This window comes from Rhizobium sp. P1_E6 (genome assembly GCF_056405875.1).
In genome coordinates this window covers 1-57,671 of sequence record NZ_JBFUBG010000001.1, presented here as the reverse complement: position 1 = coordinate 57,671, position 57,671 = coordinate 1, and the positions used below count along the sequence as shown (strand labels likewise).

The 57,671-nt window shown below is 60.4% G+C and carries 50 protein-coding genes and 1 other RNA gene (1 of these 51 running past the window's edge); 17 read left to right on the top strand and 34 right to left on the bottom strand.

From position 1 onward, the window contains the following. Both AC1D35_RS00255 and aqpZ read right to left on the bottom strand, forming a co-directional pair. A protein-coding gene (locus AC1D35_RS00255) for a D-alanine--D-alanine ligase (RefSeq protein WP_113300110.1) crosses the window boundary here: on the bottom strand, window positions 1–814 show its 5' portion. Its footprint begins 113 nt before the window's first position; 814 of the gene's 927 nt are visible here — the first part of the coding sequence; its start codon is at window positions 812–814; its stop codon lies off the left edge, out of view. A 275-nt stretch (window positions 815–1,089) separates the two neighbouring features. Next, window positions 1,090–1,776, bottom strand: a complete 687-nt coding sequence (aqpZ, locus tag AC1D35_RS00250) for an aquaporin Z (protein ID WP_113308068.1) — start codon at window positions 1,774–1,776, stop codon at window positions 1,090–1,092. 276 nt (window positions 1,777–2,052) lie between these two features. Here aqpZ and AC1D35_RS00245 point away from each other — a divergent pair, with 276 nt between their 5' ends. Both AC1D35_RS00245 and AC1D35_RS00240 read left to right on the top strand, forming a co-directional pair. Further along, window positions 2,053–3,348, top strand: coding sequence for an MFS transporter (locus AC1D35_RS00245; protein ID WP_477938150.1), 1,296 nt, complete (start codon window positions 2,053–2,055; stop codon window positions 3,346–3,348). Between the two features lie 114 nt (window positions 3,349–3,462). Further along, window positions 3,463–4,413, top strand: a complete 951-nt coding sequence (locus tag AC1D35_RS00240) for a UDP-glucose 4-epimerase family protein (protein WP_113308067.1) — start codon at window positions 3,463–3,465, stop codon at window positions 4,411–4,413. Window positions 4,414–4,492: 79 nt separating this feature from the next. Here AC1D35_RS00240 and murB read toward each other — a convergent pair whose 3' ends face one another. From murB to AC1D35_RS00155, 17 genes are all read right to left on the bottom strand, one after another. Continuing rightward, window positions 4,493–5,467, bottom strand: a complete 975-nt coding sequence (gene murB / locus AC1D35_RS00235) for a UDP-N-acetylmuramate dehydrogenase (RefSeq protein WP_113300106.1) — start codon at window positions 5,465–5,467, stop codon at window positions 4,493–4,495. Beyond that, window positions 5,464–6,879, bottom strand: coding sequence for a UDP-N-acetylmuramate--L-alanine ligase (gene murC, locus AC1D35_RS00230; RefSeq protein ID WP_113300105.1), 1,416 nt, complete (start codon window positions 6,877–6,879; stop codon window positions 5,464–5,466). The genes murB and murC overlap by 4 nt, the downstream gene beginning before the upstream one ends. Further along, a complete protein-coding gene (gene murG / locus AC1D35_RS00225) occupies window positions 6,876–8,000 on the bottom strand; it encodes an undecaprenyldiphospho-muramoylpentapeptide beta-N-acetylglucosaminyltransferase (protein ID WP_113300104.1) in 1,125 nt (374 codons plus the stop codon). Before murG ends, murC begins: the two co-directional genes overlap by 4 nt. 7 nt (window positions 8,001–8,007) lie before the next feature. After that, on the bottom strand, window positions 8,008–9,162 hold the full coding sequence (gene ftsW, locus AC1D35_RS00220; protein ID WP_113300103.1) for a putative lipid II flippase FtsW: 1,155 nt from the start codon (window positions 9,160–9,162) through the stop codon (window positions 8,008–8,010). Between the two features lies 1 nt (window position 9,163). Then, window positions 9,164–10,576 (bottom strand): UDP-N-acetylmuramoyl-L-alanine--D-glutamate ligase, encoded by a 1,413-nt coding sequence (gene murD, locus AC1D35_RS00215; protein WP_113308066.1) that lies wholly within the window; start codon window positions 10,574–10,576, stop codon window positions 9,164–9,166. A 7-nt stretch (window positions 10,577–10,583) separates the two neighbouring features. Beyond that, window positions 10,584–11,684 carry a phospho-N-acetylmuramoyl-pentapeptide-transferase gene (gene mraY, locus AC1D35_RS00210; protein ID WP_113300101.1) on the bottom strand — a complete coding sequence of 367 codons (1,101 nt, stop codon included), beginning with the start codon at window positions 11,682–11,684 and terminating at the stop codon, window positions 10,584–10,586. A 20-nt stretch (window positions 11,685–11,704) separates the two neighbouring features. Next, complete coding sequence (locus AC1D35_RS00205; RefSeq protein ID WP_113300100.1) at window positions 11,705–13,138, bottom strand: UDP-N-acetylmuramoylalanyl-D-glutamyl-2,6-diaminopimelate--D-alanyl-D-alanine ligase; 1,434 nt, start codon at window positions 13,136–13,138, stop codon at window positions 11,705–11,707. Next, entirely contained in the window at window positions 13,135–14,595 is a 1,461-nt protein-coding gene (locus tag AC1D35_RS00200) for a UDP-N-acetylmuramoyl-L-alanyl-D-glutamate--2,6-diaminopimelate ligase (protein ID WP_113308065.1), read from the bottom strand. Before AC1D35_RS00200 ends, AC1D35_RS00205 begins: the two co-directional genes overlap by 4 nt. A 64-nt stretch (window positions 14,596–14,659) precedes the next feature. Then, window positions 14,660–16,408, bottom strand: a complete 1,749-nt coding sequence (locus AC1D35_RS00195) for a peptidoglycan D,D-transpeptidase FtsI family protein (RefSeq protein ID WP_113300098.1) — start codon at window positions 16,406–16,408, stop codon at window positions 14,660–14,662. Continuing rightward, window positions 16,408–16,863, bottom strand: coding sequence for a cell division protein FtsL (ftsL, locus tag AC1D35_RS00190; RefSeq protein WP_113308064.1), 456 nt, complete (start codon window positions 16,861–16,863; stop codon window positions 16,408–16,410). The genes AC1D35_RS00195 and ftsL overlap by 1 nt, the downstream gene beginning before the upstream one ends. A 1-nt stretch (window position 16,864) precedes the next feature. Then, a complete protein-coding gene (rsmH, locus tag AC1D35_RS00185; RefSeq protein WP_113308063.1) occupies window positions 16,865–17,890 on the bottom strand; it encodes a 16S rRNA (cytosine(1402)-N(4))-methyltransferase RsmH in 1,026 nt (341 codons plus the stop codon). A 17-nt stretch (window positions 17,891–17,907) separates the two neighbouring features. Beyond that, window positions 17,908–18,345, bottom strand: coding sequence for a division/cell wall cluster transcriptional repressor MraZ (mraZ, locus tag AC1D35_RS00180; RefSeq protein WP_113300170.1), 438 nt, complete (start codon window positions 18,343–18,345; stop codon window positions 17,908–17,910). A 431-nt stretch (window positions 18,346–18,776) separates the two neighbouring features. Continuing rightward, window positions 18,777–19,170: RNase P RNA component class A (rnpB, locus tag AC1D35_RS00175), an RNA gene on the bottom strand. A 57-nt stretch (window positions 19,171–19,227) separates the two neighbouring features. Next, a complete protein-coding gene (locus AC1D35_RS00170) occupies window positions 19,228–20,403 on the bottom strand; it encodes an NAD(P)/FAD-dependent oxidoreductase (RefSeq protein ID WP_477938149.1) in 1,176 nt (391 codons plus the stop codon). A gap of 81 nt (window positions 20,404–20,484) precedes the next feature. After that, a complete protein-coding gene (locus AC1D35_RS00165; protein WP_113300094.1) occupies window positions 20,485–21,102 on the bottom strand; it encodes a lytic transglycosylase domain-containing protein in 618 nt (205 codons plus the stop codon). 262 nt (window positions 21,103–21,364) lie between these two features. Further along, on the bottom strand, window positions 21,365–22,126 hold the full coding sequence (locus tag AC1D35_RS00160) for an N-acetylmuramoyl-L-alanine amidase (protein WP_113308061.1): 762 nt from the start codon (window positions 22,124–22,126) through the stop codon (window positions 21,365–21,367). Next, the gene (locus tag AC1D35_RS00155) at window positions 22,123–22,830 is read right to left on the bottom strand and encodes a J domain-containing protein (RefSeq protein WP_113300092.1); all 708 of its coding nucleotides are present in this window, start codon (window positions 22,828–22,830) and stop codon (window positions 22,123–22,125) included. The genes AC1D35_RS00160 and AC1D35_RS00155 overlap by 4 nt, the downstream gene beginning before the upstream one ends. 470 nt (window positions 22,831–23,300) lie before the next feature. On the opposite strand from AC1D35_RS00155, the gene AC1D35_RS00150 reads away from it, so the two are divergent. From AC1D35_RS00150 to AC1D35_RS00140, 3 genes are all read left to right on the top strand, one after another. After that, window positions 23,301–24,512 (top strand): pyrophosphate--fructose-6-phosphate 1-phosphotransferase, encoded by a 1,212-nt coding sequence (locus AC1D35_RS00150; RefSeq protein ID WP_113308060.1) that lies wholly within the window; start codon window positions 23,301–23,303, stop codon window positions 24,510–24,512. Between the two features lie 58 nt (window positions 24,513–24,570). Further along, window positions 24,571–25,206 (top strand): LysE family translocator, encoded by a 636-nt coding sequence (locus tag AC1D35_RS00145; protein WP_113300090.1) that lies wholly within the window; start codon window positions 24,571–24,573, stop codon window positions 25,204–25,206. 114 nt (window positions 25,207–25,320) lie between these two features. Beyond that, window positions 25,321–26,289 (top strand): transglycosylase SLT domain-containing protein, encoded by a 969-nt coding sequence (locus AC1D35_RS00140; protein WP_113300089.1) that lies wholly within the window; start codon window positions 25,321–25,323, stop codon window positions 26,287–26,289. Window positions 26,290–26,326: 37 nt separating this feature from the next. Here the strand turns inward: AC1D35_RS00140 and AC1D35_RS00135 are convergent, their stop codons facing one another. After that, window positions 26,327–27,721: a serine hydrolase domain-containing protein gene (locus AC1D35_RS00135; protein ID WP_477938148.1), complete on the bottom strand. Its 1,395-nt coding sequence runs from the start codon at window positions 27,719–27,721 to the stop codon at window positions 26,327–26,329. A 196-nt stretch (window positions 27,722–27,917) separates the two neighbouring features. Between AC1D35_RS00135 and AC1D35_RS00130 the strand changes: the two genes are divergently transcribed. From AC1D35_RS00130 to AC1D35_RS00110, 5 genes are all read left to right on the top strand, one after another. Continuing rightward, a complete protein-coding gene (locus AC1D35_RS00130) occupies window positions 27,918–29,162 on the top strand; it encodes a BtaA family protein (protein WP_477938147.1) in 1,245 nt (414 codons plus the stop codon). A gap of 14 nt (window positions 29,163–29,176) precedes the next feature. Then, window positions 29,177–29,830, top strand: coding sequence for a class I SAM-dependent methyltransferase (locus tag AC1D35_RS00125; RefSeq protein ID WP_477852485.1), 654 nt, complete (start codon window positions 29,177–29,179; stop codon window positions 29,828–29,830). A 120-nt stretch (window positions 29,831–29,950) separates the two neighbouring features. Then, a complete protein-coding gene (locus AC1D35_RS00120) occupies window positions 29,951–30,748 on the top strand; it encodes a glycoside hydrolase family 25 protein (RefSeq protein ID WP_113308056.1) in 798 nt (265 codons plus the stop codon). An 83-nt stretch (window positions 30,749–30,831) separates the two neighbouring features. Further along, window positions 30,832–32,058 carry a lytic murein transglycosylase gene (locus AC1D35_RS00115; RefSeq protein ID WP_113308096.1) on the top strand — a complete coding sequence of 409 codons (1,227 nt, stop codon included), beginning with the start codon at window positions 30,832–30,834 and terminating at the stop codon, window positions 32,056–32,058. A gap of 96 nt (window positions 32,059–32,154) precedes the next feature. Beyond that, window positions 32,155–33,060 (top strand): DMT family transporter, encoded by a 906-nt coding sequence (locus tag AC1D35_RS00110; RefSeq protein ID WP_113308055.1) that lies wholly within the window; start codon window positions 32,155–32,157, stop codon window positions 33,058–33,060. Window positions 33,061–33,485: 425 nt separating this feature from the next. On the opposite strand, the gene metF is transcribed toward AC1D35_RS00110, so the two are convergent. The 4 genes from metF to AC1D35_RS00090 all read right to left on the bottom strand — a co-directional run bounded on the left by metF (window position 33,486) and on the right by AC1D35_RS00090 (window position 38,070). Continuing rightward, window positions 33,486–34,388 (bottom strand): methylenetetrahydrofolate reductase [NAD(P)H], encoded by a 903-nt coding sequence (gene metF, locus AC1D35_RS00105; protein WP_477938146.1) that lies wholly within the window; start codon window positions 34,386–34,388, stop codon window positions 33,486–33,488. Continuing rightward, complete coding sequence (locus AC1D35_RS00100; RefSeq protein ID WP_113308054.1) at window positions 34,389–35,414, bottom strand: metalloregulator ArsR/SmtB family transcription factor; 1,026 nt, start codon at window positions 35,412–35,414, stop codon at window positions 34,389–34,391. 160 nt (window positions 35,415–35,574) lie between these two features. Then, on the bottom strand, window positions 35,575–37,224 hold the full coding sequence (ettA, locus tag AC1D35_RS00095; protein ID WP_477938145.1) for an energy-dependent translational throttle protein EttA: 1,650 nt from the start codon (window positions 37,222–37,224) through the stop codon (window positions 35,575–35,577). Between the two features lie 108 nt (window positions 37,225–37,332). Next, a complete protein-coding gene (locus AC1D35_RS00090) occupies window positions 37,333–38,070 on the bottom strand; it encodes a ribonuclease T2 family protein (RefSeq protein WP_113308053.1) in 738 nt (245 codons plus the stop codon). Window positions 38,071–38,228: 158 nt separating this feature from the next. Here AC1D35_RS00090 and AC1D35_RS00085 point away from each other — a divergent pair, with 158 nt between their 5' ends. Genes AC1D35_RS00085 through AC1D35_RS00070 form a run of 4 tightly spaced genes read left to right on the top strand, consistent with a single transcriptional unit; the run spans window position 38,229 to window position 43,048 of the window. Further along, window positions 38,229–39,173, top strand: coding sequence for an alpha/beta hydrolase (locus AC1D35_RS00085; protein WP_113308052.1), 945 nt, complete (start codon window positions 38,229–38,231; stop codon window positions 39,171–39,173). Window position 39,174: 1 nt separating this feature from the next. Continuing rightward, the gene (locus tag AC1D35_RS00080; RefSeq protein ID WP_113308051.1) at window positions 39,175–40,131 is read left to right on the top strand and encodes a DMT family transporter; all 957 of its coding nucleotides are present in this window, start codon (window positions 39,175–39,177) and stop codon (window positions 40,129–40,131) included. Window positions 40,132–40,176: 45 nt separating this feature from the next. Continuing rightward, entirely contained in the window at window positions 40,177–41,376 is a 1,200-nt protein-coding gene (gene caiB, locus AC1D35_RS00075; RefSeq protein ID WP_113308050.1) for a succinate--glutarate CoA-transferase, read from the top strand. Window positions 41,377–41,389: 13 nt separating this feature from the next. Beyond that, entirely contained in the window at window positions 41,390–43,048 is a 1,659-nt protein-coding gene (locus AC1D35_RS00070; RefSeq protein ID WP_477938144.1) for a thiamine pyrophosphate-binding protein, read from the top strand. Between the two features lie 39 nt (window positions 43,049–43,087). On the opposite strand, the gene AC1D35_RS00065 is transcribed toward AC1D35_RS00070, so the two are convergent. The 3 genes from AC1D35_RS00065 to AC1D35_RS00055 form a co-directional block, all read right to left on the bottom strand. After that, complete coding sequence (locus AC1D35_RS00065) at window positions 43,088–43,432, bottom strand: RidA family protein (RefSeq protein ID WP_113300075.1); 345 nt, start codon at window positions 43,430–43,432, stop codon at window positions 43,088–43,090. Between the two features lie 70 nt (window positions 43,433–43,502). Further along, window positions 43,503–43,841: a protein tyrosine phosphatase family protein gene (locus tag AC1D35_RS00060; RefSeq protein WP_113300074.1), complete on the bottom strand. Its 339-nt coding sequence runs from the start codon at window positions 43,839–43,841 to the stop codon at window positions 43,503–43,505. Window positions 43,842–43,927: 86 nt separating this feature from the next. Then, the gene (locus AC1D35_RS00055; protein ID WP_113308048.1) at window positions 43,928–44,764 is read right to left on the bottom strand and encodes a DUF4432 family protein; all 837 of its coding nucleotides are present in this window, start codon (window positions 44,762–44,764) and stop codon (window positions 43,928–43,930) included. 255 nt (window positions 44,765–45,019) lie between these two features. Between AC1D35_RS00055 and AC1D35_RS00050 the strand changes: the two genes are divergently transcribed. Next, entirely contained in the window at window positions 45,020–46,402 is a 1,383-nt protein-coding gene (locus tag AC1D35_RS00050) for a L,D-transpeptidase (protein ID WP_477938143.1), read from the top strand. A gap of 6 nt (window positions 46,403–46,408) precedes the next feature. Here AC1D35_RS00050 and AC1D35_RS00045 read toward each other — a convergent pair whose 3' ends face one another. The 7 genes from AC1D35_RS00045 to AC1D35_RS00015 form a co-directional block, all read right to left on the bottom strand. Further along, the gene (locus AC1D35_RS00045; protein WP_477938142.1) at window positions 46,409–47,440 is read right to left on the bottom strand and encodes a helix-turn-helix transcriptional regulator; all 1,032 of its coding nucleotides are present in this window, start codon (window positions 47,438–47,440) and stop codon (window positions 46,409–46,411) included. 211 nt (window positions 47,441–47,651) lie between these two features. Then, entirely contained in the window at window positions 47,652–48,362 is a 711-nt protein-coding gene (locus AC1D35_RS00040; RefSeq protein ID WP_477938141.1) for an AAA family ATPase, read from the bottom strand. A gap of 247 nt (window positions 48,363–48,609) precedes the next feature. Beyond that, a complete protein-coding gene (locus tag AC1D35_RS00035) occupies window positions 48,610–49,764 on the bottom strand; it encodes an iron-containing alcohol dehydrogenase (RefSeq protein ID WP_113308045.1) in 1,155 nt (384 codons plus the stop codon). Next, the gene (locus AC1D35_RS00030; RefSeq protein ID WP_113308095.1) at window positions 49,761–51,146 is read right to left on the bottom strand and encodes an aldehyde dehydrogenase family protein; all 1,386 of its coding nucleotides are present in this window, start codon (window positions 51,144–51,146) and stop codon (window positions 49,761–49,763) included. Before AC1D35_RS00030 ends, AC1D35_RS00035 begins: the two co-directional genes overlap by 4 nt. Window positions 51,147–51,244: 98 nt before the next feature. Beyond that, window positions 51,245–52,609 carry a glutamine synthetase family protein gene (locus tag AC1D35_RS00025; RefSeq protein WP_113300068.1) on the bottom strand — a complete coding sequence of 455 codons (1,365 nt, stop codon included), beginning with the start codon at window positions 52,607–52,609 and terminating at the stop codon, window positions 51,245–51,247. 146 nt (window positions 52,610–52,755) lie between these two features. Further along, a complete protein-coding gene (locus tag AC1D35_RS00020; RefSeq protein WP_113308044.1) occupies window positions 52,756–54,303 on the bottom strand; it encodes an amino acid permease in 1,548 nt (515 codons plus the stop codon). A 117-nt stretch (window positions 54,304–54,420) separates the two neighbouring features. Then, window positions 54,421–55,191 carry an N-formylglutamate amidohydrolase gene (locus AC1D35_RS00015; RefSeq protein ID WP_113308043.1) on the bottom strand — a complete coding sequence of 257 codons (771 nt, stop codon included), beginning with the start codon at window positions 55,189–55,191 and terminating at the stop codon, window positions 54,421–54,423. Window positions 55,192–55,367: 176 nt separating this feature from the next. Here AC1D35_RS00015 and AC1D35_RS00010 point away from each other — a divergent pair, with 176 nt between their 5' ends. Together AC1D35_RS00010 and AC1D35_RS00005 are read left to right on the top strand one after the other, a co-directional pair. Further along, on the top strand, window positions 55,368–56,240 hold the full coding sequence (locus AC1D35_RS00010) for a MurR/RpiR family transcriptional regulator (RefSeq protein ID WP_113308042.1): 873 nt from the start codon (window positions 55,368–55,370) through the stop codon (window positions 56,238–56,240). 187 nt (window positions 56,241–56,427) lie between these two features. Next, window positions 56,428–57,531: an ABC transporter substrate-binding protein gene (locus AC1D35_RS00005; RefSeq protein WP_113300064.1), complete on the top strand. Its 1,104-nt coding sequence runs from the start codon at window positions 56,428–56,430 to the stop codon at window positions 57,529–57,531. Window positions 57,532–57,671: the final 140 nt, after the last annotated feature.

The window sequence follows — 57,671 nt, the reverse complement described above, 5'->3', positions numbered from 1 at the left end:
TATTGACCTCCAGCCAGATAAGCTCGCCGTCTTCGGAGAAACGATCGTCGTAACGAAAGTCGGACCGACTGACGCCGCGGCAACCGATTGCTTGATGCGCCCTTAACGCCAATGTTTGTATTTTTTGGTAAATTTTCGGTGAAATTTTAGCCGGCAAGACATGTTTTGATCCACCCGACGCATACTTGGAGTCGTAATCATAGAAATTGTGGCCCTGTGGTACCACCTCGATGACATCCATGGGTTGATCGCCCATCACACCGCAAGTCAGCTCGCGGCCGTGGATGTAGCGCTCGACGATGACTTCTTCGCCATAGCGCCACTCTGCCGAGCCGATGACCTGTGGCGGATGCGCCTGATCCTCGCCCACGATGACGACGCCGAAGCTGGAACCCTCGCGCACCGGCTTCACCACATAAGGCGCCTTCATCGGATGTTCCGACGGGAATGAGAAGCGATTCAGTACCTGCGATTCGGCAACCGGAACGCCGGCGGTGCCGGCCACACGCTTCGCCCGGCCCTTGTCCATGGCAAGCGCCGAGGCGAGCACGCCCGAATGCGTATAGGGGATCTGCAGATACTCGAGGATGCCCTGGATGGTCCCGTCTTCGCCGAAAGGCCCGTGCAAGGCATTGAAGGCAACATCGGGCTTCAGAGCAGCGAGCTTTTCGGAAATATCGCGCTCGACATCGATGCGCGTCACTTTGAAGCCTTCACCTTCGAGGGCGTCGGCACACGCCTTTCCCGAGGAAAGGCTGACAGGCCTCTCCGAGGAAAATCCGCCCATCAGGACAGCTACGTGCTCGCGACTCATCAACACCCCCAAAAATAACTTTCACTCTGTAGAACCGAGGCTTGCGCGGAGCTGGTCTGCGCGGTTCGTGGCCTTTGTCTGACTTGGGTGCATTAGAGCATCATTATGGTTAACGAATCGTTTACTTTCGTTAACTCCGCCTTTCAGCGCACTTCATTTTCTGCCCCTCGCGACCGCGCAAATATCGCAGCGAACAGGCCGCGAGGACGATGGGAAACGAAAAACCCGCGCGGAAAAACCACGCGGGTTCAATGGTATGTCCAGATATTTTGCAGTCAGTCCTTATCGCCGAAGATTTTCCAGACGAGGCCGCCGATCGCGCCTCCGACAAGTGGCGCGATCCAGAACAGCCAGAGCTGCTGCAGCGCCCAGCCGCCGACGAAAAGCGCCTGCCCGGTGGAACGCGCCGGGTTGACGGAGGTGTTCGTCACAGGAATCGCGACGAGATGAATCAGCGTCAGCCCCAGGCCTATCGCAAGCGGCGCAAAGCCGGCGGGCACCCTGCTGCTGGTCGATCCCAGGATGATGATCAGGAAGAACATGGTCAGCAGAACTTCGATCAGCAGCGCTGAAAGCAGCGAATAACCGCCCGGAGAATGTTCGCCATATCCATTGGCGGCAAACCCGCCGAGTTCGAAACCCGTCTTGCCGCTGGCGATGAGATAGAGCGCTGCAGCGGCGACAATGGCACCGATCACCTGTGCGACGATATAGGGAATGAGCCGCGCCGCGGGAAAACGTCCGGCAGCAACAAGGCCGAGAGAGACGGCGGGATTGAAATGGCCGCCGGAGATACCGCCCACAGCATAGGCCATGGTGACGACAGTCAAACCAAACGCCAGCGCCACGCCGGCAAACCCGATTCCAAGTTCGGGATAGGCGGCCGCGAACACGGCGCTGCCGCATCCGCCGAAGACCAACCAGAACGTGCCGAAAAACTCGGCGGCAAGACTTTTTTGCATATATGCCCCTTTATTCCCTCAACCAGGGAGTTTTTATAAATCAAATACAATTCGATTCCGGTCAAGAATCGGGGTTAGCCCGCGGCAAGCCTGATGCAAGGTTGAGAAAAGCGGCGAGCCTGGGAAGACGGATACCCGCATCGAGAGATGCCCTGTCACTTCAGCGGCTGTCGCTTGCGTCATATTCTTGCGTGTCCGGCATTTTCTCGACCTTAAAATTGCGTTAAGAGCGGCAGCCTCCCAAGCAAATCGATAAAAATACTGATTGGAATGAACATGACAGAAGCGATCTCCGTATCGCCGAGCCCTTCGAGCAGCACGCAAGTCAATTCCCCCGCACGCGTCCTGATCGCCAGCCTCATCGGCACGACCATTGAATTCTTCGACTTCTACGTCTACGCGACGGCAGCCGTCATCGTTTTCCCGCACCTCTTCTTCCCCTCGAGCGATCCGACCTCCGCGCTCCTGCAGTCGCTCGTGACCTTCTCGATCGCCTTCTTCGCCCGCCCCTTCGGTGCCGTGGTCTTCGGCCATTTCGGCGACAAGGTCGGCCGCAAGGCGACGCTGGTGGCCGCCCTCATGACCATGGGCCTGTCGACCGTCGTCATCGGCATCCTGCCTGGCTACGATGCGATCGGCATCGCCGCTCCGCTGCTGCTGGCGCTGTGCCGCTTCGGCCAGGGCCTCGGCCTCGGTGGCGAATGGGGCGGTGCCGTGCTGCTCGCGACGGAAAATGCTCCTCCCGGCAAGCGCAGCTGGTACGCCATGTTCCCGCAGCTCGGCGCGCCGATCGGCTTCATCCTTTCCTCCGGTTTCTTCCTGATCCTGGCTGAAACCATGAGCAACGAGGATTTCCTCGCCTATGGCTGGCGCATTCCCTTCATCGCCAGCCTCGCGCTGGTCGCCGTCGGCCTCTACGTCCGCCTGAAGATCGCCGAAACGCCGGAATTCCAGAAGGCCGTCGAAAAGCACGAGCGTGTCGCCGTTCCGGTCGCGACCGTCTTCCGCGGCCATCTGCGCAGCCTGATCCTCGGCACCTTCATCGCGGTCGCCACCTTCGTGCTCTTCTACCTGATGACGGTTTTCACGCTGTCATGGGGCACCACGAAACTCGGATACTCACGCGAGCAGTTCTTGGTGGTCCAGCTTGTCGGCGTGGTCTTCTTCGGCTTGACGATCCCGCTCTCCGGCTRGCTCTCCGACCGTTACTCGCGTCGCCTCATCCTGACCCTGACGACGATCGCCATCGCCATCTTCGGCTTCTTTTATGCAAGCCTGCTGACGTCAGGCCTGACCGGCGCCTTCCTGTGCTCCATCATCGGCCTTGGCCTGATGGGCTTCACCTATGGTCCGATCGGTGCTGCCCTGGCAGCCCCCTTCCCGACCATGGTGCGCTACACCGGTGCCTCGATGACCTTCAACCTCGGCGGCATCTTCGGGGCTTCGCTCGCCCCCTATATCGCCACCTGGCTCGCGACCAACTACAGCCTCAACTATGTCGGCTACTACCTCACCGCCTCGGCTGTGATCTCTCTGATCTGCATCCGGCTGTCCGGCCGCGAAGAAGTCTGAAGCACACACTTCCCAAACAAGGAGCCGCGATGCTTGCCGTCGCGGCTTTTTTTATTGCTGCGATCGGCAGTTCCGGTTAGCGAAGACCGTCACCGGCGCAAAAGGGAGAAGATCATGCGATGCCTCGTCACCGGCGCAGCCGGCTTCGTCGGCGCTCCTCTCGTCGAGCGGCTGCACAGGGAGCGGATTTGCGAAGTAACGGTTACGACACGATCCGCGACATCAGCCTTCCCGCCGGATATCAGGCATTTCCCTGTTGATATCACCGAGACGACCGACTGGAGGTCAGCACTCGAAGGCGTCGATGTCATCGTTCATCTCGCCGCCCGCGTTCACATCATGAACGATCGCTCGACCGATCCGCTGGCGGATTTCCGTCGGGCCAACACCGCCTCGACGCTCAATCTTGCCGAACAGGCAGCCCGCGTGGGCGTCAAGAGGTTCGTCTTCGTCAGCACCATCAAGGTCAACGGCGAAGAGAACGACCGGCCATTTCGGCACGACGACGCGCCGAAGCCGATCGATCCCTACGGCATCTCCAAGATGGAAAGTGAAATCGGCCTTCGGGAGATCGCAGCCCGCACCGGCATGGATGTTGTCATCATCCGCCCGCCCCTGGTCTACGGTCCCGGTGCGCGCGGCAACTTCGCGCTGCTTGTCGGGCTCGTGCGCAGGAACCTGCCGCTGCCTTTCGCCTCGCTGAAAAACCGCCGCACGCTGGTCGCGGTGCAAAACCTCATCGACCTGATCATTACCTGCATGCAGCATCCCGCCGCCGCAGGCGAAACCTTCCTTGCAGGAGATGGTGAGGATCTTTCAACGCCCGCGCTGATCGAGGGCATCGCCGCAGGCGTCGGCGTCAAACCGATGCTTCTGCCCTTCCCGCCGTCCCTCATGCATATGGCAGCGAGGATCACCAGAAAGGAAGCCGTCTATCAGCGCCTTTGCGGCTCGCTGCGGGTCGATATATCCCACGCCCGCGACGTACTGGGCTGGTCGCCCGTTGTCACGCCGCGCGAAGGCCTGAGGCTTGCGGTAAATAGAGCAATTCCAGCAAAACTGTGAAGCGGTTCTGCGTCCGGAACTGCGTAAAGCAGAGATAAGGCATTTCCGGAATTCGGAGAAAACGGAAATGCCTTAGCATTTACTCGGTGGTCACACCCTGAAAGGGGCGAACCTCACGGTCGGGCATGAAAAGGCCGAGACGCTTGATTTCCCATTCGAGCTTGATGCCTGCCATTTCGAAAACCTTTCGGCGCACTTCCTCGCCGAGATATTCGAGATCGTAGCCCGTCGCCTGCCCCATGTTGATCATGAAATTACAGTGAAGCGACGACATCTGCGCGCTGCCGATGACGAGACCGCGGCAATCCGCTTCATCGATCAGCTTCCAGGCCGAATGACCCTCGGGATTCTTGAAAGTCGAGCCGCCGGTCTTTTCGCGAATCGGCTGTACCGTCTCGCGGTGATTGCGCACGGCATCCATCTCCGCGCGGATCTTGGCGCGGTCGTCGGCATAGCCCTCGAAAAGCACCGAGGTGAAGATCAGATCGTCGGCGGCATCGGAGTGGCGATAGGAATAGCCCATCTCGGCATTCGACAGCACATGCTTGTTGCCCTTGCGGTCGATCGCTCGCACCTCAACGACACGGTCCTTGGTCTCGGCGCCATTGGCGCCGGCATTCATGCGGGCCGCGCCGCCGACACCGCCCGGAATGCCGTAGTAGAAGGCGAAACCGCCGATACCGTTATCCATCGCCATGGCGGCCACATGCTTGTCCGGGCAGATGGCCCCGGCGAGGATGCGGTTTTCACCGGCGAGTTCGACAAAGCCGAACCCCTTGGCCGACAGACGCAGCACGACGCCTGGAATGCCACCGTCGCGCACCAGGATGTTCGAGCCGACGCCAACGACGGTCAGCGGCACCTCGTCCGGCAGGATCTTCAGGAAGGCGATGAGGTCGTCTTCGTCATGCGGCTGGAACATCAACTCGGCAAGACCGCCGGCGCGAAACCAGGTGACGCGATCCATGGGGGCATCCGGCGTCAGTCGGCCGCGAATGTCCTTTACGCCTTCTCCGAGAGAGGCAAGAAGCTTTTCCCCATTAACCTGTTTCATGCCGACTTTCCTGAAAGGTCTTGCAACTGCTTCGGCAGCGCTGCTGCCCAATATGTAATGCTACCAGCACCCAACAGAACCACAAAGTCCCCGGGTTTTGCAATCTCTGCTACCATCTGCGGTAGAACTTCCGCTGATGGCAGGAAACGCGCATCGCGATGACCGCCGGATTTGATGCGCGAAATGAGCGATTCCGAATCCGCTCCCTCGATGGCATCCTCGCCCGCGGCATAAACAGGTGCGATGAAGATGCTGTCGGCATCGTTGAAGCAGGCTGCGAATTCCTCGAACAGGCTCGACAGACGCGTGTAGCGGTGCGGCTGATGCACCGCGATGATACGGCCCTTGCAGGACTCGCGGGCAGCACGCAACACCGCCTTGATCTCGACCGGGTGGTGACCGTAATCGTCGAAGATCTGCACGCCGTTCCATTCGCCGGTCAGCGTGAAGCGGCGCTTGACGCCGCCGAAGGAGGCGAGCCCCTTGGCGATATCCTCGCGGGACATACCGAGCCGGTTAGCGACGGCAACGGCCGCCGTGGCGTTCGAAATATTGTGACGGCCGGGCATCGGCAGGACGAGATCGTCGAGCCTGATAACCTCACCCGTGCGGCGGCGGCGAATTTCGACGTCGAAGATCGAACGCGTGCCGTCAATGCGCACATTCATGAAGCGCACATCGGCCTGCGGGTTTTCGCCGTATGTAATGACCTTGCGGTCCTCGATGCGGGCGACCAGCGATTGAACCTCGGGATGGTCGAGGCACATGACGCCAAAGCCGTAGAAGGGCACGTTCTCGACGAACTGCCGGAAGGCGGCGCGAACCGCATCGAAATTGCCGTAGTGATCCAGATGCTCAGGATCGATATTGGTGACGACTGCCACATCGGCCGGCAGCTTCAGGAAGGTGCCGTCGGATTCGTCCGCCTCGACCACCATCCACTCGCCCTCGCCCATGCGGGCATTCGTGCCGTAGGCATTGATGATGCCGCCATTGATGACGGTCGGGTCCAGCCCGCCGGCTTCGAGCAGCGTGGCGACGAGCGAGGTGGTCGTTGTCTTGCCGTGCGTGCCGCCGATGGCGATCGCATTGCGGAAGCGCATCAGCTCGGCCAGCATTTCGGCGCGGCGCACCACCGGCAGCAGCTTTTCCCGCGCGGCGATGAGCTCCGGATTGCTCTTCTTGATCGCGGTCGAAACGACGACGACCTCGGCATCGCCGAGGTTTTCCGCCTTGTGGCCGACGAAGACCTCGATGCCCTTGTCGCGCAGGCGCTGGACATTGGCGCTGTCGGACTGGTCCGATCCCTGCACCCTGTGGCCGAGATTATGCAGCACCTCTGCGATACCGCTCATGCCGATACCGCCAATGCCGATGAAATGGACGAGGCCGATCGCCTTCGGCAGCTTCATGCGCGTGCCCCCTTGAATTCTGCAACTGTCTGACCGGCGGCAATAGCCTCAACCATGTCGGCAAGCAAGTTCGCAGCATCAGGTTTTCCCGCAAGCTTGGCTGCGGCTGCCATGCCGGCAAGCTTTTCGGGGTCGTTCATCACATGCGTCAGGATGGAGGCAATACGCTCAGGCGAAAGCTCCGACTGGGCAATCACCTTGGCTCCGCCAGTCGCCTCAAGTGCCGCGGCATTGGCCGCCTGATCATGGTCGAGCGCATGCGGATAAGGCACCAGCACCGCCGGGCGGCCGATGACGGATATTTCCGACACCGTCGAGGCGCCGGAGCGGCAGATCACCAGATGTGCCTTGGCAAGACGCTCTGCCATGTCATTGAAAAACGGCGCGATATCGGCGCCCATCTGCAGCTGCACCACGCAGTCGCGCACCATCTCCATATCCTCGGAGCGAACCTGCTGCGTCACCCTGAGCCGTGCGCGCAGCCCATCGTCCAGCAGGCTGATCGCCGTCGGCATCGCCTTGGAAAAATATTGCGCGCCCTGGCTACCGCCGAAGACCACGAGATTGAAGTCCTCGCCGGGATGCGAGGGCACGTAAGGCTGCTCGGCCGCCGCAAGGATCGCCGGTCGCACGGGATTGCCGGTCGCAATGGTCTTGTCGGAAAAAGGTCCGCCGCTCTCGGGCAGGAAGCCACCGGCAATCGCCCGGACGCGCGGCGCCAGCGCCTTGTTGGCGCGGCCCATCACCGCATTCTGTTCGTGCAGCATCGAGGGTACGCCGAGGCGCGTGGCGGCAAGCAGCGGCGGCACGGTCGGATAACCGCCGAAGCCGACGACGATGACTGGCTTCAGTCGCTGGATCAGCCGCTTTGCGGCGCGCATTCCGGTCCAGAGCTTCCAGAGCGAACGGCCGACCGCGACCGGATTTTTGGACGCGATCGTCGCCGACGGCACGACATGGATTTCGTCGGCCGGAAACTTGCCGGCATAACGCTCGGCGCGGCTATCTGTAACCAGGTGCACGGAATAGCCGCGTTCCCTCAGCTTGAAGGCGAGCGCCTCCGCCGGAAAGACGTGGCCGCCGGTTCCGCCGGCGGCAAGAAGGACGATGCCCTTGCTCATAGTTCCCCTACTCCGCCGGCATGCCGTGCGGCACGCGGAAGAGGCTCCGGTCCTGCGCACGTTTTTCCGGGCGATGGCGCGTCAGCGCCAGAATGAAGCCGGCCGTCACGCAGATCGCCACCATCGACGAACCGCCGTAGGAAATAAGCGGCAGCGTCATGCCCTTGGCCGGCAGCAGTTCGAGATTGACGCCGATATTGATGATCGACTGGATGCCCATCTGCAGCACGAGGCCGGCGACGGCAAAACGGTTGAAGTCGTTGCGTTCGCGATAGGCATGCGACAACCCGCGCAGCACCAGAACGGTGAAGATGGCGACGAGCGCGATACAGAAGACGATGCCGAATTCCTCGGCTGCAACCGAGAAGATGAAGTCGGTATGGGCGTCTGGAATGATGCGTTTGACGATGCCTTCGCCCGGCCCTTGCCCGAACCAGTCACCGCGGATGATCGCCTCGCGGGCGGTATCGATCTGAAACGTGTCGCCCTCGCCGGTCAGGAACTTGTCTATTCGGCCCGCCACGTGCGGGAAGACGTAATAGGCGCTCACCAGACCACCCGCACCACCGGCACCGAGCACGATGATCCAGAGCCACGGCATGCCGGCCATGAAGAACATGCCGCCCCAGACGGCCGTCGTCAGGATGGTCTGGCCAAGGTCCGGCTGTGCGACGAGAAGGGCAGCGACAATGCCGAACAGGATGATGGCAAAGAGGTTGCCTGGAATTTCCGGCTGGCGCGCATGTTCGGCAAAGAGCCAGGCGCAGACCACGACGAAGGCCGGCTTCATGAATTCCGACGGCTGGATCGAAACACCCGCAAGCGTGACCCAGCGGCGGGAACCCTTGACCTCGATGCCGAAGAACAACGCCAGCAGCATCATGGCAAGTGCCACGATCAGCAGGATGATTGCGGTGCGCCGTACCTGGCGCGGCGTCAGGAAGGAAAGGCCGAGCATAACGCCGATCGACGGGATCATGAAGGCCGCGTGGCGCTTTACGAAGTGGAAGGGCTCCAGGCCGATACGCTCGGCGACCGCCGGCGAGGCAGCAAACGAGAGCATGAAGCCGATGCCCATCAGGAACAGGAACAAGGCCAGGAAAAAGCGGTCGATGGTCCAGAACCAATCGGCCAATGCTCCACGTTCCGCGCGGCTCACCATGTCATTTGCCTCCTGTTGCCGAATTGATCAGCATCGTCACGCCGTCAAGGGCAGCCACATGGCCGACAAAGGCATCGCCCCTGACTTCAAAATTCTTGTATTGGTCGAAGCTTGCGCAAGCCGGGGACAACATCACGGCCAGAGGGCCGGTCTCGTCCTTTTCGGCATCGACAGCAGCATGCGCCACGGCCCGATCCAGCGTACCGGAAATTTCGTAAGGCACCGCCTCGCCGAGCGTCGCGGCAAATTCCGCCGCCGCCTCGCCGATCAGATAGGCCCTGGCGATGCGCGGGAAATAGGGTGCAAGCGTCGTGATGCCACCCGCCTTCGGCAGTCCGCCGGCAATCCAGTATATGCGATCGTAGCTCGAAAGCGCCGGTGCTGCGGCATCCGCGTTCGTCGCCTTGGAATCGTTGACGAAGACGACATTGCCGCGCCGGCCGACCGGCTGCATGCGGTGTTTCAAGCCGGGGAAGGATGCAAGACCCGCACGAATTTCCTCGGCGGAGACGCCGACAGCAAGGCAGGCTGCGACCGCCGCAGCGGCATTCTGCGCATTGTGACTGCCGCGCAGTGTCTGGATACCATCGAGATCGACAAAGGGCAGCATCGCCCCGCTTGTCGCCTGGATGAGCTTCGTGCCTTCGGCATAGATGCCGTCGGCCAGCACGTTGCGGCGGGAAATCCTGGTCACCTTCACCCCTGCCCGCTCGATGCGGTCGGCGATCAGCACGGAAAAGCTGTCATCGACGCCGACAACAGCGACATCGCTGCCGGCGACCAGCCGTTCCTTGACGTCGGCATAATGCTGCATCGTGCCATGGCGATCGAGGTGATCGGGTGTCAGGTTGAGCAGTATCCCGGCCGACGGATTGAGCGTCGGCGCAAGATCGATCTGGTAGGACGAGCATTCGACGACGAAATAGCGCTCGCTCTTCGGCGGATCGAGCGTCAGCACCGCGGTGCCGATATTGCCGCCGAGCTGCGTGTCGCGGCCGCTCGATTTCAGGATATGGGCAATCAGCGCCGTCGTGGTGGATTTGCCGTTGGTTCCGGTGATCGCGATGAAGGGGCAATCGGGAGCATGGGCCCGGCGCTCGCGAACAAAGAGTTCGACATCACCGACGATATCGACGCCGGCCGCACGCGCCAGATCCACCGTCCAGTGAGGCTTCGGATGCGTCAGCGGCACACCGGGCGAAAGCACGAAGAGCGCCTGCGCGCTCCAGTCGATTGTATGCAGGTCGGCGGTAGTGATGCCTTCGGACGCAGCCTTGGCGACGCTGTCAGGATTGTCGTCCCAGGCCGTGATCTCCGCACCGCCGGCGACAAGCGCTTTGGCGGTGGCCACACCAGAGCCGCCGAGACCGAAGAGGGCAACCTTCTTTCCTGCGAGCGTCGTGACCGGGATCATGACCGCCTCACCGCAGCTTCAGGGTGGAAAGGCCGAGCATGGCAAGGCCGACGGCAACGATCCAGAAGCGGATCACGACCTGGCTTTCTGTCCAGCCCTTCTTTTCGAAGTGATGGTGGATCGGCGCCATGAGGAAGACGCGCCGGCCTGTCATCTTGAAGAAGCCAACCTGAATGATGACCGACAGCGTCTCGATGACGAAGAGACCACCGACGATCGCCATGACGATTTCATGCTTGGTGGCAACGGCAACGGTGCCGATCGTGCCGCCGAGTGCCAGCGACCCGGTATCGCCCATGAAGATTGCAGCCGGCGGCGCGTTGAACCAGAGGAAACCGAGGCCCGCCCCGATGACGGCGCCGAGCACCACGGCAAGCTCGCCGGTACCCAGCACGAAATTGATCTGCAGATAGTTTGCAAACACGGCATTACCGGCAAGATAGGCGATGATGCCGAAGGCGGCAGCGGCAATCATGACCGGCACGATGGCAAGGCCGTCGAGACCGTCGGTGAGGTTTACCGCATTGCCGGCGCCGACGATGACGAAACCGCCGAAGACGACGAACAGGATGCCGATATTGATCAGGAAGTCCTTGAAGAAGGGGAATGCGATCGAGGAACCGAAGGTCGAGCCGGCAGGACCCGAGGCAAGCGCCGTGCGCATCATGAAATAGACGGCGATGCCGGCGATGATGAACTCGATGCCAAGGCGCGCCTTGCCCGAGAAGCCCTTGTGGCTCTGCTTGGTGACCTTGAGATAATCGTCATAGAAGCCGATGGCGCCGAAGCCCAGCGTCACCAGTAGCGTCGCCACGACATAGACGTTGGAAAGATCGGCCCAAAGCAACGATGCGCCGACGATGCCCGCGAGGATCATCAGGCCGCCCATGGTCGGTGTACCGGCCTTCTTGAAATGCGTCTGCGGTCCATCGGCACGGATCGGCTGGCCCTTGCCCTGCCGGATGCGCAGCGAATTGATGATGGCAGGCCCGAAGAGGAAGACGATAAGAGCGGAGGTGAAAAGAGCAGCACCCGCCCGGAAGGTAATGTATCTGAACAGATTCAGAAATTTGAAATATTCCGACAGTTCGACTAGCCAAATCAGCATTCAGGGCCCCTTTTACCCCATCATAGTTCGCGTTGCGTGTCTGAAACTGGCGGGTACTTGTCAAGGAGCGCGGCGACAATCTTGCCAAAACCGATCCCCAGAGAAGACTTCACCATCAACACGTCGCCAGGTGCGACCGAGTTCAATACGAATTCCAACAATTCTTCCGTCGTCTCGCGATGCTCGACTGTGACGCTGTCGGGAAGCGATTCCTTCAGCGCCACCATCTCGGGCCCCGCGAGCCAGACATGTTCGAGACCGGCCGCCAGCAGCGAACCGGCAAGGTCCGCATGGACCTGCTCGGCAAATTCGCCCATCTCCAGCATGTCGCCGAGCACGGCGATGCGGCGTCCGCGTCCGGTCGGCTCGGCCGCCGCCAGCAGCGCGATCGCCGCGCGCATGGAGGCCGGATTGGCGTTATAGCTTTCATCGATCAGCGTGAAGCTGCCATTGCCGATCGGCAGCTTGTGACGCTTGCCCCTGCCCTTTTCCGGCTTCAGGGTCGCAAGTGCCTCAATCGCCTTGTCGAGATTGGCCCCGACGATCGTCACCACGCCGAGTGCGGCCAGTGCATTTTCGGCAATGTGGCGGCCCGGCGCACCGATAGCCACTTCCTTGGTGTCGCCTCCAACAGTCATCCAGAGCGTGGAGCTTTCATCCGAGCCGTTGAATTCGGCAAGACGGAATTCCGCCTTGGCATGTTGGCCGAAGGAATGGATCCGCGTAATACCGAGCGCCTGGGCGGCCTGCTCCAGGAAATTGAACTGCTCATTGTCGCGGTTGAGAACGACATCCCCACCCGGCTCCAGACCTTCGAAGATCTCCGCTTTGGCGGCAGCGATTTCCTGGAGGTTCTGGAAATTGCCGAGATGGGCCGGTGCGATCGTCGTGATGACGGCAACATGCGGGCGGATCATCTTCACCAGCGGCCGGATTTCGTCGGGATGGTTCATGCCGACTTCGAAGACGCCGAAATAGGTATCGATTGGCATGCGCGCCAAAGTCAGCGGCACGCCCCAGTGATTGTTGAAGGATGCAACTGACGCATGCACCTTGCCCGAGGGCGACAGCACATGGCGCAACATCTCCTTGGTCGTCGTCTTGCCGACCGAACCGGTAACGGCGATGATCTTCGCCCGCGAACGCTCACGCGAAGCAAGTCCCAGACGGGCGAGCGCGGCAAGCACATCCTCGACCACGATCATCGGCACTGTCAGCCGTCCCATGGCCGGCAGGCGCGCCTCGCTGACGACCAGCAGCGACGCGCCGTTTGCCATCGCCATCGAAGCATAATCGTGACCATCCACGCGGTCGCCCTTGATCGCGAAGAAGGCTTCACCGGCGGCGATCGAGCGGCTGTCGATGGAAATGCCGGTAATGCCCTGTGGCAGCGAGCCGAACGGACGGCCCGCCATCGCAGCGATCATGTCTTCGGTGGTCCAGAGCCAGTTCATGGTACCCGCTCCTCCAAAGCCTTGCGCACTTCGGCATGATCGGAAAACGGCAGCGTGACGCTACCGACCGTCTGCCCTTCTTCATGTCCCTTGCCGGCAACGATCAGCGTATCGCCGGATTTCAGCTGCAGAACCGCCTCGCGGATCGCCTGGGCGCGGTCGCCGATCTCCGAGGCGCACTTGGCAGCCGCCATGATCTCGGCACGGATCGCGGAAGGCTCCTCCGAGCGCGGATTGTCATCGGTGACGATAACGACATCGGCCAGCCGGCAGGCGATCTCGCCCATGATCGGCCGTTTACCGCGGTCACGATCGCCGCCGCAGCCGAACACGACGATGACACGGCCAGTCGTGAACGGACGCACCGAGTTTAACACATTTTCCAGCGCATCCGGCTTATGGGCATAATCGACATAGGCAAGCGCGCCATCCTTTGTATGGCCGACCAGCTCCAGGCGGCCGGATGCGCCCTGCAGCTTTTCGAGCGCGGCCATCGCAACCTTCACCGGAACGCCTGTCGACGTGGCGAGCGCTGCGGCAACCAGCGCATTGGCAATCTGGAAATCGCCGGCAAGCGGAATATCGACCTCGAAGATCTCACCTTCCGCATGGATTTCCGCGACCTGCTTGTGACGGAAATGTTCGACGCGCTTCAGCGTCAGATATGTGCCCTTGCGCCCGACCGTGCGCACATCATGGCCCGCAGCCGTCGCCGCCTCGATCGCCTGCTCCGACCATGGATCGTCGGCGAAGATGATGGCGGGAGAACCCTTCGGCAGCACCCGGTCGAATAGATGCATCTTGGCGGCCATATAATCTTCGACCGTCGGATGATAATCCATGTGGTCGCGGCCGAGATTGGTGAAGGCGGCGGCCGCGAGCTGCACGCCGTCGAGGCGATACTGATCGAGGCCGTGGCTGGAGGCCTCCATCGACGCATGCGTGACGCCTTCATCGGCGAGTTCGGCCAGCAGCTTGTGCAGCGATATGGTATCAGGGGTTGTTAGCGAACCATATTCATTGCGCGTCGGCGAAACGACACCGGTCGTGCCGATCATCGCGGCCGCATGGCCGGCATGCGCCCAGATCTGCCTGACGAAGGAAGCAACCGAGGTCTTGCCGGCCGTACCCGTCACCGCAACCATCGTCGTCGGCTGGCGGCCATAGAAATGCGAAGCGGCAACTGAGAGGAAACGACGCGGTTCGGAAACGACCAGAACCGGGACGGAAGTCTCAACTGCATGCGATGCGATGACGACGGCAGTGCCCTTGGCAACAGCATCGGCGATGAAACCCGCGCCGTCGGCCTTGGTGCCGGCAACCGCCACGAAAGCCATGCCGGGCACGATCTTGCGGCTGTCGGAAGACAGGCCGGAAATCTCCAGCGCGCCGGCCGGCCCTTCGAGTTCAGCTTTGAGTTCCGGAAACGCATTTCCGGCAAGATCCCGCAATTTCATCGACTGCACTTTTCTGATTCAGGTCGACCGCCCCTTACGAATCGACACCGACATTGATTCACACTCAATAAGACACCAACAAGGCCGAGCCGTCTTCGCCGAATTCCGGTTCGACACCGAGGATGGGTGCCGCACGGCGCACGATGTTCTTGACCATGGGTGCTGCCGTATAGGCAGCGATGCGCTGATGCTGCTCGCCATCAAGCGGCTCGTCGCAGAAGGTCAGCACCACATAGCGCGGATTGTCGATCGGAAAAGCGGCAAGGAAAGCATTGAAATTCAAGTTGCTGGCATAGCGGCCGTTGACGACCTTGTCGGCCGTACCGGTCTTGCCGCCGACATTGAAGCCCGGCACGTCGGCGTTGCGGCCGGAGCCTTTTTTGCCGTTGAGCTTGAAGAGATAGCGAATATCGTCACTCGTGCTCTTCTTGACGACGACCTCGGCCGCTTCATCGGCCTGCTCGCGGCTGCGCGGCAGAAAAGTCGGCTCGATCAACTTGCCGCCATTGATGAGAGCGGCACCGGCAACCGCCGTCTGCAGCGGCGTCGTGGCGACACCATGGCCGAAGGAGATCGTGATAGAGTTGATCTTCTTCCAGACGCGCGGCTGGCTCGGCATCTTCACCTCGGGCAGTTCGGTCTGCATTCGGGTGAGCAAGCCGAGGCGCGTCAGATAGTCCTTCTGCAGGTCCATACCGACGATATCGATCATTTTCGCCGTACCGATATTCGAGGAATATTCGAAGATTTCCGGAACCGTCAGCCAGCGGCGCTGGCCGTGGAAGTCGTGAATGGTAAAACCACCGATGCGGATCGGGTTAGTGGCGTCGAAACTGTCCTTCAGAGAAACCTTGCCGCTGTCGATCGCCATAGCGGTCGTAAAGGTCTTGAAGGTCGAACCCATCTCGAACGTGCCGTTCGACATGCGGTTCAACCAGCCGTCCTTGGAGCCCTCCTGCGGGTTGTTCGGATCGAAATCCGGCGCAGACGCCATGGCAAGCACTTCGCCGGTATGGGCATCGAGCACGACGGCCCCGGCGCCCTTGGCCTTGTAGTTGACGACGGCATTGGCAACGACATCGCGCACGATCGCCTGCACCCGCACATCGATCGAAAGGCGCACCGGCTCCAGCGACTGGTTGCTCGTCATGCCGACCGAGGCAAGATCGGCAAGCCCCTGATCGTCTATGTATTTCTCCATGCCGGCAACGCCGCGGTTGTCGATATTGACGTAGCCGAGAATATGCGCGGCCGTCGCGCCGCCCGGATAGAAGCGGCGCTTTTCAGGGCGAAAGCCAACACCGGGAATGCCGAGCGCCAGGATCTGGCTCTGCTGCTTCGGCGTCAGCTGACGGCGCAGCCAGGCGAAATGCGAGGTGCGGCTGGAGAGCTTCTTATAAGTGTCCTTGACATCGAGATCCGAAAGCACCGTCTGCAGCTTCTCGACGGCTTCGTCGGTATCGACGATCTTGTTCGGCTCGGCAAACAGCGAAACGGTGCGGATATCTGTCGCCAGCACTTCGCCGTTGCGGTCGATAATATCGGGGCGCGACGCCATCAGCCGATCGGGCGGCAGGATGGACGAGACCGATTCCGGCTCTTTCATCGCATATTCGACCATACGGCCGCCGATGATGGCGTAGACGGCGGTGAAGCCGATGATGAGCAGGCCGACGCGGCTCTTGGCCTGCCCCGCCTTGCGCTTGCGCGAACCTTCGATCGCCATGCCAGAGGGGGCACCGAAACGGTTATAGACGCCGGCGGAAAAGTGCGCCTGGCTTTTCAGAACCATGATGCGGGAAAGAAAGGACATTACTCCACCGCTCCCGTTTCGATGTCATCCGGCTCTTCAGCTTCGCGCGGCGCCCGCATCGGGATCGGTTGGACCTTGGCTGCAGCAATCGACTTGGCGCCAGCCTTGACGGCCCCAACCTTGGCGTCCCCGGCCTTGGCTTCAGTAACATCAGGTTGAGGAACCTGCGATTTCAGCATCGGAAGCTCGCGCGCATGGGCAAGCGCGGTCGAATCCGTCGGCTGCAGCTGCAGCTCGCCATTATAGGTCGTGACCAGACGCTCAAGCCGGTTCGGCTGCGATTGCAGCGCCCAGTCGGCCTTCAGCAGATCGATCGTGTCCTTTTCCAGTTTGATCTCCGCTTCAAGGCGGTGAACCTCCTCGAGCTTCAGCTCGGCGCGGTGCTTGATCGTATAGGTGACGGCGGCTGCCGCCGTCATGATGCCGATGAGTACAAGATCGAACGTTCTCAGCATATCAAGCTCCAAGCTTTCCGAGGCTGGCAAGATTGGGGAATCCGAAGAGCGACATGTCTTCGGATTCAGCGGGAGCGGTAGTACGCTGGCCGGCGCGCAGCTTGGCGGAACGAGCGCGCGGATTGGCCTGAGCTTCTTCTTCGCTGGCAGAAACCATCGACTTGCCGACAGGCTCGAAGGTCGCGGCTCGCTCATGCGCAACAGGCAGATGGCGGGAACCCGCTGCCTTGCCGGCACGATCGGAGAAGAATTTCTTGACGATGCGGTCTTCCAGCGAATGGAAGGTGACGACGACGAGGCGACCGCCTGGCTTCAGCGCCCGCTCAGCGGCAAACAGCGCCTGCGCGAGCTCGCCGAGTTCGTCATTGACGAAGATACGCAGCGCCTGGAAGACGCGCGTCGCAGGATGGATCTTGTCTTTCATCTTGCGCGGCGTCACCAGCTCGATCAGGCCGGCGAGATCGCGCGTCGTCTCGAAGGGCTTTTCGACGCGGCGCTTTTCGATGGCATGGGCAATGCGCGGCGCCTGGCTCTCTTCGCCGAGATAATGGAAGATGCGGATGAGATCGGCCACTTTGGCGCGATTGACGACATCGGCGGCAGAAACGCCCGCGGCCGACATACGCATGTCGAGCGGGCCGCTCTTCTGGAAGGAGAAGCCGCGCTCGGCCTCATCGATCTGCATGGAGGAAACGCCGATATCCAGCACCACGCCATCAAGCCCGCCATCAGGTACATGATCGGCAAGCTGCGAAAACTGCGAATGGATGAGCTTGAGATGACCGCCATGCGCCGCAACGAGCGCCTGGCCGGCCGCGATCGCCGTCGGATCGCGATCAAGCGCGATCACATCGGCACCAGCACCGAGAATGGCGGAGGTATAGCCACCCGCACCAAAGGTACCGTCGAGGATGACCTTGCCGGAAAAAGGCTCCAGCGCCGCAAGCACCTCGTCGAGAAGAACCGGAATGTGGCGAACCGGTCCGCCACCGGCTTCAGTTGAACCTCCGCCAGGATTCGCCGCCATTCCGTTCCCTCGTTCGTTCAGGAACGCTTGCCCGCCAGCTTGCGCTCCCCTCGTGCCTGCGCCTGTGCGGCCGCGAATGCTTGCGGCTGCCAGAGCTGAAAGTGATCCGCCCGACCCACGAAGGTCACTTCGTCCGAAATACCGGTGAAGTCGCGAATGAAATCCGTGACCATCAACCGCCCCTCGGCGTCGAGCTTCATGAAGACCCCGCCCCCATGAATGAGAAGCGACATCTCGTTTGCCTCCGGCGAAAACGGATCTTCCGCCGCAATCTGCCGCTCGAACCTTTCCAGAAGATCCGGGCCGCCGATGCTGATCGCCGGAAACACAAAGTCCTGAAAGCAGTAAAGCTCCTGGACGTTGCGCTGCGCCAGCACGGAACGAAACGCCGCAGGCACGGAAACCCGGCCCTTGGTGTCGATCCTGTTGGTCGCATTCGAAAGGAAGCGGCTCATGACACGAAACATCCGTTTCCGAAAGAGCCCGGAAAGCATTTTGCCGCCCGAAACCCTCAAAGTCAGGCACAGCTTCGCAAGCCGAAAGAACCAAGGCCCTCCCGACGCTTCCGATCCGGAAGGCGTCTTTGCTTTGCGATTGATGGGCAGATGATTGCCCTGATGCAGTGCGCACTTGGGATAGCATGGGACCATATGGGCGTCAATGGGATGAGCCCATTTTGAGGCGGGCGCAGTATCAAACATTTATAAGCTGTTAAGTTTAACAAAGGGTTAGGAAAGCGATTCTCAAACGCCACCTGAAGCACCCGCGGGGAACAGGAAATCCGGCCGGGCAAGATCCGTGGGACCTTGCCTCGATTTCAGTTATTTCAATGACTTGACAGGAAGAAAATCGGCCTTTGCAGCAAAGCGTATGCTGCAGGAGGTTAATCGCCAGTTGGCCTGTAAGCCGGGTTCTGTATGGCTCCGGCGAACCGGAACGTGGCAGCCATTCATCTGGGACAGCGCTTGCACGCTGCCTCACGCAACCCACCCGGATGACTGACCCAGAAACAGGCCGGAAGGCTTTCGCCAACCGCGTCATCCCTATTCGGTTTTGCTCCCGGTGGGGTTTACCGTGCCATATCCGTTGCCGGAGATGCGGTGGGCTCTTACCCCACCCTTTCACCCTTACCTGTCAAGACAGGCGGTTTGCTTTCTGTGGCACTTTCCCTGAGGTCGCCCTCGCCGGACGTTATCCGGCACCGTGTTTCCGTGGAGCCCGGACTTTCCTCACCCTACCGCCTTTCGGCATTGGTAAAGCGCGGCTGCCCGGCCAACTGGCAGGGGCTCCCTTAAACGAGGAAGCCCGCAAAAGCCAACGAAATATGGGGGACAGGCTTAACGGAAATAAGGTGCGAAATCCGTGGCGTAGCCCTGATCCTTGATTCTGCCTGCAAGAAGCAGTTCGGCCCCCAGCCTGCCGATTTCATCGGAGCTCTTGGCGGACGTTCCCATGCAGCCGGTCAGAACAGCGATATGCGGCGAGGACGTATAGCCGATCATCGGATAACGGCTCTTCGTATAGGAGACGGCGCAGGATGCGGAGGAAATGGACTGCGCCTCCAGATCCGGCACAATACGATCAACGATGCCCCTTAGATGCTCGCGCGCAACCTCGCGTCCATCCGTACGAAACCAGGCGCGCATGTCCGCATCGTTGCTCAGCACCAGATTGTCGGGATCGCCACCGATCTTCAGATAGAGCTTGCCGTCGGGATAACGGATCGGCGGCAGTAGGTAGATGTCGATGCCGGGCGCGTCGAGGATGAGCGACGGCATATCGGCAAGGCGCGGAGCATCCTCGTCCGCCACCTCGAACAGGGTCACGGTGCGGCCGTAAACCGTCATGTCAACGGATTGCCGCAAGAGATTCTGCGAAATGGAAAAACCGCCGGCCGCCAGCAGCACCTTCTCGGAGCGATAAACCCTGCCGCCCGCCGTGGTGACGACGGCCGCCCCGCCCTCCTCGCGGATGGAAGTGGCATGGTCGCGGATCACGCTCGCACCCGCCTTTCCGGCGAGCAGCGACTGCGCCTTCACGAGCTTCCGCGGGCTGATATGCCCTGCTCCCTTCGCTTCGAAAATGCCGGCACCGCCGGCAGGAAAAGCGAAATAGGGAAACCGTCGTTTCAGTTCAGCCTGATCGAAAGATGTCGTTTCGACGCCGAGCGAAACCGCGGCCTGCCTTGTACCGGCGAGGTAAGCGCTCTCGGGCGGCGCGACTGCGAGGCAGCCCACTTCCGTGTAGAAATCGACGCCGCTCTCTTTTGCGATCTCGCCATAGCGTGCGATCGAGCGATTGGCGAGCAATGCCCAGTCGCAATCGGGATCGATGGTACGCGTGATGCGGCCTTCATCGTAATGGCTGGCGAAAACGCCCTCATGCGCCTTGCGATCAGCCGGCTCGTCCGGACCGATGACGGCAACGCCATCCGTCTGGCGTGCCAGATATTTAGCGGCCGCGGCACYCATCATGCCGCGACCGATGACGATGAACCTGAAATCGACTGCCATATCACACCTCGCTAAAGGCTAGCGATAACATGGCAATCGCGCTGAATCATCCGACGTTTGCCAGAGAAAAGCGCTTCCGGCTCAGAGCATCGCAAGAACCTTGCCGCAATAAGACTTCGAGACCGGGTTCATGCGCGTGGCGCCATGGCCGGCATTGTATTTGAGGATCGTATTGCAGGTCTGCCCGCCGCCGAGATCGTGGGCGGCCGCCAGGTACTTCATGCCATACTTGATGTTGGTTTCCGGATCGAACAGGCCCTTGGCACCGCCGGAATAACCCATCATGCGGGCCGTCGCCGGCTTGATCTGCATCAGGCCGATTTCGCCATGGCTGCCGCGCGCCATCGGATTGAAATTGCTTTCAACACGGATGACAGCAGTCGCAAGAGCCACCGGCACATCATATTGATTGGCATATTTGCTAATCAATGCGGAATAGGAATTGCCGGAAACATCGGCGACGGGATAGCCACTCTGGCGCTCGACCGTCTTCAGCGGACGCTCCGTTTTCTTCTGCGCACGCTGCGCCGTCCTCTGCGGGCGTTCCTTCTTATTCACGCGCTCCGCTGTCTTCTGCGGACGCTCCACTTTCTTCACGGGCGCATCGGCTCGCACGCCCCAGTCATTCGCAAAGGCAAAGTTATTTCCCGCCAGCACCATGCCAACGCATGCTGCAGCAACAACAATCAGTTTTCTCATGTAGTCTTGATCACTCCGACCCAAAGAATTACCGGACTGCGCGCCTCGCCGTCATGGAGAATTCTGACCAAATACTGATCAGTTTTCGCAGTAATTCTTATCGTTTCACATGACGCCTCAGATTTAACTTGGGAATACCCTTAGGCGCCGCTTAGCGGAAGTTCTTAGACCATCGCAATGAGGAGATAATAGGGAAATGATGTGGCAGTCCGAATTTCGCATGCGAACATGGAAAATCGGTAATGTCGAAAATTATGAACGGTCAGGAATAACGCGGCAGCGAGGACAGCAGCCGGTGCAGCGTATCGATCGTCGAAAAATCGGCGATTCCGTCCACTCGCTCGGGGCGAAAATGCCGCTGGAAGGCTTCCACATCGCCTGCCGTCTTGTCGCTGAATTCGCCTGTGATCTCAGTGCCGTAACCATAGAGCGACAGCATGGATTGCAGCGCTTCGATAGGCTGTCCGCGGTCGCCGCGCTGGAAGAAGCGCCCGCCGGTGATGGCGGCCGGTTCCACCCAGTGGCCAACGCCGGCCTGATGCAGTTCGTGCCAAGGGAATTTCTCGCCTGGATCGACCTTGCGCACGGGGGCGACATCGGAGTGGCCGAGCACTCTTTCAGGCGCGATCGACCAACGAACGCCGCAATCGCGACATAATTCGATCACCGCAGCGACCTGCTCCCTCGGATAGTCGGGAAGCCCGCCCGGATGGCCGGCATTGGCGATCTCGATGCCGATCGACAGCGAATTGATATCCGTTTCGCCATGCCAGAAGCTCTTGCCAGCATGCCATGCGCGGTGGATCTCCTGCACGAGCTGCACGACCTCGCCGTTCGGCTGCACGAAATAATGGCTGGAAACCTGGCTTTCGTCCCGACAGAGCCAGTCAAGCGCGCCCTCGGCACTCGGCATGCCCGTATAATGCAGCAGGATCATATCGGGCTTGCGGCCATCAGCCCGTTCGCCATGGTTCGGCGAGGGCTGGACGCGCGCCTTGCCGTAGTCTGCCTCGAATGAGGTCATGCGGCGCGACGTTCCTTTTCGATCGCCGCATAGGCGTCGTTCAGCGCCGCCATACGTTCATTGGCGATCGCATGGAACTCTTCCGGCACGCCGCGCGAGATCAGCCGGTCCGGATGATGCTCGCTGACGAGCACATGGTAATGGCGGCGGATCGTCGGGAAATCATCCGCCGGCGAAACCCCGAGAATCTTGTAGGGATCGCGGCCAGCAGAGACGTGACGCGCAGCAATCTGATCGAAGCGGGCCTCGCTCATCTGGAAGATTTCGGCGACATGGCGTAGGAAATTCATTTCCTTCTCGTGGATCAGCCCATCCGCCTTGGCGATATGGAACAGACCGTCGAGCACATCTTCCAGAACCGGGCAATTGGCGGCGCAGGTCGAGCAAAGCGTGGACAGCTTTGCTGCGTAGGCCTCGTAACCCGCAACGTCCTGGCGGGCGAGATTATAGAGGCGCGCGACATTCTTCGCCTCGCTGGGAGGAAACTCGAAGATGTCGCGGAAGGCTTGCACTTCCTTCTCGCTCACAATACCGTCGGCCTTGGCCATCTTGGCAGACAGCGCAATGACGGCCACCGAAAAGGCAACCTTGCGGCGCGTCTCCGGATCGCCTTCGAAAACCGTGCGAATAGCCTCGACCACCGCGGAGAGCGCATTGCCCGCGGTATTGCCAATGGCATTCACCAGTTTTTCCCAGAAAGACATCGTAATCTTCTCGCAATGCAGCAAGTTCTAGAAGAAACACCTTGACCAAATAATCGTTGCCATTGCAAGGCGGCTATTGGTCGTAGATTTGAAAACAGTTTTCACGATTTGGTAATTGTCGCGGCAGCCGCCATCACCGACCGTGTCAGCCATTTCCCGCATTATCGGCACAACGGCCGGCGATTTCCACAACACTTATGGATAGGTCGATCGGCATTGAACCGATTATATCGGCGCTTCCCGCACCCAGCTTGCATAAAGCCGCGTTTTTCGTAAATTCTTTACTTTACAGGCCACTTTCCCTGTCGCATCCATGCGTTACCTAGAGCGTGTCGAGCAAAAGTGTGCCGCGGTTTTGCGATAACGACATGCGGAAAACGAAGGCTTAAAACGTAGCAAGCGGATCTGAAAAGAACGCAATACGCTTTAGGCTGCACGCCGTCGCGCACCAATGCGCCCAAGGAGGGATTATGGCCAAACAGAAAGTCGCAATGCTGACCGCCGGAGGCCTGGCGCCCTGCCTTTCGTCCGCCGTCGGCGGCCTTATCGAGCGCTATAGCGATGTCGCTCCCGATATCGAGCTGATCGCCTACAAGTCCGGCTATCAGGGCGTGCTGCTCGGCGACAGCGTTCAGATCAATACCCAGATGCGCGAGAAGGCGCCGCTCCTGCACCGCTATGGCGGTTCGCCGATCGGCAATAGCCGCGTCAAGCTCACCAATGCCGCCGACTGCGTGAAGCGCGGCCTCGTCAAGGAAGGCGAAAATCCGCTGCGGGTCGCCGCCGAACGCCTCGCCAATGACGGCGTCACCATCCTGCACACGATCGGCGGCGATGACACGAATACGACGGCTGCCGACCTCGCCGCCTATCTTGCGGCAAACGGTTATGACCTCACGGTCGTCGGCCTGCCGAAGACTGTAGATAACGACGTTGTGCCGATCCGCCAGTCGCTGGGCGCCTGGACGGCTGCCGAGGTCGGCGCGCACTTCTTCGACAATGTCAGCAACGAACAGACCGCCGCCCCGCGCACCCTCGTCATCCACGAGGTCATGGGCCGCCATTGCGGCTGGCTGACGGCTGCCACCGCCCGCGCCTATCTCCAGCGCACCAAAGGCAATGAATATGTCGATGGCCTGATGATGAACGAGCATATGAAGAGCACCGACGCAGTCTACCTGCCGGAAATGGCCTTCGACCTCGATGCCGAAGCCGCCCGCCTCAAGGAGATCATGGACCGCACCGGCCATGCCACGGTCTTCGTATCGGAAGGCGCCTGCCTCGACGCCATCGTCGCCGAGCGCGAAGCCGCGGGCGAGACGGTCAAGCGCGATGCTTTCGGCCATGTGAAGATCGACACGATCAATGTCGGCGCATGGTTCCAGAAGCAGTTCGCAAGCCTGCTCGACGCCGAGCGCTCGCTCGTCCAGAAATCCGGGTATTTCGCCCGGTCCGCACCGGCAAACGGCGAAGATCTGCGCCTGATCCACAGCATGGTCGACCTCGCGGTCGAAAGCGCCCTCAACAAGGTTTCGGGCGTAACCGGCCACGACGAAGCGCAGAATGGCAAGTTGCGCACAATAGAATTCCCCCGCATCAAGGGTGGTAAGCCGTTTGATCTTTCAACCGTATGGTTTGGCGAAGTAATGAACCAGATCGGGCAAAAATACAGGTCCGCATGATTGACGGATGGCTAATATGGTGTCTTTGCTGGTTCTCTAAGGAATAGGAGGAGATTCCATGTCGCTCGAAGCCTGGCTCGCTTTTGCTGCCGCGTCCGCCATCATGCTCGCCATACCGGGGCCGACCATTCTTCTGGTTGTCTCCTATGCGCTGGGTCATGGCCGGAAAACGGCGCTTGCGACCGTTTCGGGTGTGGCCCTCGGCGATTTCACCGCCATGACAGCCTCACTGTTTGGCCTCGGCGCCCTGCTTGCCGCATCGGCGACGTTGTTCACCGTGCTGAAGTGGGTCGGCGGCGCCTATCTGATATGGCTGGGAATCAAGCTCTGGCGGGCTCCGATCGTCGGCGAACACATTGCTGACAATGATAATCTGCCGGAAGAAAGGTCTCTGCAGATCTTCCTGCATGCCTATGTCGTGACGGCGCTGAACCCGAAGAGCATCGTCTTCTTCGTCGCCTTCGTGCCGCAGTTCCTCAACCCAGCCCGTCCCTTCCTCGATCAGATGCTGATCATGGAAGCGACATTCCTCGTGCTCGCCACCATCAACGCCTCCTGCTACGCCTTGGCCGCACACGCCGCCCGCGGCTTGATTCGCAAGGCCAGCGTGCAGCGCGCGGTCAACCGCTCCGGCGGCACCCTGCTGATCGCAGCAGGCGCCGTAACGGCCGGGTATCGCCGTATTGCAGCCTAGTAATATTCCGTGGTTGCTGGAAAGACACGAATAGGTTAATGCCTTCCCCCACGCTTAAGGTATTTGATAACTTTTAGACGCTGCCGGCGCGGCGTGATTCACGAAAGTGACAGAATGGTAGCGATCGGATTTTCCGGCCTGAAACGCAGTCTCGTGGTCTCGACCATGCTCTGCGGCGTCATGTCAGGATGCGCGAGCGTCGAATATACCTCTCAGGCAGAACTGACCGCCGCACAGACCGTGATTCCCATGCCGAAGCCCGGCGAAGATGCAACGCTGGCTGCCGTGCCGACCGCTGAAGGCGCAACCGGCCAGACCGTCGCCACACTCAATCCACAGGCATCGACCACAGCACCCGCCCTCACCGCAACGGCGATGCCGAATGTGGTTTCGCCCGTCCAGCAGCAGGCCGGCGATTTCGCCATGCAGGGCGGTGTCCAGCCGGTAGCCGTCAACGGCTATGCTCCCATTCCGCTGACGCCCGAGATGACGGCGATCCAGTCCGTCGTTCCGACGCCGCGGCCGGGCTCGCCTGCGAGTCCCTCGACGCAGCTCGCCTTCGCAGCCACAACGCCGCAGAACGGCGCGCTCGCGGCTCTTGCCGCTGTCGGTACTACACCGCGCTTCACCATGGATTACGGCTTCGACGAGTCCGGCCCGATCGACCCGCCGGCAGCCCCGCCGATGTTCAGCGACGACGACAGCGATGATGCGCCGACCGTCGAAAAGAGCCTCGTCAGCAAGCTCATCAGCAAATATTCCAAGCTCTATGAAATACCGGAATCACTGCTCCACCGCGTCGTTCATCGCGAGAGCCGCTACAATTCCAAGGCCTACAACAAGCGCGGCTACTTCGGTCTCATGCAGATCAAGTACAATACCGCAAAGTCGATGGGTTACGACGGCAACGCTGCCGGCCTTTTCGATGCTGAAACCAATATCAAATATGCGGGCAAATACCTGCAGGGCGCCTGGCAGGTTGCCGACAGGAAAGAAGACGATGCCGTTCGTCTCTATGCCCGCGGCTATTATTACGACGCCAAGCGCAAGGGCATGACTGACATCGCCCAAGGCAATTACTGATATCAACGACCGATACCAGACATCTCGGTGACGACGTTCAGCCGGCTTTTGCCGACTGAAGCGTATTGAGAATTTCCTTCAGCACGACCTGCGGCCTGTAGCGCAGCCAGCTCGGCGTCAATCCCATGCGGACGAAGACGAGATTGGCTGACGGCACGATCGCGACCGCCTGGCCGTCATGACCCTGCAGCCAGAACGTGTCCTGCGGCAGCCCGAACTCGGCGCTCGTGCCGCCGCCGCCCGGTCCCGCAAGCCACGCTTGGCCTTGCGTATATTTGCCGCCGGAACTTGATGTCGGCGTCCGCATCATCGCTACGAATCCCTCCGGCAGAAGCCTCTGCCCGTTCCATACGCCATCCTGCAGCAGGAATTGGCCGAAGCGCGCCCAGTCATGTCCCGTCGCATAGAGATAGGAGCTGCCGGCAAATGTGCCGCGCTCATCGGCCTCGAAAACGGCGCTCGTCATTCCGAGCGGACCGAATAGCGCATCGCGCGGATAGTCGAAGGCCGCGCGCGGATCGCCGACCTTGTTCATCCAGATGCGAGACAGGAGCAAGGCCGTGCCACTCGAATAATGGAAATCCGTGCCCGGAGCAGCCATGAGAGACGCATTCGCCGGCAGGGAAACCATATCAGGATCGAGATAGAGCATGCGCGTCACATCGGCGACGGCACCGTAATCCTCATTGAAGGCGAGCCCGCTTTCCATGCCCATCAGGTCGGAAAGCTTGATGTCGCCGCGCGTATCATTCGCCCATTGCGGCAAAAGATGTGTGTCGTCATAGGAGATCTTGCCTGACAGCATCAACCGGCCGATCAGCGCCGCGTTGACCGTCTTCGTCATCGACCAGCCGACGAGCGGCGTGCTGACGCTGAAGCCCGGCCCGTAGCTTTCAGCAATGATGTGGCCATCCTGCACGACGACCATCGCCCGCATCGCCGGCCCGGCAAGCTTGGCATCGGCCAGAAGCGCCGCGATTTTCGCATTTCCGGCCGCGGTATCGACGCCCTCGCCATCCGGCCAGACTGCGTCGTTTTCGCCCGCCCGCGGCGCCGGTACGAGCGGCGTAGCCTTGGAGGCGGCATCGAAATCACCGTCGGGCACGCTGGTGCAGCCGAAGGCGCCACGATAAAGCGCGTAGTTCGGCGCAAACAGGCCCATGAAGCGCGAGGTCACCCGCCCGGCGTCACGATCGACCTCGACGCGCATCAGCCGCAGCAGCGGGTTTCCAGGCGCCTGCACGTCGTCATAAAGCACGGCGTCGGGATCGCGGCCGGCGATGAAGACATTGGAACAGACGATCTTGGCGGCGTAGCCATTGCCCACTTTCAGAAGCTCCGGCGGGCTTAAGGAGAGCCACGCGGCTGCGCCTGTGACAGCGAGAATGACAAGCAGGCCCAAGCCCTTGACGATACGCGGAACAACTCGCATGCAATCCTCCACGGAACGGAGAGAAGCAGGAAACTTGGCTCACGGAAAGAGAGAAGCGAAAAGAAGCTCTTCAATCGACTTCAAATTTCGAGGAGGTCTTCACAGAGCTTCGCGGAAGCCTTGGCCCACAGGGCTCGTCATCAAACTGTAGCAGAGGCGCGTTACACGCCCTGAACGCTAAAAAGGTGACAGACTCATGTCGGAATTTGCACCGGATACCGGCTTCCGCAAGAACCGGAAACTCAAGGCAGCGCTTCTCCGCCACAAGGCTTTTTCCAAGGACGGCTTCTCCGAGCGACTCTTCGGCCTTCTCTTTTCCGGCCTCGTTTATCCGCAGATCTGGGAAGACCCTGATCTCGATATGCAGGCGATGGAGCTGAAGMCTAATCACCGTATCGTCACGATCGGTTCCGGTGGCTGCAACATGCTCGCCTACCTTTCCAAGGCGCCGGCTTCGATCGACGTGGTGGATCTCAATCCGCACCATATCGCGCTGAACAGGCTGAAGCTTGCCGCTTTCAAGAACCTGCCGAACCATACCGATCTCGTCCGTTTCCTGGCGATGCCGAACGAGAAATCGAACAGCCGGGTTTTCGACAGTGTCCTGTCGTCGAATCTTGATGAGACAACCCGCGCTTACTGGAACACCCGCAAGTTCGGCCGTCGTCGCGTCACCGTCTTTAATCGCAATATCTATGAAACCGGCCTGCTCGGCCGCTTCATCGGCGCCGCTCATCTGCTCGCCCGCCTGCACGGCGTGAAACTGCAGGAAATGACCAAGACCCGGTCGATCCGCGAGCAGCGCCAGTTCTTCGAAGACCAGATCGCTCCCCTCTTCGAAAAGCCCGTCGTACGCTGGATCACCAACCGCAAGAGCTCGCTCTTCGGTCTCGGCATCCCGCCACAGCAATATGACGAGCTGGCAAGCCTTGCCGCCGACAATTCCATCGCACCGGTTCTCAAGCACCGCCTCGAAAAGCTCGCCTGTCATTTCCCGATGCGCGACAACTATTTCGCCTGGCAGGCTTTCGCACGCCGCTATGCCGATGGCGAGGAAGGCCCGCTGCCGACCTATCTGAAGCCGGAGCATTACGAAGTGATCCGCGCCAATGTCGATCGTGTCAACGTCCATCACGCAAGCTTCACGGAGCTTCTGGCCGGCGAGCCCGCCGCCTCGCGCGACCGCTACATCCTGCTCGATGCACAGGACTGGATGACCGATCAGCAGCTCAACGATGTCTGGCGCGAGATCACCCGCACGGCGCGCGAAGGCGCCCGGGTGATTTTCCGCACGGCAGCCGAAAAGAGCATTATCGAAGGCCGCCTCGCCCCTGAAATTCGCGACCAGTGGCACTATTTCGAAGAGCAGTCGCGTGAGATGACCACCCAGGACCGTTCGGCGATTTACGGCGGTTTCCACATCTACGGGAAAAAGGCGTGAGCAAAGTCGACGAGATGACCGTCAAGAGCGAGGAACATGCCGACCTGATGGACGGCATGTATCGCTACCAGCGCCATTTCTACGACCTGACCCGCAAATACTATCTTCTCGGCCGCGACCGCACGATCCGCAATCTCGACGTTCCCGAGGGCGGCACGCTCTTGGAAGTCGGCTGCGGCACCGGCCGCAACATGGCCTTTGCCCACAAGCACTTCCCGACGGCGAAACTCTACGGTCTCGACATCTCCCAGGAAATGCTGATCTCGGCGCGCAAGACCTTTGCCACCAAGGCGACGATCCCTGACTTTCGCGTGGCGGACGCCACCGCCTACACGCCGCGCGAATTCGGCACTGTCGGGTTCGACCGCATCCTCATTTCCTATGCGCTTTCGATGATCCCGGATTGGGAACGCGCGGTGGATGCATCGATTGCCGCGCTCAATCCCGGCGGCGAGCTCCACATCGTCGATTTCGGCCAACAGGAAGGCCTGCCCGCCTGGTTCCGCAGCCTGCTGCAGGCCTGGCTCGCCAAATTCCATGTCACCCCACGCGCCAATCTGCGCGAGGTTCTGGAAGCGCAAGCTGCTGAAAATAACGCGAGATTGTCGTTCGAGGCGATCGGCGGCGGTTACGCCTGGCGGGCCGCGATTATCAGCAAGCGCTCATAATTCGCTTGTAAATAACCATTTTTTTACGTTGATATTAGAAAAGAGGGTTATACCCTCTGCTAGGCGCGTGTTTTCGAAGGTCAAGCTGTGGGGCAGATCCATCATCACGACGGAACATTCATGCGTCGGCTTCTGTTTTGCGTCCTGCCGCTTGCCCTGCTGCTCGCCGGTTGCAGCTCCACGGGTTACGATTATCTCGAAACCGCTTCCATAAAGCCGAAGATCCGCTTTCAGGATACCGATCCGCAGGATTTCGGCACCAAGCACCCGCAGCAAAATGCGGTCCACGGCATCGATATCTCCAAATGGCAGGGTGATATCGATTGGCAGACGGTGCGCAAATCCGGTGTCGCCTTCGCCTTCATCAAGGCAACCGAAGGCAAGGACAGGGTTGACTCGCGCTTTGACAAATACTGGCGCGAAGCAGCCGCTGCCGGCATTCCGCATGCGCCTTACCACTTCTATTACTTCTGCTCTTCCGCCGATGATCAGGCCGACTGGTTCATCCGCAACGTTCCCAGGGAATCCATGCGCCTGCCGCCGGTGCTGGATGTGGAATGGAATGCAGAATCGAAGACCTGTCGCTTGCGCCCCGACGCGGCCACGGTGCGCTCCGAAATGAAGCGTTTCATGGATCGCCTGGAAGCCTATTACGGCAAGAGGCCGATCATCTACACCTCAGTCGACTTCCACCGCGACAATCTCGACGGCTATTTCCAGGACTACCATTTCTGGGTCCGCTCGACCGCCAAACATCCCGATGTGACCTATGCCGACCGCCGCTGGGCCTTCTGGCAATATACGTCGACGGGCGTCATTCCCGGCATTCGGGGGCCGACTGATATCAATGTCTTCGCGGGCTCCGCAAAAAACTGGAACAACTGGGTTGCCGACGTTTCCAAGGATAGAAATTCTTAGTAACGTGCCCTAATCTTTCTTGCTTCCGTCACATTCATCTGTGAAGTCGGCGGAATTCTATGTCATTTTACGAGGATCGTTTCATGCACCGCTCGCTCAAAAGCTGCTCTGCACTTGCCCTTCTGTTTGCCTGCGTCCTAGCAACAGGGGCCGCCGCCCAGCAAGCGCCTGATGCGGCGGCTTCGACCCCGGCAGCACCCTGCGGCGGCGATCTCTCCACCTTCCTTCAGGGCGTCAAGAAAGAGGCGATTGCTGCGGGCGCGAGCGCCGAAGCAGCAGACCAGGCGCTGGCCGGCGCTGAGATCGACCCCAAGGTACTGAGCCGCGACCGCGCCCAGGGCGTCTTCCGCCAGACCTTCCTCGAGTTCTCGCAGCGCACCGTTAGCCAGGCTCGTCTCGATATCGGCCGCCAGAAGATGAAGCAGTATGCCGATGTCTTCGCCCGCGCCGAACAGGACTACGGCGTTCCCGCCGGCATCATCACTGCCTTCTGGGCGATGGAAACGGATTTCGGCGCTGTGCAGGGTGATTTCAACACGCGCAATGCGCTGGTGACGCTCTCGCATGACTGCCGCCGCCCGGAACTCTTCCGCCCGCAGCTGATCGCCCTCATCGAAATGGTCCAGCATGGCGATCTCGATCCGCAGACCAATACCGGCGCCTGGGCCGGAGAAATCGGCCAGGTTCAGATGCTGCCGCGCGATATCATAGCCTATGGCATGGATGGCGATGGTGACGGCCATGTGCGCCTCAAGCAGAGCAGCCCGGACGCGATCCTGACGGCCGCCAAGTTTATCCAGCATCTCGGTTTCGAGCGCGGCCAGCCCTGGCTGCAGGAAGTCACCCTGCCCGACACCCTCCCCTGGGACAAATCCGGCCTCGGCGGCACGATGACGGCAGGCGAATGGTTCAACCTCGGCGTCAAGCCGCGCGACGGCAATACCGGTTTTGCCAACCTCGAAGGCGATCTCGTGCTGCCGCAGGGCCGCCTCGGACCGGCCTTCATCGCCTACCCGAACTTCAAGATCTATCTGGAATGGAACAAGTCGTTCATCTACACAACTTCTGCCGCCTATTTCGCGACCCGCCTTTCGGGCGCCCAGACCTATCTCAAGGGTACGCCTGAACAGGGCCTTTCCAACGACCAGATGAAGCAGCTGCAGACGAAGCTGGATTCACTCGGCCACGATGTCGGCGAAATCGACGGCATCCTTGGTTCCGGCACCCGTGTCGCGATCCAGAAGGAACAGCTCCGCCTCGGTATGCCGGCTGACGGCTGGGCGACGCCGACCCTGCTCAACGCGCTCTGATCCGTCACCATTGCCTCTCGCCACCCGGCTGCATGAATCGGGTGGCGGCTCCTTGTCGATAGGATAGAACTTTCGCCTGGAGCGGGAGGAATCGGCATGGAACAGAGAATGAGCGCATTGACCTGGGGGCTCCTTGCCCTGCTTGGTCTGATCTGGGGCGGCTCCTTCTTCTTCGCGCGCATCGCTGTTTCCGAAGTGCCGCCGCTTACCCTCGTCTTCCTGCGCCTATCCATCGCGGCCCTTGCGCTTCATGTCTATATCGGCGGCCGCTTCGGCATCTATCCGCTCCTGAAGAGACGCTGGCGCGAATTCCTCGTTCTCGGCATCCTCAACAACGCCTTGCCCCATGCGCTGATCTTCTTCGGCCAGACGCGCATCGGCGCCGGCCTGGCCTCCATCCTCAACGCCACGACGCCGATCTGGACGGTGCTGATCGCCAATTATCTGACATCGGACGAGAAGCTCTCCTCGGCCAAGATCATCGGCTGCCTCACCGGCCTGCTGGGCACGGTCGTCCTCATCGGCCCGAGCGTCGCTGATGGCAGTGACCTGCCCCTCTGGGCGCTCCTTCTGCCTGTGATCGCCGCGGTCTCCTACGGATTTGCCGCCACCTACAGCAAGCGCTTCAAGGGCGTCGCGCCGCCGGTCATTGCGGCCGGCCAGATGACGGCATCCTCGCTCGTGGCCATGCCGCTATCGCTCGCCCTGGACCACCCCTGGGCGCTTGCCATGCCTTCAATCAATTCCATCGCCGCCATTCTGGCGATTGCCCTGGTGTCCACCGCCTTCGGCTATATCCTCTATTTTCGCATCATGGCGGCGGCAGGCGCCACCAATACCTCGCTGGTGACGCTGCTCGTACCGCCGAGCGCGATACTGCTCGGCCTCCTCTTCCTCGGCGAGCGGCTGGAAATGACTGACATTGCCGGCATGGCGCTGATCGGCGCTGGGCTCGTCATACTCGACGGCCGCGTCTACCGGCGCTCAGGCGCGGTAGCCTGAAAGTATTATGCTGCAGCGCGCCATTCTTCCGCCAAAAGTATGAATCGGGACTACCGAATTGTAACGGATCGTTAAATTTTGAGAGCGGAATTTTCCGATTGAATATCAGCAACTTGCAGAATGGTGGTTAGACTTATCCACTGCCTTCTTCGGCAGTGCAGCACAAGAAGCGCTTTCCAATCGACACTTTTCCGACATATTATTAGCCGGTTAACGCGAGGAGGCAGACATGGGACTTACGCAATCCTTGAATGTCCTGTTGGTCAGTGCAGCGTTCGCATTCGTCGTATCCATGCTCTTCATTTGAGCCGATGCGAAGCGTCAAAAACTGAAATACCTACACTCCTGAAGAACAAACAACACCGAAAAGCGCATGCCCCGCCCGGCCATGCGCTTTTCCTTTGTCTGCAATAGCGTGTGTCGGTTTAAGCTGCCGCGCCCGCACTTCTTGCCGTCTGGCGCGAGAGGCCGAGATTGTCGAGAACGGCCGAAACCAGCGGCGCACGGTTCATCGTGTAGAGATGGAACTCGTGCAGCCCGCGGCGGATAAGATCTTCGATCTGTTCCGCGGCAACCTCGGCTGCGACCTTGGCGCGCTCTTCCGGCTTGTCATCATATCCGGCAAAACGCGCATCGAGGAAATCAGGGATGRCCGTGCCGCAGGCACCGGCAAAACGCTTCAGCTGCGTCAGATTCTGGATCGGCATGATACCAGGCACAACGGGGATCTTGACGCCGGCGGCGCGCACCTTCTCGAGATAGCGCTCGAAATTGTCGTTGTCGAAGAAGAACTGCGTCAGCGCGCGGTCGGCGCCATTCTCGGCCTTCTGCCTCAGCATGTCGATGTCGGCCACCTGGTCGCGGCTTTCCGGATGCTTTTCCGGGTAGGCAGAAACAGAAATCTCGAAATCGCCGATCTGCTTGAGGCCGGCCACCAGTTCCGCCGCATTGGCATAACCGCCCGGATGCGGCTGATAGGGCGCACCGACGCCGCCGGGCGCATCGCCGCGCAACGCCACGAAATGCGTCACACCCGCCTTGCGGAAGCTGTCGACGACCTGATGCGTCTCTTCCTTCGTGGCGCTGACGCAGGTGAGGTGCGAGGCGGTTGCGAGCGGAGTGTCAGCCAGAAACCGCGTGACGGTCGAGAGCGTCGGCGCCTTGGTGGTGCCACCGGCACCATAGGTCACGGAGACGAATTCCGGGTTCCAGTCCTGCAAATCGCGGACGGTGTTCCACAGCTGACCTTCCATCTCCTCGGACTTCGGCGGGAAAAACTCGAAGGAGATCGCAATATCGCGGCGGCGGGCGTCGTTTTTCTGGGTCATTTATTCTCTCCCGGCAAATGTAGGTACGGCGCCTTCGCTCTCCAGCGAGGCCATGAGGCGCCTCGGGTCGCGCGCGAGCCAGATCGTGACCGTAAGGCCCTGCCCACCCTGCTGACCCGGATGAAGATCGACGACCTGCTCGACATCGAGCCCGGCTTTACGCACCCATTCCGACATGGCCTGATGCGAAAAGCCGAGACGGACATGGGCATGTTCATCGCGAAGGTATTCGAGATTGTGCGGCGCCAGATCGATGATGACGAGACGTCCGCCCGGCCGCAGCATGCGCGCGGCTTCGGTGATCGCGATATCAGGCTGATCGAAGAAATGCAGCACTTGATGGATGGTCACCAGATCGAAATCCTGTCCCTCGAAAGGCAGGTTCAGGATATCGGCATGGCGCACCGAAGCCGTCGTGATACGTGACTTGTCGAGATTGGCGCGCGCCACGCTCAGCATGTCGCGGCTGGCATCGACGCCGATTGCGTGGCGATAACGACCGGACAGAAGCTCCAGCATACGGCCGGTGCCGGTGCCGAGATCGAGCAGGGAATCGATCGGATTGCCGCCAAGCAGCTTGATGACTGCCGCATCCACCTCTTCGTCAGCGGCGTGCAGACGGCGAAGCTCGTCCCATTCGGCAGCATTACGGCTGAAATAGGCCTGTGCCCGTTCGGCGCGCTGCCGCTTGACGGTGGCGAGGCGCTCGCCGTCGCGCTGGACGACGGGGTCGTTTTCGGAGACATGCTTTAGCAAAGCCCGCACCAGCGCGGCAGCCTTGCCCTCATGCGCCAGCCGGAAATAGGCCCAGGCACCCTCCTGGTAGCGGTCGATCAGTTCCGCCTCACCGAGCAGCTTCAGATGCCGTGAGATACGAGGCTGGGATTGGCCGAGAATTTCCGTAAGATCGGTCACGGTCAGGTCACCCGCCGCCAGCAGCGCCAGCAGTCGCAGGCGCGTCGGTTCGCCGGCCGCCTTCAAGACGTCCACCAGCGCATCCAGTCCAAGCCTTAGGGGTTCGTTCATATTCTACCCAATCAAGATATAAAGATATCTTTATGTGATTTGGATAGCTGAGGCAAGCGGCATTTCACCGATTTGCGAAATTGCCTTTGGTGATAACGACAATAAAAACAAGAAAGCCCCGGCCAAATCGGGGCTTTCCGAAAGCGTAAATGATCGCTGATCAGCGGGTCAGGCGCTTGTGAGCCTGGCTGCCGGGGTTGAGGGCATCGGGGCCGAGACGACGGACCTTGTCCTGCTCGTAATCCTCGAAGTTGCCTTCGAACCATTCAACATGGCCGTCACCTTCGAAGGCGAGGATATGCGTCGCCAGACGGTCGAGGAACATGCGATCGTGGCTGATGATGATCGCGCAGCCTGCAAATGCTTCCAGCGCGCTTTCCAGAGCGCCGAGCGTTTCCGTATCGAGGTCGTTGGTCGGTTCGTCGAGCAGCAGAACATTGCCGCCGGCCTTCAGCATCTTGGCAAGGTGAACGCGGTTGCGCTGGCCGCCCGAGAGATTGCCGACCTTCTGTTGCTGGTCGCCGCCCTTGAAGTTGAAGGCGCCGCAATAGGCACGCGAGTTCATGTCGAACTTGCCGAGCTTGATGATTTCGGCGCCGCCCGAGATTTCTTCCCAGACCGTCTTGTTGCCGTCGAGCGCGTCGCGGCTCTGGTCGACATAACCGAGATGCACAGTCTCGCCGACGCGGACCGATCCGGCATCCGGCTTTTCCTGGCCGGTGATCATCTTGAACAGCGTCGTCTTGCCGGCGCCGTTCGGGCCAATAATGCCGACGATGCCGCCCGGCGGCAGCTTGATCGACAGATCGCTGATCAGCGTGCGGCCCTCGAAGCCCTTGGTGATGCCTTCCATCTCTATGACCACCTGGCCGAGACGCTCGCTGACCGGGATGATGATCTGCGCGTCACCGGGACGCTGCTTCTCGGCGGCTTCCACCAGCTGTTCGTAAGACTTGATACGCGCCTTGGACTTCGCCTGACGGGCCTTCGGGCTGGAAGCGATCCATTCCTGTTCGCGGCTGATCGCCTTCTGGCGGCCTGCCTCTTCGCGGTTTTCCTGCAGCATGCGCTTGGCCTTGGCGAGCAGGTAAGCCGAGTAGTTGCCTTCGTAGGGGATGCCACGGCCGCGATCAAGTTCGAGGATCCAGCCGGTGACGTTGTCCAGGAAGTAGCGATCGTGGGTGATCATCATCACGGCGCCCGGATAGTCGCGCAGATGCTTTTCAAGCCAGGCGATCGTCTCGGCGTCCAGGTGGTTGGTCGGTTCGTCGAGCAGCAGCAGATCCGGCTGCGACAGCAGCAGGCGGCAAAGCGCGATACGGCGGCGCTCACCACCCGAAAGGCTGGTGACTTCGGCGTCGCGCGGCGGGCAGCGCAGGGCTTCCATTGCCATCTCGACCTGGCTTTCCAGATCCCAGAGGTTCTGGCTGTCGATGATGTCCTGGAGCTTTGCACCCTCATCCGCCGTCTCGTCGGAATAGTTCATCATCAATTCGTTGTAGCGCTCGAGCACAGCCGTCTTGGAGGCGACGCCTTCCATGACATTCTCAAACACTGTCTTGTTCGGATCGAGTTTCGGTTCCTGTTCCAGGTATCCGACCGTCGCGCCTTCGGCGAGCCAGGCTTCACCGGTATATTCCTTGTCCTGACCGGCGATGATGCGCAGCACGGTGGACTTACCGGCGCCGTTCGGGCCGAGGATACCGATCTTGGCGTCGGGGTAGAAAGAAAGATGGATATTCTCGAGGATCTTCTTGTTGCCATAGGCCTTGTTGAGGCCGGACATGTGATAGATGAACTGGCGTGTCATGCTGGGATGCTCCGGGCGGAAACTTGAAATCGTGGCCGCTATGTAGGCGAAACCACGCCCGCGGGCAACGCCGAAACCCTGTTTCGTCAGGATTTCGGCATGTTTCCATCAGAAGCCTGCAGCATCCACAAGGCCTTCGTCACAGCCGAAGGACGTCTGCCCTGCCCCCTGGATGAGGCCGCCAAGACCCTTCTCCTTTGCCTGAGCAGAAACGGCATCCTGCGAAAGCCCGATCGTCAACTCGCTGATCACGCGTTTGTTGCCGACGCGCCGGCAGCTCATCTTCACCCGGTCGCTGGCGCCTGCGCCGAAGCTCTTGTCGAAGGCCGCCTTGATTGCATCGGCCTTCAGCGTCTTGCCGACATTGGCGGCAAAGAGATCACGCACGGCAGAAGCATTGAGATCGCCCATCAGATGAATGGCGGTGGTGAAATAATCGTCGGCACTCATTTTCGTGCAGGTGCCGTGCTTGATCCATTCATGCCGATCAAGACCCGACTGCGTGCCGGGCATCGCCTTGTCGAGTGCCGCCTTCGTCTCGGCCGAAAGGCTCACGGCCGGCAGGCTCGTCCAATTACTGTCCTTATCTGCAGCCTTCTGATCGGTGGGTACGCCACAATAGTCCTGCCGCATTGGCCACAGACCGTGGAGAGAAAAGTTGGTCGCGTCGTAGCGGTCGCCGCTTTGGTTGGCGCATTCCGCCTTCTTCTGGTTGGTCTGGCAGAAAGCCGGCTGCCAGCTTGCCGCCAGGATGAAGCGCGTGCGCCCGCTTTCCTGCGCGGATGCGGAACCGACTGACGATAACGAAAGAAACAGGATGGAAATTGAAAGGAAAAACTTGCCCATTGATAGCCCCGACAAAGAACAATACAGGAACAAAAAAGCATGAAGACGGAGTTTGCGCAACCCTGAATCGCAACGAAAACCATGCTTTCTCATGTATGAGCCAAACCGCAATATTGCATTTGCCTTGATATCTGGTCTTTTGAGCGCGGGAGGAATGCATGTTTTCCGAGACATTGCGGCTTCAGAATGCCGGGGCTTCGCTTGCCTATCATCATCAGCCAGCGGAGGGACAAGCGCGGGCTATCCTGATGATTTCTCACGGGCTTGCCGAACACTCGCGCCGCTACCGGCGCTTTGCCGAGGCCATGGCCGCAAGAGGCTATCACGTCTACGCGCATGACCATCGCGGCCATGGCGAGACCACCGCACCCGATGGACCGCTCGGCCGTTTCGCAAGACGGGGCGGCATCGAACACGTCGTCGACGACATCGCCGCCATCCACGGCTTTGCCACGAACCGCCATCCCGGCCTGCCGGTCATCCTGTTCGGTCATTCGATGGGTGGCCTGATCGCGCTGAACGCTGCCGCCGCTCTTCCCGGCCGTTTCGCCGCCCTTGCTATCTGGAATTCGAATTTCGCCGTCGGTCTTTCCGGCCGCACCGCGCAAGCGATCCTGCTTGCCGAGCGCGCATTGAAAGGCTCCGACGTGCCGAGCGACATGCTGCCGAGGCTGACATTTGCCGCCTGGGGCAAATCCATTCCCGATCACCGCACGGAATTCGACTGGCTGTCGCGCGATCCTGCCGAGGTCGACGCCTATATTGCCGATCCGCTTTGCGGCTTCGATGCCTCCGTATCGCTTTGGCTGGACGTCTTCGCCCTCACTTTCCGCGGCATAGAAGACCGGCAGCTCGGGAAGCTGCCGAAGGACCTGCCGATCCATCTTGTCGGCGGCGGTAATGACCCGGCGACCAACAATGGAAAAGCCGTACTCTGGTTGTCAAAGCATTTGAAAAGCCAAGGCTTTTCCCGTATCAGCACTGAGATATATCAGGACATGCGGCATGAAACGCTGAACGAGATCGGCGCGGAAACGGCAATTGCGGATTTCGCCGGTTGGTGCGACGAGGCAATCCGCACGGTCCCGAGCGAAAGGACCTGAGATGACGAGCCTGAGTTCCACCCGCCATCCCGCCTCATCCGAGGTGACGCTCGGTTTGCTTTTCATGCTGCTCTCGGTGCTGATCTCGCCGCTGATCGATATCTTCTCGAAGCTGGCGACGACAACGATCTCCTCGACGGAGGTTGCCGCCTTCCGTTTCGTCATCCAGTCGCTCACCATGCTGCCTTTCATATTTCTGCGCGGTGCCAAGATCCAGGTCTCGCTGAAGCAGAGCTGGTATCATGCGATCCGCGGCGCGATGGTCACCATCTCGATGATCAGCTTCGTCACAACGCTGAAGGTCATGGCGGTTGCCGATGCGATCGCCATCTTCTTCGTCGAGCCGATCATCCTGACGATCCTCAGCAGCATCTTTCTGAAAGAGACCATCGGCTGGCGGCGCTACAGCGCCTGCGCCGTGGGCTTCCTCGGCGCCATGCTGATCATCCAGCCAAGCTTCGAGCAGGTCGGCTACATCGCCCTGCTGCCCGTCGTCAGTGCCTTCTGCATCGCCGTCTTCGCACTGATGACACGCGTGCTGTCGCATCGGGAAGATCCCTGGGCCATGCAGTTCCAGACCGGCCTCTGGGGCATTTTCTTCTGCGCCGTCATCCTGTTCTTCGGTTATGGCAGCGGCTCCGACATCATCGACACGACCATGCCCGATCTTCCCGCCTTCGGCTACCTGCTCGGCACAGGCATCGCCGCGGCGATCACCGGCATCCTTGCCGCCTATGCCTATCGCGCCGCCCCGGCTTCCACGCTGGCACCGCTGCAATATCTGGAAATCGTGTCGGCCACGGTCTTTGCCTGGCTGGTTTTCGCCGATTTTCCGGATGCCTTGAAATGGGTCGGTATCCTCATCGTCATCGCCTCGGGTCTCTACATCATCTGGCGCGAGCGGCGCTTTGCTTCCAAACCCGTATCCGATACATCTGAGGCAACGCGGGCGCCCTGAAATCCGCCGCCCACGGAAGGAGTTTGGGAGGAATCCGGGAGGAACATGACGGAAGACGTGAAGAAGAAGCCGCCGCTTGCCGGGATCAGGGTCATCGAGCTTGCACGCGTGCTGGCCGGTCCCTGGGCGGGTCAGATGCTGGCCGACCTCGGCGCCGATGTCATAAAGGTGGAAAATCCTGATGGCGGCGACGACACGAGGCACTGGGGGCCGCCCTTCGTCGAGGGCGCGGATGGAGAAAACCTCTCTGCCGCCTATTACCACTCCGCCAATCGCGGCAAACGGTCCGTCACCGCCGATCTCAAAAGCGCGGAAGGCCAGTCGCTGGTGCGCCGCCTCGTCGCCACCGCCGATGTGCTGATCGAGAATTTCAAGCTCGGCGGCCTTGTCAAATATGGGCTCGATTTCGAAAGCCTGAAGGCGATCAACCCGCGCCTCGTCTATTGCTCCATCACCGGCTTCGGCCAGACCGGCCCCTACGCCAATCTCGCCGGCTACGATTACATCGTCCAGGGCATGTCCGGCTTCATGTCGATCACCGGAGAGCCTGAGGGACAGCCGATGAAGGCGGGTGTGGCCATCGCCGATATCTTTACCGGCATCTATGCCGTCTCGGCGATCGAGGCCGCCCTCATCCATGCCCTGAAATCAGGCGAAGGCCAGTTGATCGACATGGCGCTGCTCGATGTGCAATCGGCAGTCCTCGCAAACCAGAACATGAATTATCTGGTCTCCGGCCGCGCCCCCGTGCGCCTCGGCAATGCCCATCCTAATATCTCCCCCTATGAGGTCGTGCCGACGGCTGACGGCTATCTCATTCTTGCCATCGGCAATGACGGCCAGTTCCGCCGCCTCTGCACCATTCTTGGCCTCGTCATCGCCGATGACGAAAACTTCGCGACCAACAAGGCCCGCGTCGCCAACAGAGATGCAGTCCGCCGGATGGTCTCAACCGAAACGCTTAGATGGCAAAAAGCGGATCTGCTCAAGGCCTGCGAAGACAATGCCGTGCCGGCCGGTGCCATCAACACGATCGAGGAAATGTTTGCCGATCCGCAGATTGCGGCACGCGGCCTACGTGTCGATCTACCGGATGCTGCGGGCACGATGATCCCGGGCGTACGCACGCCGGTCGTGCTGTCTGAAACGCCGCTGCGATATGAACGGCCGAGCCCGCGTCTCGGCGAACACAATGCCGAAGTACTGGCCGAACTTGTGGAATGGGAGAGGAAGACATCGCCATGAGAAGGAAGGGGCCATGAAAAGGACAGGCGGACAACTGATCGTCGAAGTACTGAAGGCGAATGGTGTAAAACGCCTCTCCTGCGTCCCGGGCGAAAGCTTCCTTGCCGTGCTCGACGCCCTGCACGACAGCGATATCGATGTGATCGTCTGCCGTCAGGAAGGCGGCGCGGCGATGATGGCGGATTGCTGGGGCCGGCTGACCGGGGAGCCCGGCATCTGCATGGTCACCCGCGGCCCGGGCGCCACCAATGCCTCTGCCGGCCTGCATATCGCGAAGCAGGATTCCATCCCGATGATCCTCTTCATCGGTCAGGTGCAGCGGGAGGCGCGCGAGCGGGAGGCCTTCCAGGAGGTCGAGTTCCGCCGCGCCTTCACGGAATTTGCCAAATGGGTCGGCGAGATCGACGATGCCGCCCGCATCCCTGAATTTGTCACCCGTGCCTTTGCGATCGCCACATCCGGCCGTCCAGGTCCGGTCGTGCTGACGCTGCCCGAGGATATGCTGCGCGACGAGGTAGAAGCGCCTCGCGCCAAGCGTTACGCCCGCATCGAAGCTCATCCCGGCCGCAGCCAGATCGATGATCTCTATCTGCGTCTCTTGAAAGCCGAGAGGCCGATGGTCGTCCTCGGCGGCACCCGCTGGGATGCCGATGCGGTCGCCGATTTCCAGGCTTTCGCCCAGCGCTTCAGCCTGCCGGTCGGCTGCTCCTTCCGCCGGCAGATGCTCTTCGACCACCTGCATCCCTCCTATGCCGGCGATGTCGGTATCGGCATCAATCCGGCGCTGGCGAAGGAAATCAAGGAGAGCGACTTGCTCATCCTGCTCGGCAGCCGCATGTCGGAGATGCCATCCTCGGGCTATACGCTGATCGATATCCCCTACCCGGCCCAGTCGCTCGTCCACATCCATCCGGACCCGTCGGAACTTGGCCGCGTCTACCGCCCCGATCTTGCCATCTGCGCCGGCCCAGCCGATTTCGTCGAAGCGCTCGCCGATCTCGAAGCCCCGCCTGAGCCGCGCTGGGCCGAACGCACCGAGCGCATGCATCAGGCCTATCTCTCCTGGTCGAAACCGCCGGCGACAGGTCCCGGCGCCGTCCACATGGGGCCGATCATGGAGTGGCTTGAGGCCAATACGAAACCGGACACCATCTTCACCAATGGCGCCGGCAACTACGCCACCTGGGTGCACCGTTTCCACCGCTTCCGCCGCTTCAACACACAGGCGGCACCAACGTCAGGCTCCATGGGCTATGGCCTGCCGGCCGCGGTTGCCGCCAAGCAGCTCTTCCCCGACAGGCAAGTCATCTGCTTTGCCGGCGATGGCTGCTTCCTGATGCACGGGCAGGAATTTGCGACCGCTGTACGCTATAGCCTGCCGATCATATCGGTCGTCGTCAATAACGGCATCTACGGCACGATCCGCATGCATCAGGAGCGCGACTATCCGGGCCGGGTCAGCGCCACCGACCTTACCAATCCGGATTTTGCAGCCCTTGCCCGCGCCTATGGCGGCCATGGCGAGACGGTGGAAAAGACCGAGGACTTTGCGCCGGCCTTCGAGCGGGCGCGCGACAGCGGTAAGCCGTCGATCATCGAGATCAAGCTCGATCCCGAGGCGATTACGCCAACCAGAACACTTTCGGAAATCTCTCAAACAAAAAGCCGGTGAATTTCTTCACCGGCCTCAAGCTCGTTCTGTGCGACGCTCTTAGTCGAGAGCAGCCGTAACGATGAACTCGACCTTGTACTTCGGCGCAGCGAGCTTGGCTTCGCTGGTGGCGCGGGCCGGCGGGTTTGCCGGGTCGATCCAGCCTTCCCAGACGGCGTTCATCTCTGCGAAATAGGCGATGTCCGAGAGATAGATGATCGTCTGCAGGATCTTCGACTTGCTGCTGCCGGCAGCAGCCAGCAGGCGGTCGACTTCGCCGAGCGCGGACTTGCACTGATCGGCAACGCTTTCGCCTTCGCCGACCTGGCCTGCGAGATAGACGGTGTTGCCGTGAATGACGGCGCCGCTCATGCGGGTGCCGATGTCGATACGCTTGATGCTCATCGTGTTCTCCTGTTCATCAAATGAAAGACGCCGCGCTCAGGCGGCGTCGGATTGGTCCGGTTTGGCCGGATCAGGCGCGGATGTGATGCGTCTTCTGATAGATCGCCGTGGAGCGTGCGCCGGAGCGGCAGTAACCGAGCATCGGGCGTTCGAATTCGTCGAGCGCATCGACCATGCCCTGCACGGCTTCCTCGGTCACGCCCATCGGGCCGACAGGCACATGGGTGATCTCAAGGCCGATCTCCTTGGCGCGGGCCTCGATGACGGCAAAGGGCGTTTGATCAGGGCTTTCGTCGTCCGGACGATGGCAGACGATAGACTTGAAGCCGAGCGCCTTGATCTGGTCGAGATCCTCGACCGTGATCTGGCCGGAAACGGAGTATTCATCGTCGATCTGGCGGATATCCATCGTCTCAATCTCCTCGAAAATGGTGGGCTGAAGGTCTACGACGCACTCCCGTAGGCGTCAACACGTCTTCGCCGAACAGCCCTTCATTAGACAAAGGCGAAACGTAGCCCGTAGCTGCGGCTTTCACCTGGCTTCAACAAGTTGAACTCGCCCGCCGCCTCCAGCTCGTGGCGCAGCACCCAGCGGTGCGACACCGGTTCGATACCGACGATATCGGCCGGCGCTTTCTGGTTACGCCAGATCTGCAGATACGGCAGCGTATCGGCGCGGAACCGCACCCTCAGCGTCTTGCCACCAACGGCTGCGATTGGCCCGAGCTGGATTTCGGCAAAACCGTCCTCGGTAGCGGGGGCCTCGACACAAAAGATGCCGCCCGGCTCCTCGCCGAAGGTCCAGGGAAAGCCGCCACCATCAAGCATCCGGCCTTCGAGCCGCGTTCCGCCATCAAGCCATTTGCCGCCGGTGTTCATGTGGTACATGAGAAAGGTCGGCACGGTCTCATCGCTTGTGTTGACGACGCGATCTTCCAGCGAAACTTCGCCGGTCGCTCCGTCGATCTGCCACAGACGCTCGATGCGCTGCGGCAGGCCCTCGACCGTGGTGATGTCGATATCGGCGCGGCATTCGGCATTGCCATTCTCAAACGTCGTCCACAGCACCTTCGCCGGATGGCCGGAAGCCGAGCCGTGCAGCGGATAGATCTTACCATCAGTGCCGGGAATTGGCTGGCGATGACGGATATGATCAGGGCCGCAGGTAAAGAGGAAGCCTTCCAGCGAGTGATCGATTCGCGGGTCGCCATCATCAGGGATCGCCCGCTTCGGCGCGATATCGATGCCTTCGACGATGCAGCCGCCGATATCCAGCACCGATGTTTCGTCCAGCATCAGGCGCGGCCCGCTTGCTGCGGCAAATTCGATCATCGGCTTGTCCTCCCGGGAATCTTGGCTGCGGTAGGGTTAGGTCGTGCGATCACCCTCGTCAATCGGGACCGCTGAAATGGCCCCAGCAGCCCCGCAACCGGCGACTTCACGGGAACGTCATCTTCACGCAAGCGTTCATGGGTAAACGCGAAACACGGGTACTTTTATGTTTTGTTCAGCACGGCTTAAGAAATTCCACACTAGCGTCAAAATTGGCAGGTGTGTGTTGCCGAGCCACTGATCGAGGTGTGAGACGTGAATCGCTTTATGAAATCGGCCCTTTCCCTTTCGGCCGCGCTATTGGCGCTCGCTGCTGTCGTGCCGCAGGCCGGTGCCCAACAATTCGGCCGAAACCAGAGCGATATCGTGCTGGTGACGCCAGGCGGCGAAATTCTCGACTACGTCCCGCCCGGCCGCGGCTTCGTCTATGCCCATGACTACCGCGGCAATCGCGTGCTGGTCGACCGCTACGGCAACATCATCGCCACCGAGATGCGCGCCCGCGGCTACTATTCGCCGCGCACATCGCGTGAGGCCGCCAACGATCCTTATAACAACGATCCTTACGCCGAAGACAACCGCTACGGCGATACACGTTATTCCGAGCGAGGCCCGGTAACCGGCTCCATCCCGCAGGACGCCGCTATTGAGCGCCAGCCGCTTGACGATCAACCCTACCCCGGCGATCAGCAGGGTCAGGACGACTACGCAGCGGTCGAGCCCGGTCAGCAGATCCCCCCAGCCGACGAGCCACGCCAGGCGCCGCAGGAGCCCGTGATCACGCTCAAGGACAAGTCCAAGCCCGAGATCGTGGCGCTTCAGGTGTTTCTGGATCGATCCGGCGTTTCGCCCGGCGTCATTGACGGCCACATGGGCTCCAATGTCACCAAGGCAATTTACGCCTATGAGCAAATGACCGGCACCAAGCTCGATCCGAACAATACCGATGCGATCCTTGAAGAGCTGCGCATGAATGGCGGCCTGCCGGTCGTCAACTACACGATCACCGATGCGGATGCCGCCGGTCCTTACGTGGCGCAGATCCCGGAAGATTATTCGCAGAAGGCGCTTCTGCCGTCCCTCGCCTACACCTCTGTCACCGAAGCGCTCGCCGAACGTTTCCACATGGATGAAAACTTCCTGAAGGAAATGAATCCCAGCGCGGATTTCACGATGCCGGGCACCGTCATCAAGGTCGTCAATCCCGGCGGGAACAAGGCCGGCACTGTTGCAAAGATCCTTGCGGACAAGGGCCGCAAGCAGGTCTTCGCCTATGATGATGCCGGCAACCTCGTTGCCGCCTACCCCGCCTCGATCGGCTCCACCGATACGCCCTCACCATCAGGCACGGTGACGGTCGAGCGCGTCGCCTTCAATCCCGGCTATACCTATAATCCGAAGGTCAATTTCCAGCAGGGTACCAACGACAAGATCYTCGACATTCCGCCCGGCCCGAACGGTCCCGTCGGCACGGTCTGGATGGCACTTTCCAAGCCGACTTACGGCATTCACGGCACGCCCGATCCCTCCAGAATCGGCCGCACCCAGAGCCACGGCTGCATTCGTCTGACGAACTGGGATGCGACAGAGCTTGCCAAGATGGTCAAGCCCGGCGTGACGGTCGAATTCGTCGATTGAGGAAGTCTATTCGCTCGGCGTCTCCGCCGGGCGCTCGCCGAACTGGATGAGACGTAAGAGTTCGACCTGCTTCCTGGCGCCCGTCTTCATGTAGACGGACCGCACCTGCGAGCGGATCGTCTCACGCGAACGGCTGGTTTCGGCAGCCAGGCCAGGAATCGAGCCTCCCAAAACCAGCGCCCTGACGACCCTGATCTCAGCTTGGGTCAGACCGAAATCGTTACGCAGTTTCTCATCGCTCAGCCCCGCCGAGCTTTGTTTCGGCTCGATCATGATGGCAACGACAGGCCGTTCGAAGAAGCGTGGCTGATGGCCCTTTTCAAGCTTGAGCAAGGTGATCTTCCGGCCATCGGTCAGAACCGTCTGCTGACGCTCCACCTCCTCGCCATGGCGCAGCATCAGTGTGAGACGGTCATCGGCATCCTTGTCGGCAAGATGCAGCGTTCCGAGCGGTGAAAGCCAAACACCTGTTCCCTGTTCAAGCACCGCCTCTCCGAAGACGGAAGCGGACGCCAGTCGCCGCTCTGAATTCAGGAGAAGCACACCGACGCCAATGGCATCGAACAGCCGCCCGTTGATCTCCGAATGGTTCTTTTGCCGCCCGCCGGATTCGACCGCGATAAAGGCGCGCCTCAGATGCGGCCCGAGCCGTGTCAAGAGCGCAGCGCAGTCCCGGCTCTCGTCCGGATCGGTCCAGCGCGTCGTGGTGATCGACAGATTGAACGATCGTCCGCTCTCCCGCAGGATCGCCATGCCAACGGCGCCCTGGCCCTCCTGCCGATGCCAGAAGTCATTGAAGAACTCGGTCCTGGAGAGATCGGCATAGGATATGAAATCCTCGCCGATTGCGCCTTGCCCTGCGGGTATCTTGTCGAGGCCCGATATCCAGGGATTCAGCCGGCAGTAATACTGCGTGTAGGTATTGATCCAGGACTGGTCCATGTTGACATGGTATTGCGACGAACCTTCCGAACGCGCAGCGTCATGATGAAAAAGGCTGGTGCCCGCCCCCGGCAACAGCCCGTTCAGCTCCGTCATGAATGTATCCCACCGCGCTTCGCCGAAAACGACTCCATAGATGGAATCGATAAGCCTGTCGTCAACTTGCCCTGTAATGCTCATGCGTTACTTCGCGGATAACGGGATTTTCTCAGCTTGAGAGGCCAGCATCTCAGCGAGCAACTGTAATCGCAAATAGAAAATGCCCCGACACAGGCCGGGGCATCAATTTTTTCATCGAATGTTATGATCAGGCAGCGCTGCGCATCGCGTTTGCCAGCCGCACCGCGACCGGGAGCCGGCCCGGCACCTTGCGGGTGATTTCTTCAGCGAAACAGTGGGCGTTTTCACGAGCCTTGTCGAGGTTGCTGACGCGCATCGGATCCATCGTATGCAGCGTGCCGCCRCAATCGAAGATGTCGCGGAATGCCGACCGTTCGATGATCGCCGTATCGAGAACCGGGACGTGACGCTCATTCAGCAGCGCCTTGACGAGCTGCAGCGCGCGGGTGGTGACCATGGAATTGACGCGGGTGAGCACGACCGAATGGCCGATCTTGATACCTGCCTTCTCCTCCAGATATTGCAAGAGTTCGAGAACCTGGGCGCCGCCGCGGGCGTCCATGGCGCAACCCTGAATCGGAATCAGCACATGGTCGGAGAGGCCGACGGCTGTTGCCAGCAGCGGATTGCGCGCGCCCGGCAGGTCGATGATGAAGTAATCGGTATTCTGCTTGTTTTCGCTGATGTGTAGCGGCAGCGAGGCAGTCGTTACGAAATCGATGACGCTGATATTTGCCACATGGCCGGAGATTYCGTGCCAGCGCGAAATCCAGTGCTGCGGATCGGCATCGAGAATGGTGACGCGGTAGCCCTGACGGGCAAGTTCGGTGGCGAGCAGCAATACCGCTGTGGTCTTGCCGGCGCCGCCCTTGGTATTTGCGAATGTGATGACTGGCATATTCTTAGTCCTCGAAGGGAAATGGCGCGAGCCGGCATCGCTCGTTGTTAATCGCACTGTCGGAGCATCGTGCGRTTAACCCATCCTTGCCAATCGTGGTTAACAAACTGTTAAACGGGCCCGCTGAAATTGCGGCCTGCATTTTTCGCATCCTAAAAAATAAGGATTTCTAAAAGCGCGTAAAGCAAGAAAAAAGCCTGGAAAGCCAAGGCTTTCCAGGCCAGTTTAGAGGTCCGCCTTTATCTGATCAGAAGCAATCCCTGAACAGGGTCTTGGTATTTTCAAGCGTCAATGCAACCGGATTACCGCCGGCGCTCGGGTCTTCGATCGCCATCGCCGCCAATTCATCGATCCGGTCGGAGGTGATTCCCATCGCCGTCAGATTGTCAGGAACGTTGAGTTCGGAACGCAGCTTCAGGACGTAATCGTAGAAACCATCGAAACCGCCTGATATCCCAAGATAGGCCGCGGCACGCGCAATCTTCTCTTCGATGGCCGAGCGGTTAAAGCGCAGGACAGCCGGCATGACGACGGCATTGGTCATGCCGTGATGGGTGTTGTAGACGGCGCCGATCGGATGCGAGAGCGCGTGGATGGCGCCAAGCCCCTTCTGGAAGGCGACCGCGCCCATCGCGGCTGCCGACATCATGTTGGCGCGGGCTTCCAGATCCGTGCCTTCCTTATAGGCGCGCGGCAGGAATTCCTTGACGAGCCGCATGCCTTCCAGCGCGATGCCGGCCGACATCGGATGGTAGAAGGGCGAGGAATAGGCTTCGAGGCAATGCGCGAAGGCATCCATGCCGGTGCCGGCCGTGATGATCTTCGGCATGCCGACCGTCAGTTCCGGATCGGCGATGACGACACCCGGCAGGAACTTCGGATGGAAGATGATCTTCTTCACATGGGTCGCCGAATTGGTGATGACGCTGGCGCGGCCGACTTCGGAGCCGGTGCCGGCGGTCGTCGGCACGGCAACAATCGGCGCTATGCCGTCGACGCTCGCCCGTGTCCACCAATCGCCGATATCCTCGAAGTCCCAGACGGGACGCGTCTGGCCGACCATGAAGGCTACGCACTTGCCGAGATCGAGGCCGGAACCGCCGCCGAAGGCGACGACGCCATCGTGGCCGCCGTCGCGGAAGGCCTTGATGCCGGCTTCAAGGTTCTTTTCGTTCGGGTTCGGATCGACATCGGCAAAGATCGCCCGGCCGAGGCCTGCATCTTCGAGAATGTCGAGCGCGTTCTTGGTGATCGCCATCGACGCGAGGCCGCGGTCGGTGACGAGCAGCGGCTTCTTCATGCCGAGGCTCTTGCAGGCGTCGGCCAGTTCCTTGATGCGGCCGCGGCCGAGCTTGACTGATGTCGGGTAGCTCCAGTTGGCGGTAATGTTGGCGCTGCTCATGCTGTGACCTTCTTGAGATGGTAGGATTTCGGGCGCGTCAGATTGTGGAAGCCGATGATCGACAGCGAGCCGCCGCGGCCGGTTTCCTTGACACCGGTCCAGCACAGAGCCGGATCGAGATAGTCGGCGCGGTTCATGAAGACGGTGCCGGTTTCGATTTCGCGGCCGAGCCGCCCTGCCCGCTCGGCATCCTTGGTCCAGAGCGAAGCCGTCAGCCCGTACTGGCTGTCATTCATCAGCGCCAGCGCTTCGTCGTCATTCCTGACCTTCATGATGCCGACGGCCGGGCCGAAAGTCTCTTCGCGCATGAAAGCCATGGAATGGTCGACATTGACGAGGACCTGCGGTGCCAGATAGGCGCCGCCATCATCAGCCGGGAAGAGCTTGGGATCGACCAGCGCCTTGGCGCCCTTGGCAACGGCATCGGCGATCTGGTCGCGCACCACCTTGGCAAAGCGCTTGTGCGCCATCGGGCCAAGCGAGGTCTCCGGATCGAGCGGGTTGCCGAGCTTGTAGTTCGAAACCCAGGCGACCGACTTCTCGACGAAGGCGTCATAGAGCGATTCATGCACATAGATGCGCTCGATACCGCAGCAGCACTGGCCGGAATTATAGGTCGCGCCATCCATCAACGTGTCGACGGCCGCGTCGAGGTCGGCATCCTCCATCACATAGCCCGGGTCCTTGCCGCCGAGCTCGAGGCCGAGACCGGTAAAAGTGCCGGCCGCAGCGCGTTCCATGGAGCGACCGCCTTCGACCGAGCCGGTGAAATTGACGAAGTTGAAGCTGCCGGCGGCAATCAGCGCCGAGGTCGTCTCGTGATCAAGGAAGACGTTCTGGAACACGTCCTCGGGAACGCCTGCCTCAACGAAGGCCTGTACCAGACGTTCACCGACGAGCAGCGTCTGTGAGGCATGCTTGAGCACGACGCTATTGCCCGCCATCAGCGCCGGGGCAATCGTGTTGATCGCCGTCATGTAAGGGTAGTTCCAGGGCGCCACGACGAAGACGACGCCATGCGCTTCACGCTCGATGCGGCGTTCGAACTTGTCGCTCTCTTCGACGACGAGCGGTGCAAGCGCATCCGCCGCAATCGACGCGACGTAATTAGAACGCTCGTTGAAGCCGCGATATTCGCCGCCATACTTGATGGGCCGGCCCATCTGCCAGGCAAGCTCGGGCACGACGACATCCGACATCTCGTTGAGACGGGCGACACCCTTCAGCACCAGTTGAACGCGATCTTCGAGCGGGCGCCTGGCCCAGGCCTTCTGCGCCTTGCGCGCACGCGCCACGGCTTCCTTTGCCGCCTCCAGCGAAAGCGCCGGACGCTCCGCATAAACAGAGCCGTCGACCGGCGAAATGCATTGGATCATTGTCATGATCTGAATCCTGTTTTCTCTGAGCCGCAGGGAAAGACGCAACGACTGATCCTCCGCAGGAGACACAAGTCGAGCGGCTTTCCGCTTCGGTTACGTTCTTAAGCTCTCTCGAAGCCGCGCGCCACTTCCCAATCCGTTATGCGGCGGTCGTATTCTTCCTGCTCCCATTCGGCAGCGCGGGTGTAGTGGTCGATGACCTCGTCGCCGAAGGCTGCGCGCAGCATCTCCGATTCGGTCATGGCCTTCGTCGCAGCGCGCAGCGTGCGCGGGATTTCGCGGATATCCTTGCCGAAATAGGCGTCACCCTCATAGGGCGCTTCCAGTTCCAACTTCTTCTCGATGCCGTCGATGCCGGCGGCAATCAGCGCTGCGAAGGCGAGATAGGGATTGAGATCGGATCCGCCGACGCGGCATTCGATGCGGATCGCCTTGGTCTCCTCGCCGCAAAGGCGATAGCCGGCCGTGCGGTTATCCTTGCTCCAGATAGCCTTGGTCGGCGCGAAAGTGCCGGCCATGAAGCGCTTGTAGGAGTTGATATAGGGTGCCAGGAAATAGGTGATCTCGCTCGCGTGGCTGAGCAGCCCGGCAATATAGTTCTGCATCAGCGGCGTCATGCCATAATGGCCGGCATGATCGAAGAAGAGCGGCTTTTCTTCCAGGCTCCAGAGAGACTGGTGGATATGCGAAGAGCTGCCCGCGGCATTGTAGTGCCACTTGGCGAGGAACGTGATCGCCTTGCCCTTCGACCAGGCGATCTCCTTGCAGCCGTTCTTGATGATCGCATGCCGGTCGGCCATGGTCAGTGCGTCGGCATAACGCACATTGATTTCTTCCTGGCCGGCGGACGCCTCGCCCTTGGAATTTTCGACCGGGATGCCGGCGCCCTGCAGACCCTTGCGGATCGCCCGCATGACCTCTTCTTCCTTGGTCGTCTGGAAGATGTGGTAATCCTCGTTATAGGCGCTGGCGAGCTTCAGGTTGCGGTAGCCGGAAGCCTGCGCTGCCTCATAGCTTTGGTCGAAGAGGAAGAATTCAAGTTCGGAGGCCATGTAGGCCTTCATGCCCATGTCCTCCAGGCGCTTCACCTGCTTCTTCAGGATCGCGCGCGGCGAATGTGCCACTTCCTCATGCGTATGGTGGTCCAGCACGTCGCAGAGAACGAGCGCGGTGCCTTCGAGCCAGGGAATGACGCGCAGCGTCGAAAGGTCCGGCTTCATCGTATAGTCGCCGTAGCCCTTTTCCCAGCTCGTCGCCTTGTAGCCGGAGACGGTCTCCATCTCCATGTCGGTCGCCTGCAGGTAGTTGCAACTATGCGTTTCCTTCCAGGCGCTTTCGAGGAAGAATTCTGCCTGGAAACGCTTGCCCATCAGGCGCCCCTGCATGTCCACCTGACAGGCCAGCACCGTATCGATGCGCCCGTCGGCGACGTCCTGTCTGAGATCGTCGAGAGTATAGCTGCTCATGATTTATCCGCCTGAAATTGAAACCGGGAAATCGGGACAACGAAACGGCATGCGACCACCGGGATTAACCCGCCCGATGCCTTTTCGTTGAACCGTGAGGGGGCCGCGTAATGCGGCCCCGCCAGTTGAGAGGGAAGCCTCGTTTCTTAGTGTTCGCCGACAGCCTTTTCGGCCGCTGCGATTTCGGCCTGGCGTTTTGCCACTTCGTCGCCGATCGGCGGCCCCTTGAAGCGGCGGCTTTCGAAGCCGAACCAGACGATGCCGGTCAGGACGAGGAAGCCCACGGTCACATAAAGCGCCGGTCCGTTCGGCGGCTGAATGCCGAGAACGAAAATCAGGATCATCGCGAGGATGGAAAGAACCGCGAAGAGCTTGAACACGCCCTCGCCCAGGTTCCATGGCCCCATCTTGTCCCACTTCGAAGTGCCCCAGGCAAAGAGGCCAAGCGCGATCGGGATCGCGAAGGAGAAGAACAGGAAGATGACCGTGCAGGATACGACGATCGTATAAACCGGCGTCTCGCCGATCGAAACCAGCGACGAGCCCCAGACGAAGAGCACCGAGAGGATCGAGCCCGTCCAGATGGCGGCAACCGGCGTGCGGTAGTTCGGGCTGACCTTCGACAGTCCCTTCGAAGCCGGCAGGCCGCCGTCACGCGAAAAGGCGAAGATCATGCGCGAGACCGACGTCACGGTGGCAAGACCGCACAGCCACTGGCTGATGAGGATCGCGAAGTAGAGAATGTCCTTCACCGTCGAATTGACCTGCGTGTCCATCGCCCAGAAGAACACGTTCCAGCCCTGCTTTGCCGCATCGTCCATGTTTGGCAGCATGAGCACGAAGGAGCACAGCATGATGTAGCCGAAGAGCGCCGACCAGAGCACGGAAGAGACCATGCCGCGCGGAACGGAATGCGCCGCCTTGACCGTTTCTTCCGACGTGTGGGCCGAAGCGTCATAGCCGGTGATCGTGTAGATCGGCAGCAGCAGGCCGAGCAGGAAGACCCAGAGGCCCGACGTCGAGGGCCAGACATTGCCACCCGCTTCGCCGGAATAGTTGGCGAAGGTGAAGAGCCGGCCGAATTCGTAGGATGGAGCCGAAATCAGGCACACGGCGGCAAGCGCGATCGCGGTCGCGAAGATGAGGTAGCCCGAGAAGTCGGTGAGTTTGGCCGTGAGACCGATACCCATATGGTTCACGAGCGCCTGCGCACCGGTGATGATCACGAGGAAGACGATGCGTACCGTCGTCGTGTCCGCCAGGCCGAAATAGCTCGTGCCGAACGTGCCCATGAAGAAATAATAGGTGCCGACATTGATGGCGCCGAGAACGGTGACGAGACCGAGCAGGTTGAACCAGGCGGTCACCCAGCCGGTGAAGCGGTTGCCGAGGATCGAGCCCCAGTGATAGAGGCCGCCTGCCGTCGGATAGGCGGAGCTGATCTGGGCCATGGCCACGGCAAAGACGAGTGAAACGAAGCAGCCAAGCGGCCAGCCGATGCCGATCGCCGCACCGCCCGCACCTGCGGTTGCCTGCGCCAGCGAGTTGATGCCGCCCGACAGGATGCAGATGATCGAGAAGGAGACGGCAAAGTTCGAGAACGAGCTCATCCGCCGTTCGAGTTCCTGGGCATAGCCCATGGAATGCAGGATGCTCATATCCTGCTTCTTATCATTTTCGGAATAGTCCGACATGACTTCCCCCTGTTGACAATCGCCCGCGGAATTGCGGCCGATCTGTGCCAATAGTGCCCGTGGCTTTCGCCTTGCGGGCTGTCGCAGTTAAACTGCTCCCCGGGGTCTTGTTTTTATTCAGGCATCCAGACTTTGCTGGATAAGCCCTGTTAGATAGTCGGCCACGACCCCTTGACCGGTATCTTCTGAAATGAGGTCGTTTCTGACCTCGATCATGACATTGCGAAGCCCGTTGGACGTGCCGTGCAGGATCAGCGTATGCGTCACGCCGTCTTCAGGCCCATAGGGTTCGTTGCGTTCGGTGCGGTAGAGCGGCGCCTCGGCCGCTGATGCCAGCATGCGATCGGCAAACCGGCTGTCCTCATCATGGAGGATGCCGAGCTCGACGGCGCGCTGCTTGCCATTGTAGACCGGAGTGAAGCTATGGATCGTCACAATGACGCAATCCTGCCCCCTCGCCTGCCGGTCGCGGATCAGCGCGCGAACGGCATCATGGAACGGCTGGTAAAGTGCTTCGGTGCGCGCGCGGCGCTCTTCGCCGGTCAAATCCTTGTTCCCGGGGATCGTGTAGATCTCGCTGACCTCGGGCATGGCGCCGGGCGAACTCGGCGGCCGGTTGCAGTCATAGATCAGCCGGGAAAAGCGCTGGTAGATCAGCGTCGCATCGAGACCCGCCGAAATGCCGCGGGCAACGGCAAGCGCGCCGGGATCCCAGGCGATGTGGCTGGAAAGCGCCTCTTGCGAAAGACCGAGATCGCCAAAATTTTCAGGAAGCGTGCGGGATGCGTGCTCGCAGATGATGAGCACGGGACTCTTGCCGTGAACGCGTTCGATTGCGACGCAATCGCCGTCCGCTTCGCTGAGAATTCGGGGCTGAGCCAGCACCAACCGCACCTCTCCATCGCTTAATGAAATCTTCACAAGAAAAGAATTCTTCAGGTTCACGGCAGTGTCAAGCGTACTCTGAAAATTTCTTTTCATGACAGTTATTGACATGGATTGTGACAGCGTTGTTAACTTTCAGTGGGAAAGTGGCATCAGACCATCCCGGGGAGCAAAATCACGTGAGTGTCGCGGCTAAGACCGTTTCGGACGTCATTCATTCACATCTCGGCGTGCTCACACGCGCCGAAAAGCAGTTGGCCGAAAGCCTCCTCGACAACTACCCCGTCTCCGGCCTCGGCAGCATCACCACGATTGCCGAAAATGCCGGCGTCTCCACGCCGACAGTCGTGCGCATGGTCCAGAAACTCGGCTACAAGGGTTATCCGGACTTCCAGCAGCATCTGCATCAGGAGGTCGAGGCGACGATTTCCAACCCGATCGCCAAGCACGACCGCTGGGCCCAGAACGCGCCGGGCACGCATATATTGAACCGCTTTGCCGATGCCATCATAGGCAATCTGCGCCAGACGCTCTCCGATCTCGATACGGCAACCTTCGACAGCGCCGCTGCCCTGCTCTCGGACCGCAAGCGCACGCTCTATTTCGTCGGCGGACGCATCACCGGCGCACTCGCCGAATACTTCTTCACCCATATGCAGGTCATTCGCCCGAACACGGCGCTGCTCTCTTCCAATTCATCGAGCTGGCCGCAATACGTCCTCAATATGAATCCGGGCGACCTGCTCATCATCTTCGATATCCGTCGCTACGAGCAGGAAATGGTGAGCCTCGCCACCGCCGCCCGCAAGCGCGGTGCCGAAATCATCATCTTCACCGACCAGTGGGCGTCGCCTGCAACCAAGCTCGCCCGTCACGCCTTTCGCGTGCAGATCGAGGCACCGTCGGCCTGGGATTCCTCCGTCGTCACACTCTTTATCGTCGAGGCGCTCATCGAGGCGGTGCAGAACTCGACCTGGGACGAGACGAAGGAGCGCATGAAAACGCTGGAAGGCCTGTTCGAACAGACCAGGCTGTTCCGCAAACCCGGTTAGGAGGGACAACTAAAAAAAGCAAAAACAATGACGGGATTTCGCGGAAACAGGACAGCCTGTCGCAAATGAAACATTGCCGCAAGCGCCTGCTATTCATGACAAAATTAACGTCATTCAACTGTCATACAAGCTTCATCTAACGCCAGTAACAGCACATCGGACACTGAAAACCCGAAGGAGAACAACAGTGATCTCTAACATTTCTCGACTGCTCTCGCTTTCTACTGCGATGATCGTTGCTTCGACTGCGATCGCAGCAGCTGAGCCGAGCGCTGATCTTATCGCTGCCGCCAAGAAGGAAGGCACGCTGACCACGATCGCTCTCCCGCATAGCTGGTGCGGCTACGGCGACGTCATCGCAGGCTTCAAGGCCAAGTACGGCCTCGAAATCAACGAATTGAACCCGGATGCAGGTTCGGGCGACGAAATCGAAGCAATCAAGGCCAACAAGGGCAATACCGGCCCGCAGGCACCTGACGTCATCGACGTCGGCCTCTCCTTCGGCCCGTCCGCCAAGAAGGACGGCCTGATCCAGCCTTACAAGGTCTCCACCTGGGATTCCATTCCGGATAGCGCCAAGGATGCCGAAGGCTACTGGTACGGCGATTACTACGGCGTTCTCTCCTTCGTCGTGAATACCGATATCGTCAAGAACGTCCCGAAGGACTGGGCTGACCTCAAGAAGCCGGAATACGCCAACACCGTTTCGCTCGCTGGCGATCCGCGTGCTTCGAACCAGGCTGTTCAGGCCGTTTACGCTGCCGGCCTCGCAACCGGTGAAAAGGACGCGACGAAGGCTGGTGAAGCTGGTCTCGCTTACTTCGCAGAGCTGAACAAGGCCGGCGCGCTCGTTCCGGTTATCGGCAAGTCCGCTTCGCTCGCTCAGGGCTCGACCCCGATCGTCGTCGCATGGGACTACAACGGTCTTGCATGGCGCGACAGCCTTGCCGGCAACCCGCCGGTTGAAGTCGTCGTTCCGTCGACCGGCGTTGTCGCAGGCGTTTACGTTCAGGCGATCTCCGCTTTCGCTCCGCATCCGAACGCTGCCAAGCTCTGGATGGAATACCTCTATTCGGACGAAGGCCAGCTCGCATGGCTGAAGGGCTACTGCCACCCGATCCGCTTCAACGACCTCGCTCAGAAGGGCAAGGTTCCGAAGGAACTGCTCGACAAGCTGCCGCCGGCTGAAGGCTATGCAAAGGCCGTCTTCCCGACGCTCGACGAGCAGGACAAGGGCAAGACCGCAATCACCACCAAGTGGGATAGCGTCGTCGGCGCCAACGTTCAGTAATATTTGCTCCGGCCTCCCCGCCTACCAAGGCGGGGAGGCTTTTCTCACTCCGACGCCCCAGGATGAGTTTTTCCATGAGCATTGTTTCAACGCCTATGGTTAGCAGCGCCCCCTTGATCAACAAAGATATCAACAAAGAT

Excerpts from the sequence above, each read along its gene's own strand:
- mraZ (WP_113300170.1), bottom strand. The coding sequence starts at position 18,345 with ATGAGCCGCTTCCTTTCGAATGCGACCAACAGGATCGACACCAAGGGC.
- AC1D35_RS00115 (WP_113308096.1), top strand. The coding sequence starts at position 30,832 with ATGCACCGCTCGCTCAAAAGCTGCTCTGCACTTGCCCTTCTGTTTGCC.
- AC1D35_RS00145 (WP_113300090.1), top strand. The coding sequence starts at position 24,571 with ATGTCGCTCGAAGCCTGGCTCGCTTTTGCTGCCGCGTCCGCCATCATG.
- AC1D35_RS00025 (WP_113300068.1), bottom strand. The coding sequence starts at position 52,609 with ATGAGCAGCTATACTCTCGACGATCTCAGACAGGACGTCGCCGACGGG.
- AC1D35_RS00205 (WP_113300100.1), bottom strand. The coding sequence starts at position 13,138 with ATGAACTGGCTCTGGACCACCGAAGACATGATCGCTGCGATGGCGGGC.
- AC1D35_RS00030 (WP_113308095.1), bottom strand. The coding sequence starts at position 51,146 with ATGACAATGATCCAATGCATTTCGCCGGTCGACGGCTCTGTTTATGCG.
- AC1D35_RS00165 (WP_113300094.1), bottom strand. The coding sequence starts at position 21,102 with ATGAGAAAACTGATTGTTGTTGCTGCAGCATGCGTTGGCATGGTGCTG.
- AC1D35_RS00140 (WP_113300089.1), top strand. The coding sequence starts at position 25,321 with ATGGTAGCGATCGGATTTTCCGGCCTGAAACGCAGTCTCGTGGTCTCG.
- AC1D35_RS00240 (WP_113308067.1), top strand. The coding sequence starts at position 3,463 with ATGCGATGCCTCGTCACCGGCGCAGCCGGCTTCGTCGGCGCTCCTCTC.
- AC1D35_RS00110 (WP_113308055.1), top strand. The coding sequence starts at position 32,155 with ATGGAACAGAGAATGAGCGCATTGACCTGGGGGCTCCTTGCCCTGCTT.
- AC1D35_RS00200 (WP_113308065.1), bottom strand. The coding sequence starts at position 14,595 with ATGAAATTGCGGGATCTTGCCGGAAATGCGTTTCCGGAACTCAAAGCT.
- AC1D35_RS00045 (WP_477938142.1), bottom strand. The coding sequence starts at position 47,440 with ATGACGGAGCTGAACGGGCTGTTGCCGGGGGCGGGCACCAGCCTTTTT.
- AC1D35_RS00060 (WP_113300074.1), bottom strand. The coding sequence starts at position 43,841 with ATGGATATCCGCCAGATCGACGATGAATACTCCGTTTCCGGCCAGATC.
- ftsW (WP_113300103.1), bottom strand. The coding sequence starts at position 9,162 with ATGGTGAGCCGCGCGGAACGTGGAGCATTGGCCGATTGGTTCTGGACC.
- AC1D35_RS00085 (WP_113308052.1), top strand. The coding sequence starts at position 38,229 with ATGTTTTCCGAGACATTGCGGCTTCAGAATGCCGGGGCTTCGCTTGCC.
- AC1D35_RS00155 (WP_113300092.1), bottom strand. The coding sequence starts at position 22,830 with ATGTCTTTCTGGGAAAAACTGGTGAATGCCATTGGCAATACCGCGGGC.
- AC1D35_RS00195 (WP_113300098.1), bottom strand. The coding sequence starts at position 16,408 with ATGTCCTTTCTTTCCCGCATCATGGTTCTGAAAAGCCAGGCGCACTTT.
- ftsL (WP_113308064.1), bottom strand. The coding sequence starts at position 16,863 with ATGCTGAGAACGTTCGATCTTGTACTCATCGGCATCATGACGGCGGCA.
- AC1D35_RS00150 (WP_113308060.1), top strand. The coding sequence starts at position 23,301 with ATGGCCAAACAGAAAGTCGCAATGCTGACCGCCGGAGGCCTGGCGCCC.
- AC1D35_RS00065 (WP_113300075.1), bottom strand. The coding sequence starts at position 43,432 with ATGAGCATCAAGCGTATCGACATCGGCACCCGCATGAGCGGCGCCGTC.
- AC1D35_RS00070 (WP_477938144.1), top strand. The coding sequence starts at position 41,390 with ATGAAAAGGACAGGCGGACAACTGATCGTCGAAGTACTGAAGGCGAAT.
- AC1D35_RS00055 (WP_113308048.1), bottom strand. The coding sequence starts at position 44,764 with ATGATCGAATTTGCCGCAGCAAGCGGGCCGCGCCTGATGCTGGACGAA.
- AC1D35_RS00020 (WP_113308044.1), bottom strand. The coding sequence starts at position 54,303 with ATGTCGGACTATTCCGAAAATGATAAGAAGCAGGATATGAGCATCCTG.
- AC1D35_RS00125 (WP_477852485.1), top strand. The coding sequence starts at position 29,177 with ATGACCGTCAAGAGCGAGGAACATGCCGACCTGATGGACGGCATGTAT.
- rsmH (WP_113308063.1), bottom strand. The coding sequence starts at position 17,890 with ATGGCGGCGAATCCTGGCGGAGGTTCAACTGAAGCCGGTGGCGGACCG.
- AC1D35_RS00160 (WP_113308061.1), bottom strand. The coding sequence starts at position 22,126 with ATGACCTCATTCGAGGCAGACTACGGCAAGGCGCGCGTCCAGCCCTCG.
- murC (WP_113300105.1), bottom strand. The coding sequence starts at position 6,879 with ATGAAGCTGCCGAAGGCGATCGGCCTCGTCCATTTCATCGGCATTGGC.
- AC1D35_RS00135 (WP_477938148.1), bottom strand. The coding sequence starts at position 27,721 with ATGCGAGTTGTTCCGCGTATCGTCAAGGGCTTGGGCCTGCTTGTCATT.
- mraY (WP_113300101.1), bottom strand. The coding sequence starts at position 11,684 with ATGCTGATTTGGCTAGTCGAACTGTCGGAATATTTCAAATTTCTGAAT.
- AC1D35_RS00100 (WP_113308054.1), bottom strand. The coding sequence starts at position 35,414 with ATGAACGAACCCCTAAGGCTTGGACTGGATGCGCTGGTGGACGTCTTG.
- murD (WP_113308066.1), bottom strand. The coding sequence starts at position 10,576 with ATGATCCCGGTCACGACGCTCGCAGGAAAGAAGGTTGCCCTCTTCGGT.
- murG (WP_113300104.1), bottom strand. The coding sequence starts at position 8,000 with ATGAGCAAGGGCATCGTCCTTCTTGCCGCCGGCGGAACCGGCGGCCAC.
- caiB (WP_113308050.1), top strand. The coding sequence starts at position 40,177 with ATGACGGAAGACGTGAAGAAGAAGCCGCCGCTTGCCGGGATCAGGGTC.
- murB (WP_113300106.1), bottom strand. The coding sequence starts at position 5,467 with ATGAAACAGGTTAATGGGGAAAAGCTTCTTGCCTCTCTCGGAGAAGGC.
- ettA (WP_477938145.1), bottom strand. The coding sequence starts at position 37,224 with ATGACACGCCAGTTCATCTATCACATGTCCGGCCTCAACAAGGCCTAT.
- AC1D35_RS00120 (WP_113308056.1), top strand. The coding sequence starts at position 29,951 with ATGCGTCGGCTTCTGTTTTGCGTCCTGCCGCTTGCCCTGCTGCTCGCC.
- AC1D35_RS00035 (WP_113308045.1), bottom strand. The coding sequence starts at position 49,764 with ATGAGCAGCGCCAACATTACCGCCAACTGGAGCTACCCGACATCAGTC.
- AC1D35_RS00080 (WP_113308051.1), top strand. The coding sequence starts at position 39,175 with ATGACGAGCCTGAGTTCCACCCGCCATCCCGCCTCATCCGAGGTGACG.
- AC1D35_RS00090 (WP_113308053.1), bottom strand. The coding sequence starts at position 38,070 with ATGGGCAAGTTTTTCCTTTCAATTTCCATCCTGTTTCTTTCGTTATCG.
- aqpZ (WP_113308068.1), bottom strand. The coding sequence starts at position 1,776 with ATGCAAAAAAGTCTTGCCGCCGAGTTTTTCGGCACGTTCTGGTTGGTC.